Origin of the sequence: Citrobacter sp. MGH 55 (genome assembly GCF_016906145.1) — a bacterium.
In the GTDB taxonomy this organism is placed as follows: Bacteria; Pseudomonadota; Gammaproteobacteria; order Enterobacterales; family Enterobacteriaceae; genus Citrobacter_A; species Citrobacter_A amalonaticus.
Genome location: NZ_CP070239.1, coordinates 2022018 through 2077762 on the forward strand (window position 1 = coordinate 2022018; position 55745 = coordinate 2077762).

The 55745-nt window shown below is 53.0% G+C and carries 56 protein-coding genes and 3 tRNA genes (1 of these 59 only partly in view); 24 read left to right on the top strand and 35 right to left on the bottom strand.

Annotation, left to right across the window (positions count from 1 at the left end; translation table 11 throughout):
* Positions 1–84: 84 nt before the first annotated feature.
* Positions 85–957 (bottom strand): phosphorothioated DNA-binding restriction endonuclease, encoded by an 873-nt coding sequence (locus tag JTI98_RS08035; RefSeq protein WP_044329070.1) that lies wholly within the window; start codon positions 955–957, stop codon positions 85–87.
* A gap of 141 nt (positions 958–1098) precedes the next feature.
* Here JTI98_RS08035 and JTI98_RS08040 point away from each other — a divergent pair, with 141 nt between their 5' ends.
* Entirely contained in the window at positions 1099–1734 is a 636-nt protein-coding gene (locus JTI98_RS08040) for an HNH endonuclease (RefSeq protein ID WP_046401429.1), read from the top strand.
* A gap of 48 nt (positions 1735–1782) precedes the next feature.
* Here JTI98_RS08040 and JTI98_RS08045 read toward each other — a convergent pair whose 3' ends face one another.
* Positions 1783–3696, bottom strand: coding sequence for a sigma-54-dependent Fis family transcriptional regulator (locus JTI98_RS08045; RefSeq protein WP_058587120.1), 1914 nt, complete (start codon positions 3694–3696; stop codon positions 1783–1785).
* A 235-nt stretch (positions 3697–3931) separates the two neighbouring features.
* On the opposite strand from JTI98_RS08045, the gene JTI98_RS08050 reads away from it, so the two are divergent.
* From JTI98_RS08050 to JTI98_RS08075, 6 genes are all read left to right on the top strand, one after another.
* Entirely contained in the window at positions 3932–5128 is a 1197-nt protein-coding gene (locus JTI98_RS08050) for a CaiB/BaiF CoA-transferase family protein (RefSeq protein WP_216082110.1), read from the top strand.
* An 11-nt stretch (positions 5129–5139) separates the two neighbouring features.
* Positions 5140–6057: a hydroxymethylglutaryl-CoA lyase gene (locus JTI98_RS08055; protein WP_044326781.1), complete on the top strand. Its 918-nt coding sequence runs from the start codon at positions 5140–5142 to the stop codon at positions 6055–6057.
* A 50-nt stretch (positions 6058–6107) separates the two neighbouring features.
* A complete protein-coding gene (locus tag JTI98_RS08060; protein WP_225851818.1) occupies positions 6108–7427 on the top strand; it encodes an MFS transporter in 1320 nt (439 codons plus the stop codon).
* 241 nt (positions 7428–7668) lie between these two features.
* Positions 7669–8088: a hypothetical protein gene (locus JTI98_RS08065; RefSeq protein WP_044326780.1), complete on the top strand. Its 420-nt coding sequence runs from the start codon at positions 7669–7671 to the stop codon at positions 8086–8088.
* A gap of 618 nt (positions 8089–8706) precedes the next feature.
* Positions 8707–8907 (top strand): hypothetical protein, encoded by a 201-nt coding sequence (locus tag JTI98_RS08070; RefSeq protein ID WP_042999290.1) that lies wholly within the window; start codon positions 8707–8709, stop codon positions 8905–8907.
* 20 nt (positions 8908–8927) lie between these two features.
* Entirely contained in the window at positions 8928–9152 is a 225-nt protein-coding gene (locus JTI98_RS08075; protein WP_042999291.1) for a hypothetical protein, read from the top strand.
* On the opposite strand, the gene JTI98_RS08080 is transcribed toward JTI98_RS08075, so the two are convergent.
* The 8 genes from JTI98_RS08080 to JTI98_RS08115 all read right to left on the bottom strand — a co-directional run bounded on the left by JTI98_RS08080 (position 9136) and on the right by JTI98_RS08115 (position 16179).
* On the bottom strand, positions 9136–10335 hold the full coding sequence (locus tag JTI98_RS08080; RefSeq protein ID WP_216082111.1) for an MFS transporter: 1200 nt from the start codon (positions 10333–10335) through the stop codon (positions 9136–9138). The two genes, JTI98_RS08075 and JTI98_RS08080, sit on opposite strands and share 17 nt — an antisense overlap.
* A 78-nt stretch (positions 10336–10413) precedes the next feature.
* On the bottom strand, positions 10414–11178 hold the full coding sequence (locus tag JTI98_RS08085; RefSeq protein ID WP_044326777.1) for an SdiA-regulated domain-containing protein: 765 nt from the start codon (positions 11176–11178) through the stop codon (positions 10414–10416).
* A 197-nt stretch (positions 11179–11375) separates the two neighbouring features.
* The gene (locus tag JTI98_RS08090; protein WP_044326776.1) at positions 11376–11648 is read right to left on the bottom strand and encodes a DUF3343 domain-containing protein; all 273 of its coding nucleotides are present in this window, start codon (positions 11646–11648) and stop codon (positions 11376–11378) included.
* On the bottom strand, positions 11645–12412 hold the full coding sequence (gene yjiL / locus JTI98_RS08095) for a putative 2-hydroxyacyl-CoA dehydratase activator YjiL (RefSeq protein ID WP_044326775.1): 768 nt from the start codon (positions 12410–12412) through the stop codon (positions 11645–11647). The genes JTI98_RS08090 and yjiL overlap by 4 nt, the downstream gene beginning before the upstream one ends.
* A 9-nt stretch (positions 12413–12421) precedes the next feature.
* The gene (locus JTI98_RS08100; RefSeq protein ID WP_042999296.1) at positions 12422–13573 is read right to left on the bottom strand and encodes a double-cubane-cluster-containing anaerobic reductase; all 1152 of its coding nucleotides are present in this window, start codon (positions 13571–13573) and stop codon (positions 12422–12424) included.
* 96 nt (positions 13574–13669) lie between these two features.
* On the bottom strand, positions 13670–13909 hold the full coding sequence (locus JTI98_RS08105) for a DUF2164 domain-containing protein (protein WP_042999297.1): 240 nt from the start codon (positions 13907–13909) through the stop codon (positions 13670–13672).
* 9 nt (positions 13910–13918) lie between these two features.
* Positions 13919–15202 carry a DUF445 domain-containing protein gene (locus JTI98_RS08110; protein WP_061069589.1) on the bottom strand — a complete coding sequence of 428 codons (1284 nt, stop codon included), beginning with the start codon at positions 15200–15202 and terminating at the stop codon, positions 13919–13921.
* A 50-nt stretch (positions 15203–15252) separates the two neighbouring features.
* Positions 15253–16179, bottom strand: coding sequence for a LysR family transcriptional regulator (locus JTI98_RS08115; RefSeq protein ID WP_044264488.1), 927 nt, complete (start codon positions 16177–16179; stop codon positions 15253–15255).
* Between the two features lie 224 nt (positions 16180–16403).
* Between JTI98_RS08115 and JTI98_RS08120 the strand changes: the two genes are divergently transcribed.
* Both JTI98_RS08120 and metC read left to right on the top strand, forming a co-directional pair.
* Positions 16404–17642 (top strand): dicarboxylate/amino acid:cation symporter, encoded by a 1239-nt coding sequence (locus JTI98_RS08120; RefSeq protein WP_044253866.1) that lies wholly within the window; start codon positions 16404–16406, stop codon positions 17640–17642.
* A 25-nt stretch (positions 17643–17667) separates the two neighbouring features.
* Positions 17668–18858, top strand: coding sequence for a cystathionine beta-lyase (metC, locus tag JTI98_RS08125; protein ID WP_058587115.1), 1191 nt, complete (start codon positions 17668–17670; stop codon positions 18856–18858).
* A gap of 30 nt (positions 18859–18888) precedes the next feature.
* Here metC and mdtM read toward each other — a convergent pair whose 3' ends face one another.
* The 4 genes from mdtM to JTI98_RS08145 all read right to left on the bottom strand — a co-directional run bounded on the left by mdtM (position 18889) and on the right by JTI98_RS08145 (position 23500).
* Positions 18889–20121 (bottom strand): multidrug efflux MFS transporter MdtM, encoded by a 1233-nt coding sequence (gene mdtM / locus JTI98_RS08130; protein WP_099433781.1) that lies wholly within the window; start codon positions 20119–20121, stop codon positions 18889–18891.
* Between the two features lie 325 nt (positions 20122–20446).
* A complete protein-coding gene (locus JTI98_RS08135; RefSeq protein WP_042999303.1) occupies positions 20447–21088 on the bottom strand; it encodes a LysE family translocator in 642 nt (213 codons plus the stop codon).
* Between the two features lie 48 nt (positions 21089–21136).
* Entirely contained in the window at positions 21137–21952 is an 816-nt protein-coding gene (locus tag JTI98_RS08140; RefSeq protein WP_216082112.1) for an AraC family transcriptional regulator, read from the bottom strand.
* 135 nt (positions 21953–22087) lie between these two features.
* Entirely contained in the window at positions 22088–23500 is a 1413-nt protein-coding gene (locus tag JTI98_RS08145; RefSeq protein ID WP_044326770.1) for a PLP-dependent aminotransferase family protein, read from the bottom strand.
* Positions 23501–23676: 176 nt separating this feature from the next.
* On the opposite strand from JTI98_RS08145, the gene JTI98_RS08150 reads away from it, so the two are divergent.
* The 4 genes from JTI98_RS08150 (at position 23677) to JTI98_RS08165 (ending at position 26579) form a co-directional block, all read left to right on the top strand.
* A complete protein-coding gene (locus JTI98_RS08150) occupies positions 23677–23841 on the top strand; it encodes a DUF1127 domain-containing protein (RefSeq protein ID WP_071888362.1) in 165 nt (54 codons plus the stop codon).
* A 149-nt stretch (positions 23842–23990) separates the two neighbouring features.
* Complete coding sequence (locus JTI98_RS08155) at positions 23991–24455, top strand: MarR family winged helix-turn-helix transcriptional regulator (protein ID WP_044326769.1); 465 nt, start codon at positions 23991–23993, stop codon at positions 24453–24455.
* A 5-nt stretch (positions 24456–24460) separates the two neighbouring features.
* Positions 24461–25528 carry an HlyD family secretion protein gene (locus JTI98_RS08160; protein WP_216082113.1) on the top strand — a complete coding sequence of 356 codons (1068 nt, stop codon included), beginning with the start codon at positions 24461–24463 and terminating at the stop codon, positions 25526–25528.
* Positions 25518–26579 carry a DUF2955 domain-containing protein gene (locus tag JTI98_RS08165; RefSeq protein WP_044264481.1) on the top strand — a complete coding sequence of 354 codons (1062 nt, stop codon included), beginning with the start codon at positions 25518–25520 and terminating at the stop codon, positions 26577–26579. Before JTI98_RS08160 ends, JTI98_RS08165 begins: the two co-directional genes overlap by 11 nt.
* A 68-nt stretch (positions 26580–26647) precedes the next feature.
* On the opposite strand, the gene yjiA is transcribed toward JTI98_RS08165, so the two are convergent.
* The 3 genes from yjiA to btsT all read right to left on the bottom strand — a co-directional run bounded on the left by yjiA (position 26648) and on the right by btsT (position 30081).
* Positions 26648–27607 (bottom strand): GTPase, encoded by a 960-nt coding sequence (gene yjiA / locus JTI98_RS08170; protein ID WP_216082114.1) that lies wholly within the window; start codon positions 27605–27607, stop codon positions 26648–26650.
* A 12-nt stretch (positions 27608–27619) separates the two neighbouring features.
* A complete protein-coding gene (locus JTI98_RS08175) occupies positions 27620–27823 on the bottom strand; it encodes a YbdD/YjiX family protein (protein ID WP_024130742.1) in 204 nt (67 codons plus the stop codon).
* Positions 27824–27930: 107 nt separating this feature from the next.
* Positions 27931–30081: a pyruvate/proton symporter BtsT gene (btsT, locus tag JTI98_RS08180; protein WP_042321961.1), complete on the bottom strand. Its 2151-nt coding sequence runs from the start codon at positions 30079–30081 to the stop codon at positions 27931–27933.
* Positions 30082–30377: 296 nt separating this feature from the next.
* On the opposite strand from btsT, the gene JTI98_RS08185 reads away from it, so the two are divergent.
* The gene (locus JTI98_RS08185) at positions 30378–31385 is read left to right on the top strand and encodes an Ldh family oxidoreductase (RefSeq protein ID WP_216082115.1); all 1008 of its coding nucleotides are present in this window, start codon (positions 30378–30380) and stop codon (positions 31383–31385) included.
* Between the two features lie 165 nt (positions 31386–31550).
* A complete protein-coding gene (gene tsr, locus JTI98_RS08190) occupies positions 31551–33215 on the top strand; it encodes a methyl-accepting chemotaxis protein (protein WP_042999311.1) in 1665 nt (554 codons plus the stop codon).
* Here tsr and JTI98_RS08195 read toward each other — a convergent pair.
* From JTI98_RS08195 to JTI98_RS08215, 5 genes are all read right to left on the bottom strand, one after another.
* Positions 33212–33727 carry a GNAT family N-acetyltransferase gene (locus JTI98_RS08195; protein ID WP_042999312.1) on the bottom strand — a complete coding sequence of 172 codons (516 nt, stop codon included), beginning with the start codon at positions 33725–33727 and terminating at the stop codon, positions 33212–33214. The genes tsr and JTI98_RS08195 overlap by 4 nt on opposite strands.
* A gap of 98 nt (positions 33728–33825) precedes the next feature.
* The gene (locus JTI98_RS08200; RefSeq protein ID WP_044253891.1) at positions 33826–35097 is read right to left on the bottom strand and encodes a TRAP transporter large permease; all 1272 of its coding nucleotides are present in this window, start codon (positions 35095–35097) and stop codon (positions 33826–33828) included.
* On the bottom strand, positions 35094–35567 hold the full coding sequence (locus JTI98_RS08205; RefSeq protein WP_042999314.1) for a TRAP transporter small permease: 474 nt from the start codon (positions 35565–35567) through the stop codon (positions 35094–35096). Before JTI98_RS08205 ends, JTI98_RS08200 begins: the two co-directional genes overlap by 4 nt.
* 66 nt (positions 35568–35633) lie before the next feature.
* Entirely contained in the window at positions 35634–36605 is a 972-nt protein-coding gene (locus tag JTI98_RS08210) for a C4-dicarboxylate TRAP transporter substrate-binding protein (RefSeq protein ID WP_042999315.1), read from the bottom strand.
* Between the two features lie 171 nt (positions 36606–36776).
* Entirely contained in the window at positions 36777–37682 is a 906-nt protein-coding gene (locus JTI98_RS08215) for a GntR family transcriptional regulator (protein ID WP_042999316.1), read from the bottom strand.
* Positions 37683–37821: 139 nt separating this feature from the next.
* Between JTI98_RS08215 and JTI98_RS08220 the strand changes: the two genes are divergently transcribed.
* A complete protein-coding gene (locus tag JTI98_RS08220; protein ID WP_044264455.1) occupies positions 37822–38844 on the top strand; it encodes a zinc-binding alcohol dehydrogenase family protein in 1023 nt (340 codons plus the stop codon).
* 57 nt (positions 38845–38901) lie between these two features.
* Here JTI98_RS08220 and opgB read toward each other — a convergent pair whose 3' ends face one another.
* The 6 genes from opgB to JTI98_RS08250 form a co-directional block, all read right to left on the bottom strand.
* A complete protein-coding gene (gene opgB / locus JTI98_RS08225; RefSeq protein ID WP_216082116.1) occupies positions 38902–41193 on the bottom strand; it encodes a phosphatidylglycerol--membrane-oligosaccharide glycerophosphotransferase in 2292 nt (763 codons plus the stop codon).
* 272 nt (positions 41194–41465) lie between these two features.
* Positions 41466–41957 (bottom strand): DUF2501 domain-containing protein, encoded by a 492-nt coding sequence (locus JTI98_RS08230; protein WP_192502145.1) that lies wholly within the window; start codon positions 41955–41957, stop codon positions 41466–41468.
* 60 nt (positions 41958–42017) lie between these two features.
* Positions 42018–42755 carry a DNA replication protein DnaC gene (gene dnaC / locus JTI98_RS08235; protein WP_042321989.1) on the bottom strand — a complete coding sequence of 246 codons (738 nt, stop codon included), beginning with the start codon at positions 42753–42755 and terminating at the stop codon, positions 42018–42020.
* A gap of 2 nt (positions 42756–42757) precedes the next feature.
* Entirely contained in the window at positions 42758–43297 is a 540-nt protein-coding gene (gene dnaT / locus JTI98_RS08240) for a primosomal protein DnaT (RefSeq protein WP_044253900.1), read from the bottom strand.
* 96 nt (positions 43298–43393) lie between these two features.
* A complete protein-coding gene (locus tag JTI98_RS08245) occupies positions 43394–43867 on the bottom strand; it encodes a threonine/serine exporter (RefSeq protein ID WP_042999321.1) in 474 nt (157 codons plus the stop codon).
* Entirely contained in the window at positions 43858–44634 is a 777-nt protein-coding gene (locus JTI98_RS08250) for a threonine/serine exporter ThrE family protein (protein WP_042999322.1), read from the bottom strand. The genes JTI98_RS08245 and JTI98_RS08250 overlap by 10 nt, the downstream gene beginning before the upstream one ends.
* A gap of 295 nt (positions 44635–44929) precedes the next feature.
* Here JTI98_RS08250 and pobA point away from each other — a divergent pair, with 295 nt between their 5' ends.
* The 4 genes from pobA to bglJ all read left to right on the top strand — a co-directional run bounded on the left by pobA (position 44930) and on the right by bglJ (position 48595).
* The gene (pobA, locus tag JTI98_RS08255; RefSeq protein ID WP_042999323.1) at positions 44930–46117 is read left to right on the top strand and encodes a 4-hydroxybenzoate 3-monooxygenase; all 1188 of its coding nucleotides are present in this window, start codon (positions 44930–44932) and stop codon (positions 46115–46117) included.
* Positions 46118–46129: 12 nt separating this feature from the next.
* Positions 46130–47005 (top strand): helix-turn-helix domain-containing protein, encoded by an 876-nt coding sequence (locus JTI98_RS08260; protein ID WP_042999324.1) that lies wholly within the window; start codon positions 46130–46132, stop codon positions 47003–47005.
* Positions 47006–47279: 274 nt separating this feature from the next.
* Positions 47280–48002, top strand: a complete 723-nt coding sequence (locus tag JTI98_RS08265) for a LuxR C-terminal-related transcriptional regulator (protein WP_156595779.1) — start codon at positions 47280–47282, stop codon at positions 48000–48002.
* Positions 47963–48595, top strand: a complete 633-nt coding sequence (gene bglJ / locus JTI98_RS08270) for a DNA-binding transcriptional activator BglJ (protein WP_044253909.1) — start codon at positions 47963–47965, stop codon at positions 48593–48595. Before JTI98_RS08265 ends, bglJ begins: the two co-directional genes overlap by 40 nt.
* 26 nt (positions 48596–48621) lie before the next feature.
* On the opposite strand, the gene JTI98_RS08275 is transcribed toward bglJ, so the two are convergent.
* Complete coding sequence (locus tag JTI98_RS08275) at positions 48622–49080, bottom strand: YbaK/EbsC family protein (protein WP_216082117.1); 459 nt, start codon at positions 49078–49080, stop codon at positions 48622–48624.
* Positions 49081–49315: 235 nt separating this feature from the next.
* Between JTI98_RS08275 and JTI98_RS08280 the strand changes: the two genes are divergently transcribed.
* Positions 49316–50662, top strand: a complete 1347-nt coding sequence (locus JTI98_RS08280; RefSeq protein ID WP_042999328.1) for a PTS sugar transporter subunit IIC — start codon at positions 49316–49318, stop codon at positions 50660–50662.
* 28 nt (positions 50663–50690) lie between these two features.
* Here JTI98_RS08280 and fhuF read toward each other — a convergent pair whose 3' ends face one another.
* On the bottom strand, positions 50691–51479 hold the full coding sequence (gene fhuF / locus JTI98_RS08285; protein WP_042999329.1) for a siderophore-iron reductase FhuF: 789 nt from the start codon (positions 51477–51479) through the stop codon (positions 50691–50693).
* Between the two features lie 112 nt (positions 51480–51591).
* Entirely contained in the window at positions 51592–52656 is a 1065-nt protein-coding gene (locus tag JTI98_RS08290; protein WP_042999330.1) for a GGDEF domain-containing protein, read from the bottom strand.
* Positions 52657–52900: 244 nt separating this feature from the next.
* Between JTI98_RS08290 and JTI98_RS08295 the strand changes: the two genes are divergently transcribed.
* The gene (locus tag JTI98_RS08295; RefSeq protein WP_080343205.1) at positions 52901–53137 is read left to right on the top strand and encodes a DUF1435 domain-containing protein; all 237 of its coding nucleotides are present in this window, start codon (positions 52901–52903) and stop codon (positions 53135–53137) included.
* A 37-nt stretch (positions 53138–53174) separates the two neighbouring features.
* Here the strand turns inward: JTI98_RS08295 and JTI98_RS08300 are convergent.
* The 4 genes from JTI98_RS08300 to rsmC form a co-directional block, all read right to left on the bottom strand.
* Positions 53175–53261 (bottom strand) — tRNA-Leu (locus JTI98_RS08300).
* Positions 53262–53292: 31 nt separating this feature from the next.
* Positions 53293–53379 (bottom strand) — tRNA-Leu (locus JTI98_RS08305).
* A gap of 28 nt (positions 53380–53407) precedes the next feature.
* A tRNA-Leu gene (locus JTI98_RS08310) sits at positions 53408–53494 on the bottom strand.
* A 297-nt stretch (positions 53495–53791) separates the two neighbouring features.
* Positions 53792–54823 (bottom strand): 16S rRNA (guanine(1207)-N(2))-methyltransferase RsmC, encoded by a 1032-nt coding sequence (gene rsmC, locus JTI98_RS08315; RefSeq protein WP_058587109.1) that lies wholly within the window; start codon positions 54821–54823, stop codon positions 53792–53794.
* A 102-nt stretch (positions 54824–54925) separates the two neighbouring features.
* On the opposite strand from rsmC, the gene holD reads away from it, so the two are divergent.
* Entirely contained in the window at positions 54926–55339 is a 414-nt protein-coding gene (holD, locus tag JTI98_RS08320) for a DNA polymerase III subunit psi (RefSeq protein WP_044327053.1), read from the top strand.
* Positions 55308–55745, top strand: the 5' portion of a protein-coding gene (gene rimI / locus JTI98_RS08325; protein ID WP_044327054.1) for a ribosomal protein S18-alanine N-acetyltransferase. Its footprint extends 9 nt past the window's final position; 438 of the gene's 447 nt are visible here — the first part of the coding sequence; it begins with the start codon at positions 55308–55310; the stop codon falls past the right edge of the window. The genes holD and rimI overlap by 32 nt, the downstream gene beginning before the upstream one ends.

The window sequence follows — 55745 nt, forward strand, 5'->3', positions numbered from 1 at the left end:
CCCTAGTTAAACGAAAGTATCATACCCTATTTTTTGTCATGGCTACTGAAAGTTCTAATGTTGCCTGAGCAAGCCTGATCTTTATCATCTCCTGAACACCTCTCTCCTATGCCAATCCACGAATTCGTCCTGCGGGTAGTATGCTTTTACCTGTGGTAGAGAAATGATCTTCCCCTGAAAATCCCAAAACAGCCTGCCGACGATCCCGCTACCGTTAACCGCTTCTGAAACCTGTACTCGCATACTCTCATCTAATCCAATGGATCCCTTATCAAAAGCTTTATGATGGATTGCGCAGAGGGCCAGACCATTCGGAATTTCGCAAGGACCACCGTACTGCTTCCATTTGATATGGGCAGCTTCCAGCGCGACAGAGGTATTGTCGTGCCGCATGTTGTAGCCGCAAATGGCGCATTCATAGTTGTAGGCTCGCAGTACCTGCTGGCGGAACAGGGGATCGCGCTGTTTACGAAGCAACTGGAGTTCAAATCCCAGTTCATCGGCGAGTTCTTCCTGAATACTTTCGGTAAAATGGGCTTCGAGGATTTGTCGGGCGAGTGAATTAATCAGTTTCTTACTTTTTATCAGTTGGTCGTAATGTTGCTTATCAAAGCCGCCAGCAACGTTAAATTCAACCAGTTCACCAGCGGGAGGTTGTCGGCTACTGCCAAATGTGGAACAGCGCTCCGCGTTTTGCAGTTGCCAGAAACCGTCTCCCTGTAAACGCCAGAAGGGCATGTCCGGTCGGTACTGGGCGCGTTGGGGGCCAAATCGCTCCAATAGGCTACGTAGGTTATCGCGAACTTCCGAAGCATAATCAAACAGACGCCCATGACCTTGCTGATAACCCGCCAGTACGTATAACAGCAGTAATGGCTTATGCGGCGCGCGCTGCTCGCCTTTGCGCCAGATCGTCATGTCGGCAATTGCCTGTTGCAGCATCTGAATGGAACCCATTGATTTCATTACTCGAGAAATAATTGCGATGATGCTCGCAAAATACGGCCTGATCAAGCGGTGAAGGAGGGATACACTGGTGGGGTCACGGAGTCTTGCCAATGAGACAAGCAAAGCCCCGGATTACATGGATCATATCAAATGAATGAATTACCCGATCGATTGCCACGGAAATACATTATTAAAGCCATTCGAGCCTACGATGACGGGTTCCCTCATCTTTTCAAAGAGGCTCGACGCTATGAGGTAGTGTTTGATGGCCGCCGCTATCCTTCAAAAGCGATCGTGGGGATCGCGGCAACGTTGATGACCGGGAAAACATTCACGCCGCAGGATTTCTCGGGAGGTATCAAATCGAAATGCGTGCGTTTGTTGATTGAGCAAGGATTTCACATCGTGCAGGGAGAAAAGGGGGCTGCAACTGTCAGCGATACCCTTTTCCCCGATGAGCTAACATCGCAAATCGACTATGTGGAAGGAGCGGCTACGCAGGTGGTGGTGAATCGTTATGAACGCGATCGCAATGCTCGGCAGAAAGCGCTTGAATATCATGGCTATCAATGCAAGGTGTGCGGCCTCGACATGTCAAAGGTATACGGCGAAATCGGCAAGGGGTTTATCCATATTCACCATCTGGTACCGCTTTCGGCGATTAAAGAGGATTATCATCTGGATCCCATTGACGATCTGATACCAGTTTGCCCGAATTGCCATGCGATGTTACACCGACATAATCCGCCATTGACCCCAGAAGAATTAAAGCAACGAATGAGTTGAAATAATATTGGACTCAGCAGGCGACCGGCATTGCGTCGTTGCCCTCCCTTAGCGGTCCATCTGATTATATTTTCGCCATAAACTCATTTTGCTGATACCCAGATGGGCGGCGACTTTCTCTTGATCCTGTTCAAAAAGATCCATGTAGAACGCAATAATCTGTCGCTCGAGATCTTTAATGATGACTTTCAGTTGTCCTTTACTCAGGTCCGCGACGATCCTCCCATTTGTCTGTGACGCGTTGCAGGATTTAAGCGCGTTAAAACCGGTCAGATTTAATATTTCAAACAGCGAAGCGTCCGGAAATCCGGCGGATAACAGCACCAGTCGTTCAATGATAAAATTCAGTTCACGCACGTTTCCCGGCCAGTTGTAAGTGGAAAACAGGGCGATGAACTGCGCCAGTTTATGCCCGCAGCCCGATTTTTCGAGGAAGTGCTCAGCCAGAAAACGGACGTCGCCGTCTCTTTCCCGTAGCGGCGGCACCATTAGCGGTAAGACGTTCAACCGATAGTAGAGATCGCCGCGAAACGAGCCTTCCTCCGCCATTTTTTCCAGCGATCGGTTAGTGGCGCCGATAATACGCACATCGACAGGGATAATATCCTTTCCCCCCACACGCATAATTTCGTATTCCTGTAAGACGCGTAACAGGCGGCTCTGAATAGGCAGTGGCAGTTCACCAATTTCATCGAGAAATAAGGTTCCCTGGTGCGCCAGTTCTATCAGACCTTCTTTTCCTTCGCGCCGCGCGCCGGTAAAAGAGCCCCCTTCATAGCCAAACAGTTCGCTTTCCAGCAGGGTTTCCGGAATGGCGGCGCAGTTAATGGCGACAAATGGACCCCGGTGGCGTTTACTCTGGTTATGAATACTCTGCGCGAATAGCTCTTTACCGGTGCCGGATTCCCCATAAATCATCACCGGGGAGTGGGTATTGGCATAAATTTTTGCCAGATGAATGACCGACTCCATGTGTTTATTTTGCGTGAGGATATGCTCAAAACGGTAACGGGCGGTGAAGCCTTTTTTCATCAGCTTGCCGCGAATAATCCGCTCCACTTTTTGGATTTGCGGCGTATCGGTAAACGAACACACCACCCCAATACACTGCGTACCACGAAATATTGGCACCCGACTGGTAATGATCGAGGTGTTGTCCAGATCCATAATCTCCCGGATCTCGGGGGATTTTGTCAGCAATACCTGGTTAATCCGCGTATTTTTAATGACCGTATCCACCGGTTTGCCAATCACCTGCGAGGCCATCAGGCCAAATATGTTCTCGGCGGATTTATTGAAGATCTGGATCTCGTTATTTTCGTTGGTGACGATGATCCCTTCCGTAATTGAGGAGAGAATGATCTCCAGTCGCGCCATATCCTGTTGCTTGCGGCGGGTCGTCTCCACGATTGCCATCGCTTCGCGCAGCGCGCTGTTCACCGATTCCAGACCATTTTCGATCAGAATCCCGTGCATCTCATAGTGTTCCGCCGTGTCTGAAACCGGTAATCCTCCCGCCACCGTCTGGAAATTACGTGCACGGCATTTTTTGAGTTTATCGACCATATCGGCGTGCGACAGGAAGATAAATTCTTCGATCTCCACGTCCAGCGCGGTTGCCACCAGATTTACGTCAGATAAATAGTTCTGATAATTAAAAAAGGCGATTTTATGCGGATGTTTTTTCAGTGGCGTGAGCGATTTAAGCAAATCCAGCGCGGACGTGAGAATACGTACTACCGGAATTTTGGTTACGCGATCGATATAGTCCGCCGTACCGCCACGGCTGATAATGATGTCATAAAAATCAGGGTCGAGATTTCGCGCAATCCCCGCGGCTTTTTCCAGGCTTCCGTGAAAAACATGGCAGTTAAAAATACCGGCGCACTGCTCAGTCACCACGGCTGCCAGTGCCGGATAGGGGGTTATTAAGGCCAGATTCGGTAACGTTTTATGTGACATAAATCACCATAGTAAATTTGTGGCTATCACAAACCAATATCACAACTGTTATGAATTTCAAAATTGAAAGCCATTTTTCTTTCTCTCAGATAAATAGCAAAATGCAATAAATCTATTTGTTTCATTTGGTTAGATTAAATACTTCCGATTTATTCATTCTGGCACACATATTGGATTAGACAATCTATAAGGCAAGCGGCCTTGTGCTTTATCTACTAAAAAAGTGAGGGAAGGAATGAACAAACAGTCTGGTGTATTAAGCGGTGTTCGTGTGCTGGATTTAACCCGGGTGCTGGCTGGCCCTTATTGCGGAATGATGCTGGCGGATTTCGGCGCGGATGTGATTAAAATCGAATTGCCGGGGAAAGGGGATGATTCACGGGCCAACGCGCCGCAAATTAATGGCGAAAGCGCCTACTTTATGAATTTAAACCGCAATAAGCGCGGAATGACGCTGAATCTTAAATCTGAAGAAGGTCGGCAGATATTTCTCGATTTAGTTCGCGACAGCGATGTGGTTCTGGAAAACTACCGTCCGGGTGTGATGGAAAAACTGGGACTTGGCTATGAGGATTTGCGTAAGGCGAATCCGGCGATTATTTACGGCGCCGTTTCCGGCTTTGGTCATACCGGCCCGTATTCGAAACGCGCGGGTTACGACATCATCGGCCAGGCCATGAGTGGACTGATGAGCACCACCGGTTGGCCTGATACGCCGCCTACGCGCACCGGGACAGCTATTGCGGATGTGGTCGGAGGGATGAGTTGCGCCATTGGCGTGCTTGCCGCTTACGTCAATCGCCTGAAAACCGGTGTCGGCGAAAAAGTGGATATTGCGCTGGTCGATTCGATGGTGTCGTCGCTGGAAATTATCAACATTATTTACCTTAATACAGGACGTATTCCGACGCGTATTGGTAACCGCTATGAAGCGATTTATCCGTATGACTCTTTCCAGGCGCGTGACGGTTACGTCATTATTGCCTGCGGCAACGACAAATTATATGGCCTGCTGAAAAACGTTCTGCAAATCAGCGCGCTGGAAGATGAGAAATTTAAATCTAACCTCGACCGCGTTGCTCATCACGCCGAGCTGAAAGACATTATCGAATGCTGGACCCGCGATTTAGATATCGACACCATCGTGTCGATGCTACTGGATGCCGGTATACCTTCTGCGCCGATCAATACCATCGACCGTGTGACGCAGGATCCGCATATTGCTGGTGCCCGCGAAATGTTTGTCGATATTGAACACCCCGTCGCCGGGAAAATTACCATGACCGGCAATCAGGTTAAATTCACGAACAACAAGGCGACCATCAGAATGCCTGCGCCAACGCTTGGCCAACATAATTACGAAGTGCTTAAAGAACGTCTGGGCTATTCAGATGAAAAAATTGAGCAGCTTATTCGTTCCGGCGTTCTGTAAGGGGTTCTGCCATGTCGACATTTATCCAGATTACTGAAGTCGGGCCAAGAGATGGTTTTCAGAACATCAAAGCGTTTATTCCTACCGATTTAAAAATAAAAATTATCGATCGTCTGGTCGAGTCGGGGATCGGCGCGATGGAAATCACCTCGATGGTTAGTCCTAAGGCGATTCCACAAATGAGCGATGCCCGTGAGGTTATTCAGCATGTTCTGAACACGCATCCGCATATTATTCCGTCAGTGTTAGTACCGAACGTGAAGGGGGCCAGTCTCGCCAGTGAGTCCGGCATTAAAAATATTAACTATGTGGTTTCGGTCAGTCCGGCGCATAACAAGGCCAACATTAACCGGACGCATGCCGAGTCGCTGGAGGATCTTTATAAAATTCGCCACACGTTCCCGGATATGACTATTACGCTGTCGCTGGCGACGGTATTTGGCTGCCCGTTTATTGGCGAGACCAGTCGTGAAACGCTGATGGATATGATCAAGTTTGCCGATGATCTCGGGATTTCGGCGGTAACCCTGTGCGACACCATCGGCGTCGCCAATCCGACTCAGACATTATCTGTACTGCGCGGGATCCAGCAGAAATTCCCCAAAATGGACATTGGTTTGCATCTGCATAACACCCACGGTATGGCGCTGGCCTGTATGTTTGCTGGCGTTCAGTCGGGCATTACGCGCTTTGAGACCGCCGTCGGTGGACTGGGCGGGTGCCCGTTTGCGCCTGGGGCCGCCGGTAATGCCGCCACCGAGGATGCGGTGAATATGTTTAACCGAATGGGGTTCGACACCGGTATCTCACTGCCTGACCTGCTGGATATCGCAAACCTGATCCGCAGCACGATTGAACCGACGTTGTTGAGCAGTCTTTCGCGAGCCAGAACCTACAGTGAATTTGATTTTTGCAGCGAAAAAATCTGACCTCTGATACGGAAACAGACATGATGAATAATAATATCGGGAAGCCGAAGATGACCCATTATAGATGGTGGGTCATGAGTTTTATCTTTGTAACCTACACCGTAGCTAACGCCGACCGCGCAAATATCGGCTTTGCTATTCCGTTTATTCAGGAAGAATTTCAAATCTCAAATACCATGGCAGGACTGTTAATCAGCCTGTTCTTTGCCGGCTATGCGTTTTTTCAAATTCCTGCCGGGTACTTGATTAAGAAGTTCGGCATGCGTAATGCATTTGCAATGGGGATGTTATTAACCTCCGTGTTTACGGGGTTGATGGGGATGGTGAATAACATTTTCCTGCTGAAGATCCTGCGTTTTATGGTGGGCGTCTGTGAGTCACCGGTGGTTATTGGCTCGACGGTGACTATCAACCAGTGGTTTCCCCCGAAGGAAAAAGGGACGGCAACCGGGCTGTTTCTGGCAGGATCCAAGTTTGGTCCACTGATCGTCCCGCCGCTGTGCGCCTGGATCATCACCGTCTGGGGATGGCGCTATATCTTTGTCTTCTTTGCCATTCCGGGCTTGCTGTTGGCGATCTTCTGGTATCTGATGGTTCGCAATAAGCCGGAAGAGAGTCGCTTCGTGAATGAGCAAGAGGTCGCTTACATCCGCGAAGAACAGCTTCCGGCGACGACTCAGGAAGCCGCCGCTCCGGCCGTTCCTGAGTTCAATTACTGCTGGCTCGACAAGCTAATTCGCACAAAGCAGGTTGAAGAACTGTCCTGTTCAAAACAGGTCTTCCGCTGCTGGGATATTTATGGCGTCGCGCTGGGATACTTCTCGATGGTGGGGATTGTCAGCGTGCTGATGTCATGGCTGCCCAAGTATCTGATCACCGAACGCGGATTCGATCTGACGAGTTCTGCCGCACTGGCAGCCGCACCGTTTCTCGGGACGGTCATGGGCAACTTTATTGGCGGCGTGCTCTCTGACCGGGTGCTGAACAAGCGTCGTAAACCGCTGATGTTGCTCAGCGCCGGGGCGACGATCTTCACCATGTACTCACTGGTTTATGCGCCAGAAAGCAAAATCGTTCTGTCGCTGATGCTGTTCCTGCTGGGGCTGATGCTGTCGCTGGGCTATTCGGCTTACTCGGTCTACGCGATGGGGCGGGCGAATAAAGACATTTATCCGATCGCTTACAGCGTAATCAACATGGGCGGGCAACTGGGTGGTATGTGTATGCCGCTGATTGTGGGTATTATTCTGGATGCTTACAACTGGGATGCGGTATTCATGGCGATGACCGGATTCTGTGTGCTGTGCTTTATTCTGGTCTCCACGGTCATTGAACCGTTGTCGAAAAATATGAAGGTCAACTACCGGTAACCCGTGTGGTGATGTGCGGGTAAGCGCGTGGCTTACCCGCACGTTGAACTGCGCATCTGTAGGCGCTATCGCGTCAGGTCAATGAAAGGTATGAAACGGCACGGGCTGACTACAACTTTCCTGTTATGGAGCGCGGCCGCAGAGTTCATAAAAATTAGTGTTACCCCTCCTGTTCGTCATCGTTTTATCCGGGCGGCCTTTGGCGGCCTGCATAACTGTGTTTGCGCAAAGGTGATGATGTATGGTTGATCGAATGTGCGTTCCGCCACTGGCTTCACGACGGGTGAAGCGAACTCAAATTCGCTCACGCGATAAATGGGTTGAAACGGATCTGTTTGTTGAGCAGGGCGTCAGGTATTTCTTTCATGTCACCGGAAAGTGGTGCGATATGGGGCATTATTGTGACGCGAACGGTTACACCGTCGGCTATTTGAATTTTGCCCGACTCTGGCTGCGTTGCCGCCACGAATCTGCGACCTGGTTTACCCTGATTGGTACTATTGATAAAGCAACCGATACCATGTTTGTGATTGGCGACGGCACCCGGCTCAATAACGGCTGGATTGCGCCCCGCAGCGGTGAGTTAGTGGTGTTTGCAAATGATATGTCGGGGATGTACTGGAATAACTTTGGTTCCGTCGTGCTGGAAGTGTTTCGATGAAAAGTAAAGTCAATATCACCCGCGGATGACAGGCATGTCTGGTGGCGTAAAATTTAGTGTACAAAAGCAGTCGGTATTTGTGCGCTTCATCAGATTCTTACCAAAAGCTGGCAAAATTCAGCTTTTAAAATTGATCCATGTCAATTGATGCGCACTTAATTTGCGTCGTTAAAAAATGTCCTTATTTACGACTTGTTTACCTTTATTGCGTTTATGGTGGCGGTGGTAAGACGTCCGATAACAAAGAAAAGAAGTGACGTTAGCGAAAATTATTGAAAGAGATCGTCGTAACTCTCTCTAAAAAAGCCAGTTATTGCCTTCAAAGTAAACATTTATCCTGGAAGTAACTTATTGGCGCATAGGAATTTTCAATAATCGTGGTGAATGTTTTGCCGGAAGCGCAGGGGCTGAAATGCACTGAATTAATCAGAACATGTAAATAAACCCTGACATCATTAGCCTGCTACGGGCTATCTTTCACTTGAAACAGCGTTCCATTTTAAGGCGTTTTCTTAACATTTCTATCACCCGGCTGCTGAAATTTTGTACGTTGACTTGTTATTCGACCAACTGCATATTCCTCCCCAGTTAAGATGACATAGCCTTCAGGAGCCGACGATGCCTTCCCGCGATTATCCCGATACCCGTAAAGCCAGGGGAACCCGTTCTAAAGATATGGTGCTGTTAAGCGCCCGTGTTGAGACGACGCTATGGGACTACGTTCGGGCGTTGGCGTTAGAAACGCGTAAAAGCAAACAGGACATTATTGCCGAAGCGCTCATGCTGCATCGCACCGCCAATGAAGGCGGTCGTGAATAAGTGCGGGCGGGTTTTACAGGATGATGTTTTTACCTCTCTGGCGCGCCATGGCGTGTATTACCGTCACCGCATTAGGACTGACCCTGGTCGTAACAACCGTCTCGCTCATGACGTGGGAACTCAGCGTAACGCTCTTTCCCTGGTCAACCGCGACGACCAGTAAAATCGTCACGGCTTCGCTGCTTTACGAATTACTGGAGTGGATCCACCAGGTCCCCCGCATTATGGTCAGCGCATGTCTTTGATGCGGCACGACAACAAACGCTTTTGTTTATAGAATTGCAGGGCGCTGATCGTCGCGGCGATAAATAACGCCAGCGCGCCGCACAGCGTGGCATCGGTAATCGCCTGCGTGCCACTGCCTAACAGCGTGGTTAACAGCGGACCCAGAATCTGGCCGATACCGTAGGTCAGCGTCACAAACCCGAGCAGGTTGAGGTTTCCCGGCACAATAAGCTGTCGCGCGAGGGTCATGACCAGCGAGGTGGTGCCCATAAACGTTGCGCCGAACCCCACGCTGCTCAGTACCAGTAACAGCGGAGAGCCGCTGGCCAGCGTCAGGATCACACAGGCCCCCTGAATCACCAGGTTTGCCGTCAGGCATTGCAGCACTCCCCAGCGTTTCGCGGCCCACAGCCAGGCGAAGCAGCCCGGCACAATTGAGACACCGACCAACGTCCACAGATGAACCGTCAGCAGTGGAGAACCCGCCCCTTTCGCCATTAGCGGTAAATAGGTGGCAACGATGATGTAACCGAATCCTGCCAGTCCGTAGAGCAGCGCCAGTAGCCACCAGCGCATCGGTTGCGAGTCACTTTTTGCCTGGGTGGCGGCAGGCAGCGCGTGGGCGTGGGACGGAAGCAGCAGCATCAGCAATATCGCCAGGACGGCAGAGAAGGCCGCCGCCCCGATCCACAGCGCGTGGGAGGAGAGCGCAAAGTGCAGACCGGCAATCACGTACTCGTTACCCAGCGCAATCCCGACGCCGACGCCAGAAAACAGCGAGGCAATGACAAAAGGATTGCGGGTATGTTGCAGCACCAGCGTGGAGCCAAAGATCAGCATCCCGGCGCTGGCGACTCCCGCCAAAAAGCGCACCAGCATCACCACCATGGGATTGGAGAATAGCGCCATCGCGAGGATCAGTGCGCCGGTCGCCACCGCTGAACTCAACAGCATAGGGCGTAAACGTCCCGGCAGATGAAAAAGCCCGAACGAGAACAACAGGCTGCCGACCAGGTATCCCGCATAATTGATGCTGGCTATCCACGACAGTTCGGAAAACGTGAAGCGCCCCTCAGCCAGCAGTACGGGCAGCATTGGGGTATAGAGAAAACGGCCAATTCCCATGCCCAGCGCGAGGACCATCATCCCGAAAAGGGCGGTGCGCAGTGAATACCGGTCTGCGATGTGCGGTTGCTGGCTCATGCCGTACCCATTGTTATTTGTCGTGAGCGAAATGCGAGAGTAACAAATTTATAACAAATGGGTAAGGCGATGGCGGTATTATTGTGCGCTCTCAGACGTGAAGCGGTAAAACAGGTTGGGCTCTGCCACGATAAACAGCGTCCCCTGGTTATCCATCGCGATCCCTTCAGCCTGCTGTATGGTGTGCGCCAACCCGTGGTGACCTTCGGTTAGCGGCATGACGCCGAGAACGTTGCCGTCGGTTCTGACCTCTTTGAGCACTCGTGATTCGTGAGATAGGATCAGCAGGCTGTTCCGCTGCGGATTAAACTCCGCGCCTGAAATATCCTGCACACCTAGCTGTTGTTGCAGCGCATGGTCTTTACTGATGGTCAGATTGTCATTATTGAGCAGCCCCGTCACTTTATAGATCCCAATCGGTCTCTTTTCTTTAAAAAACCAGAATGTCTCTTTTTCACGTGACCAGGCGAGGCCCTCAAAACCGTCGTTGGTCGGGGTTTCATACAGATTAAGCGTTAACTTTTTGATGATGTTGACCTGTGACTGCGCATTGAGGGTAATCACGTAGATGGAATAGTCACTTTCATCGCTGATGACAAACGTGTCGTTACCAATGAACTCGATCGTCTCCAGATCGCGAATAAAATCGAGTGGGATGGTACGCAGCAGTTGACCCTGGCGGGTTAATTCAATAATCGCGGCGGGTTTATTGATTGTGCTGAACAATGTATTCGTTTTATCGGACCAGGTGAGTGAGGAGACATTTTTTTTCACGCCCGCGATCTGTTTACCGTCTATCGTCGCGCGATAATCGGCAAGGGAGTTATTGTCATTGTCGGGCATGGCGTTACCCGATATGACATAACTCGCCCCCGCAATGAGTAAAGTAAGAAGAAGCATGATTCGCAGAGGTGAATTCAGATATCGGGCGGACAATCTCATTATTCTTCCTTAAATAAAAACAAAGACATTCAGGGAGAAAGTATAAAGATTAATCTTAATGAATCCTTAAACGGGTGATAATTGCATAGTGATATTTATCATGGTTTCGCGGGGCAACGTGCTGGCGCGTCGAAGGTTGCCACACATTGCCAGTCGCCCTGCTCAAGGCGGTAGATCGATTCGGTGTGACCGGGGATCACCCACCGATCTTGTTCTCCGGGCTGGCAATGCAGGTAGACGCACAGTCCGCAGCCCCCGCGCAACTGGCGGGGAATGTCGGCGACCCGAAAGGTCACGCCTGCGGCCTGCAACGCTTTGCGGGTCTGGATCACGCCCACCGTCGAATGAAATAAAAACAGGTATTCCGTCATCCGCGCGTTCTCTGCCGCTGGCCGATCAGCGCCGCGCCGATGGCGCCGGCAAACTGCGCGTCCGGGTGGGTGTTTACCGGGATACCGACATGGGCTTCCAGCATCCTGGCAAACGCTGCGCAGTGGCTGACGCCGCCGGTAAACAGCAGTGGCCCTTCTGAAGAGAGTCGACCAATGAAGTTGGCGCTGCGCCGCGCCATGGCATTGATCACCCCCGCGAGGATCGCTTCCGGGGCGATACCCGCAGAGCGCAGGCTAATCACTTCGGATTCGGCAAAAACAGTGCACATACTGCTGATGGCGTGCGGCGCAACGCCAGCGGTAATGGTATCGAGTTGCTCCACGCTGGCACCCAGGGTGCGTGAAATGACTTCCAGAAAACGCCCGGTGCCCGCCGCGCATTTGTCATTCATCAGAAAGTCGGTGAGGTTACCGTCGTCATCCAGTTGGATCACCTTGCTATCCTGTCCACCGATGTCAATGACCGTGCGGGTGGCAGGTGCGAGCAGTCGCGCACCCAGTCCGTGACAGGAGATTTCAGTCACCTGCTTGTCGGCAAAATCAACCAGCTGGCGGCCATAGCCGGTTAAGGTCAGGTAGGGGCGCGTTTCCAGACCTTCCGCGAGAACCTCCCAGGCCTCGCGGATGGCATCGGCAGGGCGGAATGGCGTCGGGCACAGGAAACGGCGCTCAATCACACCGCCGGTGAGTAAAATGCCTTTGGTCGCCGTCGAGCCGGAATCAATTCCTATCGAATACGTCACGCCCGCTCCTCACAGCATTTCAATAAAGGCCGCGACGCGGGTGCTGAGCTGGCCGACATCCGAGGTGGAGTAGTCGGTTTCAATGGCGATATAAGGAATGTTGTGTTGCTGGCGAACATGGCGCTTAATCGCCAGTGATTCAACGGCATAGGTATGACAGGCCTGCAAAATCACGTCCACCACGCCGTCTGCATGGTACTCTTCCACCATCTGGCTGAGCAGCGTCAGGCGCTGATCGTTTGGAGAGATGCACGAACAGCCGATGGCGAGATATTTGTCGGTGAGCGCCTCGTATACGTCACCGGTTTCCGCGACGCACTGCTCGGTCGCCTTCGCGCCGGTACAGTTTTCGTATCCCACCACCCAACCGCCGTTTTCCTCAATGGCGCGCACCACTTTTTCTGCCGCGCCGCCGATCGGACAGCCGGTGATCAGAATACGCGGACGGGCGTCCAGTCGTTTACCATCCTGCCATGCCTGACGCACGCGTTCAGCCATGCTGTTCAGTTCGTCGATAAGGGCTTCTTTATCAAAGCGGAAGGTCGCGCCGTACACCACTTTCAGGATATCGCTGCCGCTCAATGCAGGGGGATTAAGCTGCCCGAGACGATAGAAATTCGCCAGCGCACGACGCTCACGGTTTTTGAGGACAATGGCGTCACGCAGTGCCGCTTCGGTAACCGGCGTCCCAAAGCGTGCTTCCACAGCCTGTTGCAGACGCAGAATTTCTGCTTTCCACAGCGCGCGTGAGGCGGCATCCTGGCTGCTGTTTGGCAACTGCATGACGTGAACGGCTTTGAACTCCGCCATATATTCGTACATTTTCTTTTTGCCATCGCAGGTGGTTTCACCTACTACCAGGTCGGAAAAGTAAAAATAGGGGCATTTGTCGGTTTTGCCGAAACCGTAGCTGCTTTTGATCAGCGGGCAGAGGTTGCGCGGTAGATCTTTTTCGGCTTCTTCGATGGTTTCATCCGACGTTGAGCACAGCGAGACCACCACCGCACCCGCCGCCATCGGGATCTCCTGCGGCATGAAGGTGCAATAGGTTCCCACCAGCGGGATACCCTGCTCTTTGAGATCCATCACGGTGAGAAAGCCTTTCTGGCGGGCTTCAGAGAACTGGTCGAAAATGGCGGGCAGATCGGTGATAAGCGACATGGATTTTCCTTCCCCGTGACACGGGAGATGTTAAAAGTGCTCGCATTATAACCATGTCAATGTTATGGGTTTATTGATCTCCCGCCAGGTAAGGCATTATAAAATCTTCTTCAGATCCATCTCTTCCTGGATGCGCTCACTCCAGGCCAGATGCGTGCGAATCGCCTCCTCAATGCCCGCGTTGTAGTACACAGGCCCTAGTTTTTCGCTAATGAAATCAATAAAAAACTCAGCGTCGAACTGTTCCAGCTCCAGTTCGAAATGATCGCGGCAGTAGTCTCTGAGCGCATCGCGCAGACCGTCGCGCTGCGCCGGGGAAAGGGTAATGTCAGCCATTTTTTCTCCTTAAAAAGTGGACAGTGCGGGCAGCAGTGAGGGAAGTTGCGATAACAGGTATAAGACCAGCCCGATCGTCCCGCCCACCAGCGTGCCGTTGACGCGGATAAACTGTAAATCTTTCCCAATGTTAAGTTCAATCTGCCGCGACATATCGCGGGCATCCCAGCTTTTCACCGTATCGCTGATGTGGCGGGTCAGGAAGGCGGCAAACTCCGGCGCCACCCGATGGGCGGCCTGCTCCAGATGGCCGTTGAGCGAAGCGCGCAGCGCATCGTCGGCGATCAGCGTTTCGCCAAACCACTGTCCGGCATGGGCGATTCGCTGCTTCACCCTGGAATCGTCGGCGTTGATATCCTGCTTCAGCCACTGACGTAAATCCGCCCACAGCTCGCCGAGGTAGCGGTTAAAGGCTTCATCTTCTTTCAGGTAATCTTTGATGCTTTCTGCCCGGTTCGCCATCTCCGGATCGTTTTTCAGTTTGTCGATAAGCCTGAACGTGGCGCGATCGAAGGCGTGGCGGATTTGATGCGCGCGATCGTGGCTGATGTCGTCGAGCAGCGAGTTCACCGCTTCCGATACCAGCTCCGCGCTGTGCTCGCCCAGCCATTCGGTAGGCAGAATTTTAGCCTTCAGCGGATGCTCGGTCTCCAGCCAGTGGACGATTTGCCGGGCGATAAAGGTCCTCGAACTGTCGCGTTGGAGGAGGGATATCAACTGGGCGATCAGCGTATCGAGCAGAACCTGATGGCGATCGTTTTTGGTCATGCTTTCCAGCATCAGGGCGCTGGTGCCGGAGAGATCGACCTTATCAATCGCCTTATGCACCGCCCGTTTTAGCAGGCGCTGGATACGGGCATCGTCGGTCAGTTCCAGAAAGCCGCTCATGATCTGCAACAGATGCTGTCCGACCCGCTGGGCGTTTTCCGGCTGGCTGAACCAGTTGCCAATCAGCAGCGCGGGTTCATGGCGGCGGATCAGCGCAACCAGGGACTGGGTGTCGAGGAATTTCTCCTGCACAAACTGCCCCAGATTCTCGCCGATGCGGTCCTTATTACGGGGAATAATCGCCGTGTGCCGCGAAATGAACGGGAGAGGGACGCGGCGAAACAGCGCCACCACCGCGAACCAGTCCGCCAGGGCACCGACCATCGCCGCCTCGGCAATGGCTTTGATCCCGCTGACCCAAAAACCAGGCGGCAGGAAGAGGGTGATGACGAACGTAGTGGCCGCGATCAGCAGTAACGAAAGCGCCAGCAGTTTGGCGCGTTTGAGTTCAGCAATTTTATTCATACGCTTAAGGATAGAGCCAGACGGAGGGATCGTGCAAAAACAACCGGGGATCAGCCGGGGATCCAGTTGTCCCACGCTGGCAGTGTCCCTAACTCCGCGACCAAAAAATCAATAAACGAACGCACCTTCGGATTGCTGTATTTGCTGGGGAAATAGAGCGCGTAAAGGGTGTGCGTTTCGCAGGCGATCGTGCCGTCGAGCATCAGCGGGGTGATCTCCTCTTTCTGGATATGATCGCCAATCAGATAGGTCGGCAGATAGGCCACGCCCTGATCTTCCAGCACCGACTTCAGCAGGACCAGGCTGCTGTTGGCCTGGATCGGCATATGCAGTTTTAGCTGATGCAGGCGATCCTGCTCGTCGGCAACCTTCAGAACTGGGGTCAGGCCAGGATAAACCAGACAATCGTGATCGACCAGATCGGTACGACGCAGCGGCATCCCTTTCTTCGCGAGGTAACCGGGGGAGGCGCAGTACGCCCAGCGGATCGGCACCAGTTTACGCGTGGCATAGTTTTGCGGCGGGGCGGTGGAGATGCGCAGGGCGATATCGAAATCCGTGTCGTTCAGATTGACGAAGTTATCGTTGAGATCGATATACAGGTTCACATCCGGGTATTGGGTGCGATATTTGTCCACCAGATTGACCAGTCGGGAATAGCCGAAGGCAATCGAACAGGTAATGCGTAATTCACCTTGCGGATTATGATAATAACCAGAGGTAGTATTAAGCGTTTCATCAAATTCTTTCAGTAATTTATTGGCCCGGTTAAACAAATATTGCCCGGCGTCGGTCAGCGTAATACTGCGGGTCGTGCGCTTAATTAATGTTGTCCCCAGCGTATCTTCCATTGCCGCCAGACTTTTACTGACCGCGGACGGTGACACGTTAAGTTGCACCGCGGCTTCAGATAAACCTCCGCAGTCCACAATCCGGACAAAAAACTCTAAGTGCTTGAGAGAAATGGGTGCGCTCATTGTTTCCTTTTGCTCATAAGTGATTTGCAAAAACGGTACGAATAGGCCGTTACATTGGGTTTTGAAACATGTAACTATTGAATCACAGGAAACGACATACGCACAAAATGAAAAAATAACAACTTAAGTGAGGTGCGTCACAAATAGTAAGGAGGCAAAAACAGAACGTCGCCAAATTGTGAATTTACTCTCATTTAATTCCATTCTTATAAAAGGTACCGATTATGTGGACACGACTCGAACCCTACAAATCGTCAATTATTTTATTACTTGCTCTGGTGGCAGGTGGTTTATTAGGGATTTTAGCCCCCGCGTTTGCCAGTAAACTCCAGCCGATAGGTCAGATTTTCCTGAACCTGTTATTTATGATTATCGTTCCGCTGGTGGGAATCAGCGTAATGTCCTCTATCGCCAGTATGACCGACCTGAAACGCTTAGGGCGAATTATGGCGATTATCTTTATCGTTTCCATCGCGATGGCGTTTATTCCGGCGGCCGGCATCGTGGCGTTAGCCCTGTGGTACAACCCGGCGCAGGGGGTCACTATCGATCTCTCGCAGTCCGTACAGGCGGGCAGCGGCAAGATGGATTTTGTCAGCATGATCACCACCAATGACTTTATTGGTCTGTTTTCTAAGTCGAATATTCTCGCGCTGATCGTGATGGCGATCATTGCCGGGATCGCGATTGGTCAGTCAGAACAGGCGGGTAAACGTATTGCCTCGCTGCTGGACGATGCCAACACCGTCATTATGAAGATCGTGTCGATCATCATGAAGGTCGCGCCGCTGGGGCTCGGTTGCTACTTTGCGGCGACGATGGCTAGCCAGGATTCCGGGCTGCTGCTCACCTTTGCCCGGGCAATTGGTCTGTTCATGGTTGCCACGCTGGCTTACTACATTTTCGGCTCTATTCTCTACTCTTACATTGGCGGCGGCGTACCGGCGGTGAAGGCCTTCTGGCGTCACGCCATTGAGCCTTCTGTCACGGCGCTGGGTACCTGTTCTTCGCTGGGCACGCTGCCGGTGACGCTGCGCGCGGGCAAAGCGATGGGGATTAACCCGGAAATTGTGGATGTCTCGATCCCACTGCTGGTCAACCTGAACAAAGGCGGCGTGGCGATGATTGCGGCGCTGAAGATCGTCTTTATTTACTCGGTGCTGGGGATTCCATTCACCACGGAAACCTTCTTCCTGACCATGCTGATCGCCGTGCTTTCCGCGATTATCGTCGGCGGCGTACCGGGCGGGGCGTTCCTTGGGGAGATATTTATCGTCACCACGCTGGGACTGCCGATGGAAACCATTCCGATGTTGGTAGTGCTGGGCACCATTACCGATGCCCCGGCGACGCTAATTAACGTGATTCATGATTTGAATGCGGCACAAATTGTAGAACGCTTCTCCGGGAAAAAGTCGGTGAATGCAGAGATGAATGCGACGGCGACGGCCGCCGAGGTTTAACGCACGGATTAAGGATAAGAAGGTTATGAAAGATTCAGTGAAACTCGAAACCCAGTTGGTCATCGCCGGACGCGATAAACGCTATACCCAGGGCGCGGTAAACCCGGTTATCCAGCGCGCCTCTTCGCTGGTGTTTGATACCGTGAAGGACAAAAAATTCGCCACCGCCAATCGTGCAAACGGTGAGTTGTTTTATGGTCGTCGCGGCACTTATACCCACTTCGCGTTTCAGAAAGCGATGAGCGAACTGGAAGGCGGCGCCGGCTGTGCGCTCTATCCGTGCGGTGCGGCGGCGGTGACAAACGCGATCCTCGCGTTTGTACAACGTGGCGATCATCTGCTGATGACCGGGGCGGCATATGAACCAACACAGGATTTCTGCAATAAGATCCTGAGCAAATTCAACGTCGAAACGACGTACTACGATCCGATGATCGGCGCCGGAATTGTCGATCTGATCCGCCCAGAAACCAAAGTGGTGTTCCTTGAATCACCGAGTTCGATCACCATGGAAGTGCAGGATGTACCGGGAATGGTGAAGGCTATTCGTGCGGTGAACCCGGAGATCGTCATTATGATCGACAACACCTGGGCGGCTGGCGTGTTGTTTAAGGCGCTGGACTACGGCGTGGATATCTCGATTCAGGCAGGCACCAAATACACGATTGGTCACTCTGACGGCATGCTGGGAACGGCGGTATCCAACGCCCGTTGCTGGGACCAATTGCGTGAAAACTCGTATCTGATGGGGCAAACGCTGGATGCCGATACCGCGTATAACGGCAGTCGCGGCCTGCGTACGCTGTCGGTGCGTCTGAAGCAGCATCAGGAGAGTAGCATTCAGATTGCCCGTTGGCTGTCGGCACGCGCAGAAGTGGCGCGGGTGAATCATCCGGCACTGCCGGAATGTCCGGGCCACGAATACTTCACGCGTGATTTCAGCGGCAGTTCTGGTTTGTTCTCGTTCGTGCTGAAAAAGCGACTGACGGATGAACAGTTAGCGAACTTCCTCGATAACTTCTCGCTGTTCCACATGGCTTACTCATGGGGCGGATTTGAGTCGTTGATTCTGGCGAACCAACCGGAAGAGTTGAACAGCATTCGCCCGGCCGGTGAGGTTGATTTCAGCGGGACGCTGGTGAGGGTGCATATCGGTCTGGAAGATGTCGGCGATTTGATTGCCGACCTTGAAGCCGGATTTGCCCGCATTGCTTAAAAAAACGGCCCCGCATGGCGGGGCCTGATTTTACTTCTCTGTTGCCAGTTCCGTTGCGTGATACTGGCGTACCCGCGTTAACAACCCTTTCAACGTGAATACCACCGCCACTCCCGCAATGACCGCCAACAGGTGAAACGGGATCCGGCCGCCGTTAAACCACAGTCCGCGACCGATTTCGACGGAAACGGCCATCACCGCCAGAATGACCATGTTCAGCGAGGCCGACACGGTTCCTTTCGGCAGGTTGTTGGTAAACAGCGTGAAGCGGAACAGCGTCGGGAAGATTAGCCCAATGCCAAACGCATACAGACTGGTGCCCAACACCGACCACAGCCACACGTGAGGCCAGAGCAGGTTCCCGGCGATCAGTACAAACAGGCCGCTGAGCTGAATGGGCACCGCACGCCAGATAAAGCGCGGGTTGGTCGGATCTTTCACAAAACGAGCAACGACCATGTTGGCGACGATGACCGCACCGAACACCGGAACCTGTACCCAGGCGAACTGGGAGGACGTCATGCCACCCGCGTCGATCAGGATCACCGGGGAAACGGCGACCCAACTCATCATTGGGATGTAACTTAGCGAGATCGTGGCGACGCCAAAGAGGAACACGCGGTTGCGAAAGACATCGCGAAAATCGCGTACGACGCTGATCGCACTAAACGGCACCGCGCCGCGCTGGACCGTCTCCGGCATCGCCAGCAACAGGCCCATAAAGGCGATAAAACCCATTACCGCAATAATGGCGAACAGCACCTTCCAGTGGACGAAGTGCATCAGCGCCGCACCGGAAAGCGGGCCAATGATCGGCGCTACCAGCACGATAGAGGTGATGATTGCCATCAGCTTGATGGCTTTCGTTTGTCCGAACGCCTCCTGCACCGTGACGTAGCCGACCGTCGCGATAAAGCAGATGCTGGTGCCCTGCACCACGCGCGCGATCAGAAACTGTGTCATTGAAGTGGTGAACAGCGTGGCGGTACAGGCGAGGGAAAAAATGAGCGCCCCCGTGACCAATACCGGACGACGACCGATCCGGTCGGAAAGCGGCCCCAGCAGCCATTGCAGCGCCATCCCTCCGGCGAGATAGAGACTGACCGCCGCCGGCGCCAGACTGACATCGGCATCAAACTCCCGCACGACGTTGATGATGCCCGGTTGAATCAGGTCCGTCGACAGATAGGCGGCAAAATCGTACAGAATCAGCGCCATCGGAAAGAACAGCGTCGTGGCGTGCCGCTTGAAAAACTCAATAATCCATTGCATACAAAACGAACTCCATGTGGAGAACCCCTTAACGGGAACAACGAAATTCAATACTGTCACAGGGACATCAGGCAGAAAAGAGAGAACAGCAGACTGCGGATGTACTGAATTTCATGTAATCAAAAGCACTGCCCATGAGAATCACAGACAGGGGAACACATTCTGACGCTTGTCAGAATGTGTAGCGATTACAGATGGTTATCAGCACATCACACCTCGGGAAAAGTAAGTTGAACGGAAAATATACACCTTAAGTGTCATTATAATTTGATGTTAGTCAATAGAATGGGCTGAATTCATTCAGTATCTCAATGAGCTACGGGAAGAGAAAGCGCCAGACGATCCCGCAGCCAAAGGCGATCAACACGACCCCGGCGAGACGTTCGATCCACACGATCCCGTGGCTTAGCCGTCGCTGGATAAACGGCAGGCCAATCCCCATCACAATCAACAGATCCCAGCACAGTACGACGCTGGTCATCCAGATCCCGCTGACGGCCTGCTGCACCAGCGTCACTGACGGGCCAAGCAGGGCGGTCATCAGCGCCAGATAGAACAAGGCGTTTTTCGGGTTGAGCAGCGACGAACCCAGCCCCAGCAGCACTTGTTTGCCCAATCCCGGACGCGTGGACTGGGCATCTGCGCCCGTCAGCGTTTGCGGACGACTGCGTAGCAGCAGGCTGCCGATCCACAGTAAATAAAGTGCGCCCAACAGTGCGATCAACGTGAAGAGCTGGGGAAGCTGACGGAGGATCCCCCAGCCGGCAATCGCCAGCAGGATATAGATGCCGTTACCGGCGGCGATCCCCAGGCACAGCCCGGCACTGCCGCGCAGTCGATAGCGAACGGCGTAGCCCACCAGTAAAAAGAAATCCGGTCCGGGGCTGAGCAGCGCCACAAAGTGAGCCAGCGCCAGGGCGGGAAAGGCAGGGGGAAAGAGTACAGACAACGGTTCCATAGTGACCTCAGTGTGCAAACCTGAGTACACGCTACGCCCGGTGAAACGCTAATTATTGTCTGATATTGATCGTCCCCGCGCATACTGACGCGGTGTGGCGGCGGTATAACTGACAAAGGTGCGGTGGAAATGGCTCTGGTCGGCAAAACCACTCTGATAGCCGACGTCGGCGATATCGTCTCCGGCGCGCAGTCGCGTTCTGGCAAAATCGATCCGCGCGATGTTCAGATAGCTGCCCGGCGTCAGACCGGTGTCCTGCTTAAAGGTGCGAATCAGCGTCTCTTTGCGCATGCCGAACTCTTGCGCGACATCATCAAGCGACGGTGGAGAGAGCAAATTGCTGTGCAGCCGCGCTTTCAGAGACTGACTGGTCGCTCGCGGACGCGGCGGATTTCCTGACTGCAAGGGGAGTGCGCGCAGCAAGAGGCGGACGGCATCGATAAGCGGCGCGGTTTGCCGTTTCTCCATTAACGCCACAAGGTCGAGAAAGCGCTGAAAGCGTTGTGGATCGCGGATCACCGGGCTCGGGGCGAAAAACGGTGCAGGGATTGTCTGTTCGGACAACTGGGCAACACACCAGTCCGCGTCCAGGTAGAGCATATGGTAGCTGCGACACTGTCCATCGACCGGATTACAGCTGTGCGGTACCCGTGGCGGGATGACTATCAGGTCGCCCACCTGCAGACGGTATTCTTTGCCATCGCTGACACAGCAGGTTTCACCTTCCAGAATGGCCCCAACAGAGAGTTGCGGATGGTGATGGCGCTTATAGGCCTGATGACTGCGCCAGGTGCTGCGCAGCTCCAGCCATGCAAGCCGCTCATCGCGCCAGAACGATTGTGGAATATCTCGGGTGTGGGTCACAATTAGTGCCTCCGGCATAGTCATGCTTTGTTATATCACGGTACAAAGACTTACCAGACTTTCCGCAGAAGAGCTGCAGAGTGTGATTCACTGAATACGCTGTGTCGCGTTCAGGCCGTCCGGTAAGTCGAATGTTTACTCCATCGCGACTTTGATCGCCTCGCCCAGTTTCTGCATCACATCCCGGTGCTTCTCGTTGGGCGGAAGCGCACAGTTTATGCGCACGCAGTTGCGGTATTTCCCGGATGCGGAAAACAGTGAACCCGGTGCGACCTGAATTTTCAGGCGACAGAGTTGTCTGGAGACACAAACCATATCGACCTGCTCCGGGAGTTCAACCCATAACATAAAACCGCCTTTTGGTCGCGTTACGCAGATCCCACAAGGAAAGTATTCCCGCGCCCAGCAGGTATAAATCTCCATATTACGCTGATAAATCTGCCGCATTCGCCGGACGTGGCGGTGATAGTGTCCTTCCTGGACAAACGTCGCAGCCGCCAGTTGTGTGGCGGGAACGTTGGTGCCAATAACCGCATACTTCATATGCAGTAATTTGTCGTGATAACGACCCGGAGCGACCCAGCCGACGCGCAGGCCAGGGGCGACCGATTTGGTGAATGAACTGCAAAGGATAACCCGACCGTCGATATCCCAGGAGTGAATGGTTCTGGGGCGGGGATACTCTGTCGCCAGTTCACCGTAAACATCATCCTCGAAAATCACAATGTCGTGGCGTTGAGCGAGCGCCAGCACCGCCCGCTTACGGGTGTCCGGCATGATAAAACCGAGCGGGTTATTGCAATTGGGCACCAGGATAACGCCTTTGATCGGCCACTGTTCAAGCGCCAGCTCCAGCGCTTCAATACTGATGCCGGTATCCGGATCGGTCGGGATCTCAATCACTTTGATCCCTAAACCGCGCAGCAATTGCATGGTGCCGTAATAAGCCGGGGATTCCACAGCGACAATGTCTCCTGGCTGGCAGACGGCCAGCAGGGCCAGTGACATGCCGCTTTGACTGCCGCTGGTGATCACCAGATCGTCGGCGTTAACCACCGATCCGCCATCCAGCATCAGCCGGGCGATTTGCTGGCGTAGTGCGAGGCTGCCAGCCAGTTCATCGTAGCCCAGAACCGCACTCAGATTGTGTTGTGCTACGCGACTGAGTTCGCGCCAGAGCGGTTTCAGGCTGGGTTGGCTAACATCCGGAATACCGCTGCTAAGCGGGATAACCGATTGGTCGTGATGGCCTTCCAGCATGTTCAGTACCTGCTCCCATTGGGTAATCTCAACCGGACGCTGTACCGGACGCGACATCGGCGGGACCGGCGGCAGCGCTTTCTGAGGCGCGACGAAGTAGCCTGAACGGGGCTGCGGCGTAATGAGTTGCAATGATTCCAGCACCTGATACGCCTGCTGTACGGTGCTGATACTGACACCGTGCTCCTGACTCAGACTGCGTACCGACGGCAATTTCTCTCCGTGACGATACAGCCCTTGTTCAATACGCTCGGCCAGAATATTAGCCAGATGTTGGTAACGCGTCATGCTGTATCCCTCGAAGATGCCATACAGATGTAAAAACCAGTACAGACAGGTGCAAAATGTGCGATGCAGAGACAGTATTAGCGAATCTGTATGTTAAATAAAAGCTGTTTTTGAATCTGTATTGATCCACCCGAAAACCGCCAGAATACAGGCTCTGGTATGAGAGGGGGTGGAGTATGGAATTTCATGAAAACAAAGCAAAGCAGCCGTTTATTGGCTTTGTCCTGATCTGGCGAGCGTTTAAAAAATGGCATCTGCAGGCGCAAACCCGACGGATCCTGCAACAGATGAGTGATGAGCGACTCAAGGATCTGGGATTACGCCGGGATCAGATTGAATAGCGTGACTGTAGCAGTCAGAGGCTGGAGGTGGAACCCGTCCGGCCTTTTTTACATTCATAAAATTTATCAATTCATGCTTACAGACAGTGTGTTTCTTGATACTTACCCTGATAAGTATTATTTTCCTTTCGCTTAGAGAGGAAAGAGACATGACTGAAGATGAGCTGTTTGCCCGCCGCCCGTTGGGGATGCGTATGGCGATGGTCGTGCGTCAATGGCGGTCCATTATTGATGCGGCTATTACCGATACCGGCCTGACCCAGTCCAGTTGGACGGTGCTGATGCAACTGTATCAACTGGGAGATAACGTTTCGGTCAGTGAACTGGCACAGGTGCAGGGTATTGAACTGCCACCGCTGATGCGCACTCTCACACAACTGGAAAATCAGGGCTATCTGGTGCGTTCCACATCGCCTTATGACAAACGCATCCGTCTGCTAATGCTAACTGCGGAAGGCCGTGCCCGGCTGGTAGAGTTGAACCGGATGATTGAAGCCTATCAATGTCGCGTCACGCGTACCATTCCTGAAGCAGATCTCGCTTCCTTCAGCGCCACCTTAAATGTAATCGCCTGCAATCTGCGGACAATCCGCGAAGAAGATAATCAACACTAAAAACTATGATGACCCCAGAACAAAAATTTGCCCGTTGGGTAAGGGTGAGTATTGCCGCTTTCCTTGCCATATTCGCCTGGTTTATCGTTGCCGATATCTGGATCCCGTTGACGCCGGACTCCACGGTGTTGCGCTCGGTCACGCCGGTTTCGTCGCGTGTTTCCGGATACGTCTCGCACGTTTATGTGCACAATAACAGCCAGGTAAAAAAAGGCGATCTGCTTTATGAGCTGGATCCCACGCCATTTATCAACAAAGTCGAGGCCGCGCAAATCGCCTTTGCGCAGGCCAGACTGAGCAATCAGCAACTGGATGCACAGATTGCTTCTGCCCGCGCCAACCTGCGTACTGCCGAATATACTGCGCGTAATGACAAGCTGACGTTCGACCGCTATCAGCGGCTAAGCGCGATGCAAAACGTTTCGCAGGCGGATCTCGACAGGGTGCGGACGACCTGGCAGACCAGTGAACAGTCGGTAACCGCTCTGCATGCCAACATCCACAATCTGTTGATCCAACGTGGCGAGCGCGAAGACAGCCATAACGTGACGCTGCAAAAGTATCGCAATGCGCTGGAAGAGGCGCAGTTGAATCTGGCATGGACAAAAGTGCGCGCAGAGACGGACGGAACGGTGAGTAATCTCCAGCTTAACGCCGGGCTTTACGCCACCGCCGCCACGCCACTGCTGGCGCTGGTCAGCAATCAGACGGACATCGTGGCCGATTTCCGCGAGAAGAGCCTGCGCCATACCCGCGTCAATACCGATGCCGCCGTGGTGTTTGATGCCATGCCGGGTAAAGTGTTCCGTGCGCGTGTGACCAGCAGCGATGCGGGGATCCTCGCCGGACAGGAAGAGGTCAACGGTCAACTGTCGCAGCCAGAGCAATCCACCCGCTGGGTGCGCGATGCGCAACGGATGCGTATTCACGTGACGCTGAGTGAACCACTGGACAAACCGTTACCGACCGGTGCCCGCGCCACGGTGCAGTTGTATAACAGCGAAGGCCCTTTTGCCCGTACTTTTGCTGGCGCGCAAATCCGCCTGGTCAGTTGGCTGCATTATGTCTATTAACACCCTGGCGCGCGTATTCACGCCACATGACAACATCGTCTATACAGCCAACGACTTTCGCCAGACTCTGCGGATAGCCGTTGCCGGGACGATCGCGCTAAGTATTTCGACCTTTTACAACGTCCAGTACGGCGTTTTCTTCGTGGTCTATCCGTTGATGCTGATGTCGCTGGTACCGGTGTTTAACCGCCACGTAGCGCGGCAGTTTGTGTTCAGTGCGGCGGTGAACTGCGTCGAAATGGTATTGATTGTCGGTTATCTCTCGCAGTGGCCAGTGATCATGACGCTGGTGGTGTTTGGCCTTTACGTGATGCGCTTTCGCTTTATGAGCAAGGGGCCGCTGTTTCTGCTGGGGTCAATGGGTGTGGTCTGCCAGAGTACGATGCTCAATTTTATGAGCTATCCCACCACAGACTGGCACACGCTGATGTTTTCCAACATGGAAGCCTGCGTGATGGCGGTAGCGCTGAGTGCGCTGCTGCACTATTTGATCCCCGATGTGGAACCGCGTAACCCGCCGCCGCGCATTGAGAAAGACGACGCCCGCATTCGCCACGAATCGCTGCTTTCCGGCACCGTGGCGACGATGATCTTTGTGATCTTCCAGATTTGCGATCTGAGCGATTCGCTGTCAGCGCTGATGGCGGGGATTTTGATCCTCTTTCCGATGCACTATCGCGGCGCGGTCCTGAGTTCCCTCTGGCGCGTCGTCGGTGTGGTACTGGCCTGTCTCTATATTCTGGTGGTGCAGTTGCTGATTTATGATTTCAGTAATCACATGCTGTTAATGATGCCACTGATCGGTCTCGGATTGGCCTTTAGTGCCCGTCTGCACGTCATGGAAAAAGTGGGTGCAGGCGTGGGGTTCGCCAGCATCACCACCATCGGCATTATGTTCGGCCAGAACCTGCACCCGAACAGCGACCTGGTGTTCAGCGATTTGTACCGCATCACCTCAGTCACCGTCGCGCTGCTGGCAACGCTGACGATGGTCTTTCTGGTCCACCGAATACTGAACTGCTTTGCGGCGACGCGATTTGTGGTGGAGTGAGTGTCGGATGGCTGCCGCCTGGGGAAGAACCGTAGGCCCGATAAGCGTAGCGCCATCGGGCACGGGAATCACGACTTCTTCAGCCCCGCAAAGGCGGCTCTGATGTCGTCTTCCGGCAACTGAATGCCGATAAACACCAGCGTGCTGTGCGGTTGTTCATCGCCCCACGGGCGGTCCCAGTCGGCGCTATAGAGTCGCTGTACGCCCTGGAACAGCAGACGGTTCGGTTCGCCTTCAATCCACAGCATACCTTTGTAACGCAGCAGTTTTTCGGCGGATTCCAGCAGCAGGTTTTCCATCACGCGGGAAACGTCGCCGATATCCACCGGATAATCCAGTTCCACCACAATGGAAGAGATATCGTTCTGCTTGTCGGCGATAAAGTGAAAGCGCGGTTTGGCGCTGACGACGTTCTCTTCCAGCATAAAGCCATTGGTGTCGAACAGCAGGGAGAGATCGATATCACCGTGTGTCACGGTATACACTGGCGCACGGGCGTTGATGCGCGCTAAGCGTTCACGCAGCTTTTCGCTTTCGCCTGCCACGTCGGTTTTGGTCAGCAGGATGCGATCGGCATAGCCGACCTGCGACTGGGCGATGGTGAACTGGTTCATTTGATCGTCGGCATGGACCGCATCAACCAGCGCAATCACGCCGTCCAGCAGATAGCGCTGGCAAATCACGTCGTGGGAGAAAAAGGTTTGAATAATCGGGCCGGGGTCGGCCATGCCGGTGCACTCGATCACCAGACGATCAAAATAGATGGCGCCCTTATCGAGGTTATCAAGCAGGTCTAACAGCGCGTCTTCCAGCTCGTTGGAGCGCGTACAGCAAATACAGCCGTTGGTCAGGGTTTTGATCTGCGTGGCGCGATCGCCAATTAGCTGATCGTCCACGGACACTTCGCCGAATTCGTTTTCGATAACGGCAATCTTGTAACCATGTTCTTCGTTGAGGATGTGGCGTAGCAGGGTGGTTTTACCTGCGCCAAGAAAACCGGTGAGTAGGGTGACTGCAATCGGGGTCATTCACTTCTCCTTCTAACAGCAGCGCATGCCGCCTTTACCGTCGCCGCCGTAGCGCGCCTGCTGGCGCTCGCGGAAGAATTCTTCATAGCTCATGTACGGCTTGTCCGGATGGTTGGTTTGCATATGCTCGACATAGTTATCGTAGTCTGGAATACCAATCAACATCTTTGCCGCCTGGCCGAGATATTTTTTTGCCTGACCTAAGTTACCAAACATTGTGCCGCCTCGTGAATGATTAAAGCCGGATGGCGGCTTTCGCCTTATCCGGCCTACGCTTACAGCATTCTGTAGGCCGGGTACGCGAAGCGTTACCCGGCATCAGCTTAGTGATGTGAAGAGGTCTTCACGCCGCCTTCAGGAATTGGAACGTACGGTGTTTCTTTATCGGTACGCTTGTCGACGTTGCGCACATTCATCCAGGTTTTGAAACCATAGAAGATGATGCTGTACACCACCACCAGGAACAGAATACTCAGGCCGGCGTTGGTGTAGTTGTTCACAACGATGTGATTCATGTTAGCAATCTGCTGTGCGGTCAGTTCGCCGCCGTTGGCAATCTTCTCTTTGTACTGGTTAGCCATGTAGAAGAAGCCTTCCATCTGCGGGTTGGAGCTGAACAGTTTCAGGCCCAGCGCCCAGGTGGTGCAGATCAGCAGCCATACTGCCGGGATAACGGTCACCCAGATGTATTTGGTGCGCTGCATTTTAATCAGTACCACGGTACCCAGAACCAGCGCCACGGCTGCCAGCATCTGGTTAGAGATACCGAACAGAGGCCACAGGCTCTTCACGCCGCCCAGCGGATCGACCACGCCCTGATACAGCAGGTAACCCCACAGACCCACGCAGCCCGCCGTACCGATGATACCGGCAACCAGAGAGTCGGTCTTCTTCAGGAACGGAACGAAGTTACCCAGCAGGTCTTGCAACATAAAGCGACCAGAACGGGTACCGGCATCCAGCGCGGTCAGGATAAACAGCGCTTCAAACAGAATACCGAAGTGGTACCAGAAGCCCATGTCCGCCATCGGCAACACTTTGTGGAACACGTGCGCGATACCTACCGCCAGCGTCGGTGCGCCACCAGCACGGTTCAGAACGGACGGTTCGCCGATGTCTTTCGCCGTTTGCAGGATCTGCTCTGGCGAAATCACGAAGCCCCAGGAACTGACGGTTGCCGCCGCATGCGCGGTCACGTCTTTCAGCTGTGCCATAATCAGCGGCGCGTTCTCACCCCCCATTTCATGCAGGTTCGGCATCGTAATGCCCAGGCCTGCCGGCGGGGTGTTCATCGCAAAGTAGAGACCCGGTTCGATAATGGAGGCTGCAACCAGCGCCATGATCGCCACGAAGGATTCCATCAGCATCGCACCGTAACCGATGAAGCGGGCGTCTGTTTCACAGGCCAGCAGTTTCGGCGTGGTACCGGAAGAGATCAGGGCGTGGAAGCCAGAGACCGCACCACAGGCGATGGTAATGAACAGGAACGGGAACAGCGCACCTTTCCACAGCGGACCGGTACCATCGATGTACTGGGTCATGGCCGGCATTTTCAGCTCTGGGTTGAGGATCACGATACCCAGCGCCAGGCCGACGATCACGCCGATTTTCAGGAAGGTGGCCAGATAGTCGCGTGGAGCGAGGATCAGCCATACTGGCAGCAGTGCAGAAACGAACGCATAGCCGATCAGTGCAAAGGTAATGGTGGTGTCTTTAAAGGTCAGCGCCGGGCCCCAGTACGGGTCGTGAGCAATCACGCCGCCGAAGTAAATAGACGCAACCAGCAGAACAATACCAATCACCGACACTTCACCCACACGCCCCGGACGCAGGAAGCGCATGTAGATCCCCATGAACAGCGCGATAGGTACGGTGGAGCAAACGGTGAAGACCCCCCACGGGCTTTCGGCCAGCGCTTTTACGACGATCAGCGCCAGTACCGCGAGGATGATGATCATAATTAAGAAGCAGCCAAACAGGGCAATGGTCCCCGGCACGGAGCCCATCTCTTCTTTAATCATCTCGCCAAGCGACGCGCCGTTACGGCGAGAAGAGATAAACAGCACCATGAAGTCCTGGACCGCACCCGCCAGCACCACACCCGCCAACAGCCACAGGGTACCAGGCAGGTAACCCATCTGCGCTGCCAGAACCGGACCGACCAGCGGACCAGCGCCCGCGATTGCGGCAAAGTGGTGTCCGAACAGGACATAGCGGTTGGTCGGAACGTAGTTCAGGCCATCGTTATTGATGACCGCAGGTGTCGAACGTGTAGGGTCGAGCTTCATCACCTTCTGGGCGATGTACAGGCTGTAGTAGCGGTAAGCCACCAGATATACCGACACGGAAGCGACCACGATCCACAGGGCGCTGACGTGTTCACCCCGGCGTAAGGCGACAACCGAGAGGCAGAATGCCCCGATGATCCCGAGGATCACCCAGGGTATGTGCTTGAATATCTTTTTCGTATCCATAGTAAAACCTGGTTTTATAAGATGAATAATTGGCCGAAGCCGTTTGGTTTGGGTTGCGTTTGAAGAGGTAATTTGACTGCTATGTTGGTGACGATCTTGCCAGAGAGTCGCGCGTGTAAAGTAAGGTAAATAAGTGAGCGGTCAAATGGTGAGTTAAGCGGTCAGAAGTGTCAGTAAGCGGTAAAGAGGATCGCCGGGCGGTAAATATTATGTGACTGAGATCACAAAGAAAAATCCGCCAACGAAGGGTGAATACCGACTACGCTTATTGCCGACAACATCATAAGGAGAACAACATGGAAACAGTAAACCTCACTTTATCTGAGGCTTACACGCTGGCGCGTGAGGTGCTGAGCAGCAACGGCTTTAGCGCGGAACATGCGGATGCTATCGCGCGCAATGTGACGGCGGGCGAGCGCGACGGCTGCGCGTCTCACGGGTTATGGCGCTTGCTGGGGATCGTCGAGACCCTACGTAAAGGAAAAGTCTCCGCTGATGCCCGTCCGCAGATTTTCGATCAGGCGCCCGCTATCGTCAAAGCAGATGCTGGCGGCGCGTTCTCGCTGGTGGCCTATGAACAGGCGCTGCCGTTGCTCATCAGTAAAGCCAGCGCATGCGGAATTGCGGCGCTGGCGATCAACCGCTGCGTTCACTTTTCCGCATTATTTGCAGATATTGAACCTCTGACGGACGCCGGACTGGTGGGCTACGCCTGTACGCCAAGTCACGCCTGGGTCGCACCGTCAGGCGGTACGCGTCCGCTGTTTGGCACCAATCCCATCGCGTTTGGCTGGCCGCGCAAAGGCAAACCGCCTTACATTTTTGATATGGCGACCAGCGCGGCGGCGCGCGGCGAGATCCAGTTGCATCAGCGAGCTGGAAAAGCGATTCCGGAAGGGTGGGGTATCGACAGCGAAGGGCGACCGTCAACCGATCCGCAGGCGGTATTAAATGGCGCGATGCTGACCTTTGGCGGACACAAGGGCTCGGCGTTTGCGGCAATGGTTGAACTGCTGGCAGGGCCGCTCATCGGTGATATGACCAGTGCGGAATCGCTGGCCTGGGATGAGGGGGCAGGCGGTCTGCCATACGGCGGCGAGCTGATTCTGGCACTTGACCCGTCCCGGTTCCTCGGGGATGAGGCGCATCATCATATGGATCGCGCCGAAACCCTGTTTGCCGCAATGCAAGAGCAAGGCGCACGCTTACCAGGAGAAAGACGCTTCAGTTCGCGTGAGAAATCGTTGCTGGAAGGGGTGACGATTACCCGTTCCCTGTTTGAGGACATTTCCGCACTGAGATAAGGCAGAACGGGCGAGGCATCCTCGCCTGATTCCCGTTCGGGTAGAGGGTAATCGCATTTTTTGCCAGTTAATTGAACAAATTTCCTGTGATACCCCTCGCGATTGCATAAAGTTTTCTCGTTCCAGGCCGACAACCAGAGTATCTGTCTAGCGGAAAGAGAAAACATGTTAAAACGTATCAAGATTGTGACCAGCTTATTGCTGGTTCTGGCTTTATTTGGCCTTTTACAACTCACTTCGGGCGGTTTGTTCTTTAACGCATTGAAAAATGACAAAGAGAATTTCACCGTTCTGCAAACTATTCGCCAGCAGCAGTCTACGCTGAACGGCAGTTGGGTGGCTCTGCTGCAAACGCGTAACACCCTTAACCGTGCGGGTATCCGCTACATGATGGATCAGAACAATATCGGCAGCGGCGCGACCGTTGCGGAGCTGATGCAGATTGCCAGCGCCTCTTTGAAACAGGCGGAGAAAAACTGGGCGGACTATGAAGCGTTACCGCGTGACCCACGTCAAAGCGAAGCGGCATCGGCGGAAATTAAACGCAATTACGATATCTATCACAACGCGTTAGCCGAACTGATCCAGTTGCTGGGGGCCGGGAAAATCAACGAGTTTTTCGATCAGCCAACCCAGGGGTATCAGGATGGTTTTGAGAAGCAGTATGTGAACTACTTGCAACAGAACGACCGTCTGTATGACCTGGCGGTAGAGGACAACAACAGCTCTTACAGCCAGGCGATGTGGGTTCTGGGCAGCGTGTTGTTAGCGGTGCTGGTGGTCATTATTGCCGTCTGGTTTGGCATCAAACTGTCGCTGATCGCGCCAATGAACCGCCTGATCGCGAGCATTCGTCACATTGCCAGCGGCGATCTGGTGAAGCGGATTGATGTAGAAGGCACCAATGAAATGGGCCAACTGGCGGAAAGCCTGCGCCACATGCAGGGTGAACTGGTGCGTACCGTGGGTGATGTGCGTAACGGCGCGAACGCCATTTACAGCGGTGCCAGCGAAATCGCGATGGGTAACAACGATCTCTCTTCCCGTACCGAGCAGCAGGCAGCCTCTCTGGAAGAGACGGCGGCGAGCATGGAAGAGTTGACGGCGACCGTTAAGCAGAACGCCGAAAACGCCCGTCAGGCCAGCCATCTGGCGCTGAGCGCGTCCGAAACGGCGCAAAAAGGCGGAAAAGTGGTGGATAACGTGGTGCAAACCATGCGCGATATCGCCTCCAGTTCACAGAAAATTGCTGACATTATCAGCGTGATCGACGGCATTGCCTTCCAGACCAACATTCTGGCGCTGAACGCAGCGGTAGAAGCGGCACGTGCAGGTGAACAGGGACGCGGCTTTGCGGTGGTTGCCGGTGAAGTACGTAACCTCGCGCAGCGCAGTGCGCAGGCAGCGCGCGAGATCAAGAGCCTGATTGAAGACTCCGTGAGCCGTGTTGACGTCGGTTCTACGCTGGTAGAAAGCGCCGGTGAAACCATGGATGAAATTGTGAATGCGGTAACCCGCGTGACCGACATCATGGGCGAAATCGCGTCGGCTTCCGATGAGCAAAGCCGTGGGATTGACCAGGTCGGTCTGGCCGTGGCGGAAATGGATCGCGTAACTCAGCAGAACGCCTCGCTGGTGGAAGAGTCAGCCGCCGCCGCTGCGGCGCTGGAAGAGCAGGCCAGCCGTCTGACGCAGGCCGTCGCCGTGTTTCGTATCCAGCAGGAACAGCAGCGTGCGCGTGACGTTGCCAGCGTGAAGTCCGTTTCCACAACGGTTCAACCGCGTAAAGCCGCTGTAGCGGAAACCGGGGATAACTGGGAAACGTTTTAATTAAGCATCAGGCGCATGGCACAACGCGATTCAAACGGGATGCCATGCGCCGTTTCTTCCTCTCGCTTCTGGCGTAATGCCGCCGGCAACGCGTTCTCTTCCAGTATTTCAAATCCCAGATGTTGATACAGCGGTGCGTTCCAGGCGACATGGCGAAACGTGGTGAGCGTCAGGGAGGTAAAGCCCTGCTCACACGCCCATTGCGCGACGGTGTTGATTAACTGGCGGCCAATGCCTTTACCTTGCCACGCCAGATGCAGCGAAAATTCGGCAATATACAGCGACGTCTCCATCGCTTCGCCCAGCAGAAATCCAACGGGCCGATCGTCAACCAGCGCCAGCCAGCTCAATCCTTTAGCGGCATATTCACGGTGCAGTTCCGCACTGACAATGTGATCGTCCGCGATCCATGCCAGCGCTGGCACCGTTAAAAAACGCTGTCCTGCTGAGCGTTCAATCGCAGGCAGAACGGCAGCGTCTGCCAGTGTAGTGGGGCGAACCGTAATGTGCATAACGATACCGGGAATAAGGTGACAATGAGGGCAGTATAACGCGCTGTCCGGTCACAGGGAAAAGTCCCCGCGAGCGGGGACACTATGGGGTTAACAGGTTAGACGAGAAATAACGAAATAGCCGGTATGTAGGTCACCAACATCAGCATGAGTAACAAGGTACCCAGTAACGGTAGAGACTGGCGGAAAAACTGACCGACGGAAACCTGCGTAATATTGCAGACCAGTAACATGACGGTACCAACCGGCGGCGTGAAGGCGCCAATAGAAAGGTTGAAAATCATGATGATACCGAAGTGTACCGGGTCGATTCCAAAATGCGCCACGACAGGTTTAAGCAAGGGAACCAGAATCAGCAGAATGGCATTCCCTTCAAGAAACATCCCCAGTGTTAGCAAAAGAATATTGATAATTAACAGGAATATGTATTTGTTTTCTGTCAGCGTCGTGACAAAGTTCGCCACCGCGACGCCAGCATGTTCCATTGAGAAGATCCAACCGAGCGCGGCACTTGCCATGATGACTAACATGACCGATGCCGTTGCCCGTGCCGTTTCTCCCAGCGCTTTCACGACATGGCCGAGAGTCATTTGACGATAAATGAAGAAACCGATAATCAACACGATGAGCACCGCTGCCGCACCGGCTTCTGTTGGGGTGAAGATATTGGCGCGAATCCCCCCGACGACGGCAAAAATCAAAAACAGAGCGGGCCATGCCTGCCCAAGCGAGAAGAGCGCTTCCTTACCGGTAGGCCAGGTGTCGCGTGAGGGCTTAGCGTTGGTTTTACGGGCAACCAGATAAACCGTAAACATTAACAACACCGCACAGAGCAGGCCCGGAATCAGACCGGCCATGAACATTTTCCCGATGGAGACGTCTGCCACCAGCCCATAAATAATCAGGGCAATTCCCGGTGGGATAATCGGGGTGACAAGCGAGCCCCCGGCGGTGATCGCCGCTGCAAAGGCGCGGTTGTAGCCTTTACGCTCCATCTCGGGGACCATCATGCGTGACAGCATCGCTGCGTCGGCCAGGTTTGAGGCGCTGACCCCTCCCATCATGGTACTGACCAGAATATTAGCGACACCGAGTCCGCCCCGCATTTTACCGACCAGAATATTCGCCACCTGCAGGATACGTTCTGCAATACCGGTATAACTCATCAGCGTACCCAACAAGATAAAGAAGGGTATTGCCAGCAGGGATGGGCTTTGGGTTGGCGCAATCAACCGCTGAACCGCAATTTCAATCGGAACCGTGGAAAAGAAGAGGAAATAGGCAATAATGCCGATAAACATTGCCAGATAAACACGAATATTCAGAAATAAGCACACGATCATTAGTGGAATAATTAATAACCAGCTCATTGTTTTTCCTCACCGACATCGGCCTGTTTAACGTCATTAATTAACCAGTAGAGCGTGTACGCTGCCGTTGCCAGGGTACCGACCGGAACGGCGACATCAATCCAGAACCAGGACACTTTTAAGATTTGCGTGACCTTGTACTGCGCCATTTCCGCCAGTCGATAACCCAGCCAGGCCATATAAACCAGCAATCCGATGGACAGCACGGCAACCAGCGAGGCAATAATGCGTTTGATTTTATGCGGGAGCATATCGACGACAAAAGGAATCGTCAGATGCGCCCGGTCGCGCTCAGCCACCACGCCCCCCAACATCACTACCCAAATCATCAGCAGTCCGGACATTTCCTCGGTCCATTGAATGGGCTGTCCGACAAAATAGCGCATGAATACGGCGGCAATGGTCATGATCACCAGGATAAACAGTGCCAGTGCTGCGCTCAGTTCTACAAGCTTGCCAAAGAAACGCATTAATCCTCCTTCAGAGAGTCGCCCTGGCCTTGAGAGAAAAAGGTTTAGGGCGATCTGGGCCTGTATTTATTGCAGTTGCTGTTGAATGGTTTCATACAAACCCGGCGTCCACTCCGGGAATTGCGTGTACACGTCGCGAGCTTTCTGGCGGAATGCTTCAGTATCCGGGTAAATTACTTCGACGCCTTCCGCTTCCATGGCCTTCAGCATTTCGGCGTCGCGTTCAATCGTTAATTTTTGGCTATAGAGACCCGCTTCATAACCCGTTGAGTGAATCAATTCCAGCTGCTCAGGAGAGAGCGTACTGAAAAAGGCTTCGCCACCAATCCATACCGAGGTGTTGGTCAGGTAATTGACCATCGACAGATATTTCGCCTGCTCAAACAGTTTTTGCCCTTGCAGAACAGAAATCGGGTTTTCAACGCCATCAATAACGCCCTGAGTCAGTGCAGGGTAAACTTCACCCAGCGGCATAGGGGTTGGCGTGGCGCCCATTGCCTGAATGGCTTTAATTTGCATGACGTTATTTGGTACGCGGATTTTCATCCCCGCCAGATCTTCCACTTTGCGAATCGGTTTTTTAGAAATAATCTGACGGGTGCCGTACAGATAATTGTTCATCACCACATGAATCCCTTTTTTCTTCAGGTCTTCATTTTTTTGACGGAACCAATCGCTCTCATAGATTTTGAAGAGTTTTTGCGGATCGTCAGTCAGATAAGGTCCAAACAAAATACCTAAATCAGGTTCATAATCGGCAAGGAAAGCCACGTCGGTGAGCGTGATGACGTTCATTCCCATCATGGCTTGTTCAGTCACATCTTGTTTTGACCCTAGCTGTGAGCTGGGATAGAGAACCAGGGTTATTTCTCCATTACTTTTTTTATTCAGAATGTCAGCCCAGTAGCGCATCACCACATCTAATGGCTCGCCTGGATTATTCTCATATGCGACTTTAATAGAAAGCGGTTTAGCCTGAATGGTGAATGGCAGAAAAAAAGTACAAACAGTAATCAGCACGGCTATTATCTTGTTCATTTTCTACTTGCTCCCAGGGGTCAACGAATAAAACCAACTTTTTTACTGGCGAAAAAATTCAGAGTGAATCCTGCCTAATCAGAAAGTAAGCAGAAAGTCATCATGGTGCTGTATGCGTTGTATGAAATCGTGCTCTTGCTAAAGGTTTGTTGTTTTTAATGTGTTTTTAATTTACTCGTTTTCTTGTCGAATAGAGCGAATCATCGATTGCTTCGCCGTATTCAGGTGGTTACGCAGTGCAAGAAGCGCATCGAGATCGCTGCGGCAAATTAGCGCGCTGAGGATGGTCATGTGCTCATCAATGGCGATGATATTGCGTTGTTTAAGATCGCGCTCATCCCACTGGTAATGGAAATGGAAGATCACTGAAATAATCTCAAGCGATTGATTAAAAAATATATTATCGGCAGCGGAGAGCAGCAGTGCGTGAAAATCACGGTCCAGCAGGGAGAACATACGGAAGTCGCTGCCGACGCTGTCGCGCAGCGTACGGTGGCGTTCCAGCAGCATTTTGGCCTGCAGCCAGCGCGGATCGTCATCCGGCAGATTGAGAAAATGCTGTAGCGCATGGGTTTCCAGCATCTCACGCAGCTCAAAAAGCTGTTCTGCATAGGACTGATCGAACTTTTTCATGCTCCATTGGCCGCGTTTCTCGCTCTGGATGAGATCGTAACGTCCAAATTTTAAAAGGTATTCTCGTACCACCACCGGGCTGACCCCAGCCGCTCTGGCCAGTTGAAGTTCAGAGAACGTCTCGCCAGCGCGAAGCTGGCGTTGGTTAATCATCGTATAAAACGCCTGCTCAAAAATACGGTTCTGCTCGGCCATGGAGGCGGTGGTACAGGCAAAACCATCATCATGTTCGGGGCTTCGGGTAATGACGTGGTCGTTGCCGACCAGAGTCAGCACGCCGCACTCGCTGAGGTGGTTCAGCATGTGGCGCACGGTGGTACGGCTGATGTTGTACATCTCAGCTAAGGCGCTTTGCGACGGCAACGGTGAAGGAAGGTGGCCGCGCGCCATATCATCGATCACCTGGTTAATAACATTGTGACGTAAATTTTGCGAACGGCTCATCGGGATCTCCTTTTGACTGCATTAAAACCCGATTTAAAACATTTTAATGCGCAGAGTTTCACAAATTAGCTTTCTCGTTACGCGGCTATTTCTATTTTCATCAATATCTGAAGCAACAAAGAAACAGGAGCGCATAACGATGTCCACAATGAATATGTTGATTTGCCAGGAACCCAAAAAATTAATTCATGAGAAACGCGAAATTCCAATTCCGGATAAACAGGAAGCGCTAATTAAAATTAAGTCTGTCGGTATTTGCGGAACCGATATTCATGCCTGGGGAGGTAATCAACCTTTTTTTAGCTATCCGCGCGTGTTAGGCCATGAAATATGTGGGGATATTGTGACGCTCGGCGAGAAGGTGACGCAGTTTAAAGTGGGTCAACAGGTAGCGGTGATCCCGTATGTCGCCTGTCAGCAGTGTCCGGCGTGCCTGGGAGGACGAACGAACTGCTGCGAGAAGATCTCGGTGATCGGCGTGCATCAGGATGGGGGGTTTAGCGAGTATCTCAGCGTGCCGGCGACCAATCTGCTGTTGGCGGAGGGGATTGATCCTCAGGCTGCGGCGTTGATTGAGCCTTACGCGATTAGCGCGCATGCGGTACGCCGTGCCGCTATCGCCCCCGGTGAGCAGGTATTGGTCGTTGGAGCCGGACCGATTGGGATCGGCGCGGCGGCCATTGCCAAAGCAGAAGGGGCGCAGGTGGTGGTGGCCGATACCAGCGCTGCACGTCGCGAACACGTTGCTTCTCGTCTTGACCTGCCGGTAGTGGATCCCTCTGCGGCAGATTTTGAGGCTCAACTGCGCGCGCTGTTTGGCGGTTCACTGGCGCAGAAAGTGCTCGATGCGACGGGGAACCCGCATGCCATGAACAATAGCGTTAACTTGATCCGCCACGGCGGCACCATCGTTTTTGTCGGGCTGTTTAAAGGCGACTTGCAGTTCTCTGACCCGGAATTTCACAAGAAAGAGACCACCATGATGGGCAGCCGTAACGCCACGCCGGAGGATTTTGCGAAAGTGGGACGACTGATGGCAGAAGGCAAACTGAGCGCTGAAATGATGCTTACGCATCGCTATCCGTTCAGCCAGCTTGCGGAGATCTTCGAACAGGATGTGATTAACAACCGGGCGTTGATCAAAGGAGTGATTACGTTCTGACGATTGCCATGCAGCGCCCGGAGTGGTGTTGGGCGCTGTTTTTTTTATTGTCGGTGGTCAGCCCTGAGCGCTGACCACTTTGATTTCAACCATTCCGATCCCCAGCTTACGCGGCGAGTGACCGAGGATGTTGCCTTCGTTGGTCGGGACCGGATCGGGCGGGACAATCACCAGCGTATCGGACTCTGTCGGGTTGTCGAAATGCAGCGTGGTGGTGGTGACATCGTGACCTAGCACCAGCGTCTGCTCTTCCTTGCCTACACGCACCGGAATGGGACGATTCGCATTGTCGCCGAAGGCTTTCGCGGTGATCACCAGATCGAATTTTTTCGGCAGCGGCTGTTTGTACTCGATCTTCACTTCTTCTGCCAGTTGCGCGTTAGACCAGCGTCCCCAGGATTCCGGACGAGAAATCCCGCTGAACTGCTTCACCTCTTCCGGCGCGCCTGCCACGTTGAAGATAAAGCTGTCGGCTTTATAGCGGATGTCGTTGTCGACAATTTTCAGGGTATCGACGTTGCCTTTATAGCGTTCCATGTCGATCATTGTGTCTTTAAAGGCCGTCTTACCTTTCCACTGCGCTTTATCAACATGCTGGACGATTTGCTCGCCGCCAAGCTGCCCCTGCGAGACGCACCAGTCGGTTGAGAGCGCCAGTTTCGGTGACCACAACTGGCCCATCTTGTAGCAACGATCGACCCAGACGAAGTTATCGCGTGGGGCAAAGTCGGCAAGCTGGTAGCGCAGCGGGGCGGAGTATTCACTTTCCGGCAGTGGCTCGACGCGCTTATCCGACACTCGCAGCAGCAGCGGCAGACGGAAATGGCTGCCGGAGAAGGCGATCATATTTTTATCCCGGTCGACGGTGAAATCTTTCATCTCTTTCGGGAAGTTCCACAGGCGAATGATGTCCGGCTTCATGGCGAGGATCTTTTCTTTGCTGTTGAGGAACACTTCCGACATCGACTGACCTGACAGGCTACTACGCCCCAGGCCAATAAAGTTATCGCCGCCGAGAATATCCAGCACCGTGGCGCCGTTATCCATGGTGTTACGTTTGACCGCCAGCGTCTCCTGCTGAGGTTTGTCGCCACGTATCACGAAGAACAGGTTGTTGCGATCCTGCTTGTTCAGGTATTTCCATGCGCTGTTGTTCATCGCCAGATGGTCCGAAGAGACCACGATCACCGTATCTTTAAACCACGGTGATGCTTTGATTTTATTGATAAATGCCGCGATATTTTCCTGACTACAGCTGACGGCGCTAAAAGACTGGTTAGGTTTACCGTCGAAATCATAGCGTTTTCGCTGACAGGCACGTGAGATAAAGCCGTCCGGATGATGGGTATCGACGGTCAGGGTAAACAACGAAAAACGCTGGCCGGAACGGGAGAGCTCTTCGAACTTCTTCCACGCTTCATCCAGTACCGTATCGTCATAGAAGCCCCAGTCATTGCGGTAATTCGGATCGGCGACGACGCTTTTTAACTCTTCGGCGCCATACAGATAATCGAAGCCGTGGGACTTCAGGAACACGTCTTTCCCGGCAAAACGCAGGTTTGCCCCTTGCACAAAGTGGTTTTGATAGCCGGAGTTTTTCAGGATATCCCCGAGGCAGATATTTTGCGGGAAGAAGCTGGAGACTGACGCTGACGCGTTGCCTTCAAACGGCGCGAACAGGGGAATACCGCACTGGGAAGCGACCATTCCGGCGATGGTGTAGTCTGTACCCGGTAACTGCTGGGTGTGGCTGAAATCCATACCTTCGTTTTTCAACGCGCCGAGTTCCGGGGTGAGTTCCGGGAAGGCCTCATTGTCGAAATAGGTACGCTCCAGGCTTTCACCGTAGATGTACACCAGATTCAGTTTCGGGTTGGGGATGCTTTTCGCCGGTTCTTTATAGTAGGCCGCGAAATCGGGATCGCCCTCGCGGGTCTGGGATTTAACCAGTTCGCTGATCTGACGAAATGCCGGGCTGGCATCGACGGAGCCCAGCGCCAACAGCAGTGCCAGCAGGCTGTAACCAAAATGGTGGGGATGATGGCGACGACGACGCAGCACCCAGCCCAGCGTGCCAAAGACCGCCACGAGCGCAAATGCAATGCCGATGCCCGGCAGAATGTATTTGCCGACACCGGCCCCTGTCAGACTGTTCGTCAACGTGTAGAGTACGGCATCGTTAATTCCATCACCGGTGAAATAGTCGCTGGCGAAAAGCGTGATATTCAGAATCACAAAAAGTCCCAGCACCGTCAGGGTAGCGATAAACCACCAGGTGTTGCGACCCGCTTTGCAGGCATAAATCAATACAGAGGCAAGAAACAGCGCGATGGAGAGTAACTCAGACAACGGACGATCCTCACAAATAGCCTTGTGATTAGGCTTTAAACCAGGCCTTCGACTGGCAGATTAGCGTTTACAGAAAGTACAATGTAATGGGGTTGTCACTTAGCTGCAATTCTAGTGACATTTAATTACCTTGTTATTCAGAATTGGTTTAGAAAGAGGCTTTTTTGATCGCCGTCACTTCCCTCCATGCCTGGGATGAGCATGAAAGAAGGGCGAAAAGGGGGGAGAAGCGCCGCGACTGGCGGAAAACGACCAAAACGCGGCGTCGGGGATCAGGATATAAAGTTCATACCCTGTTTGAGTACCAGGTCGCAGGCTTTGGTTTTCACTTTTTCTGCGAGCGGCGTGCTGCCGATATTGTTCAGGTTAAGCTGCTGACCGTCTTTGGTATTGAGCAGACCCTGAATGCCGTCCAGATAGTTGGTGTCCTGCTTTTGCTCGGTAGCGCCGAGGCCAAGCTTATCCAGTACCTGATTTTTCACATTTTCCGCATCGGTAACGGACGCCAGCTTCTGCTTCGCGCAGTATTGCAAAATCCCGGCGGCGTTATTCATATTGTTCGCACTCAGCGCCTGGTTGCCGCCGTTCAGCAGGCTGGTCAGGGAAGAGAGCGAGGTGCCGCTTTGCGATGAGGTGGTACTCTGCTTGCTCAGTTCGCTGGCGGCGCTGGAGAGCGAGTCTTGCCAGGAGGCGGCGAAAGTATTGGCGGCGAAGCAGACACTGGCCGCGATTACGCAGCACAGCAAACGTTTTGTCGTTTTCATTGTGATTACTCGTGTATAAACCCTGGTCTGAGTATAGCGCCGCTCAGTCTAAGAATGGTCTTAATACTCTTTGCCGGTTACCCGACTGCGAAAACTGTCCCAGTTGAAGATCACCCACAGGCTATTGCCCAGTCGCATGCGATCCATCACGCGTTCACCCAGCAGTTTGGTCATTTCTTCCATGTTACTGTTAGTGAGCATGCCGGTCGGGCGTTTTGAAGAGGAACGACGATCGACGATCTGGTTGATGATCACCTTTTCATAGCGCGATTCGGTTTGCACGCCGATCTCATCAATGACCAGCAGATCAACATTGCTCAAATCGTTGAGCAACTGCTCTTCACTGGTTTGGCGATTGCTGAACGTCTCTTTCATCGCCGACATGATGTCCGCCACGGTGATTATCAGTACCGACTTTCCGCGCAGCAGCAGCTCGTTGCAGATTGCCGCGGCGAGGTGGTTTTTCCCCGTTCCCGGTTTGCCTGAGAAGATAAAACTGGCGATGTTGCCGTCAAACTCTTCCACGTACTGACGCGCTTTGCTTAGCGCATTCATCTGGCCTTCGCATTCCACATGATAGTTATCGAAAGAGCAGTTTTGATGTAACGGACGGATGCCGGAACGGTTAAAAGTGCGCTGCATTTTCATCGCCCGATTTTCGCGAGCCAGTGCGGCGGCGCGAATTTCACCTTGCTCTTTCTGCCATGCCAGTAGCTCTTCACCCGTTTTAAACGCCGGTTCGATATGGGCGGGCATCATTTTTTGCAGACGTTTCATCAGATCGCCAACGTTTTTCATGGTTAACCTCTAAAGCCCGGTGGAATTTGATTATCTGGTTCGCTGACCGTATTCACATCACGTTTCGGCAAGCCGCCGTTGCTCGCGCGGCCGATCTGGACGCTGCGCGCCAGTTTTTGCTGCCACTGCACGTGATGAAACACTTTGCCTTCCGCTTGCCAGTAAGTCACGAACGAAGCCAGCTCTTCAGCGGTGACCGGCTCTCTTAACGCCACGCCCCACAGTGCGGCCTGACGCTGAAAGTCGGCATCCGGCTGCCAGGCGGGATACATGGCGAATTTCCCCAGCGGTACGGCGACCGGCACCGGTTGCGGTTCTTCATAAAATTGTGCATCCAGCGTCACATCGCTCCCAGGACGGGCGAGCTTTTCTTCGAGCGCCAGCAGTTGCGCCAGGCGTGCGGGGGTCAGCGCATAAAAGGCCGGAGCGTTATTGGCAAACACCGCTACTGCACCAGCTTCAGACTTCGCCAGCACCGTCTGGTGATCGTGTAATAAGGCGTCAATACCAATGACGTCCGGGGTCAAAATTCTGGATGACATAACGTTTCTCAATACCGACTACAACCGAGAAGGGACACTGCTTCTATAGTAACACACCGATGAGGAGGAGCGGCAGGGATGCGCCTGCCGCGGCGATTAAACGCGTGGGCGTTTTCGGTAGAGCCACAGGCCGGGCACGGAGAGTCCGATCGAAAGCGCGCCCACAATCGACGAGGCTTTCAGGAAATTGGTCAGCAGCGTAATCATCAACGGTTCGCTGTAGCCGAAGTGGCCGATTTTCACCGCAGAGATCATTGCCGTGTAGGCTGAAATTCCGGGGAACATCGGGATCACCGCCGCAACGGTAAACACTTTGGGATGCGCCAGATACCAGCGCGACCATTGGATGCCGATGCTGCCGACAAGCAGCGAGGCAACAAACGTTGACCATTCAATATTAAACCCGGCGGTCATCATCACCATACGCGAACCGTGACCGAGCGCACCGAGCAGCGCGCACCAGGGCAGGGCGCGGTGGGGGACGTTAAAGACCATCGCAAACCCCAGTGCCGGGATCGCGGAAAGCAGCATGTCCTGCATCAGCGCGAGAATGAAATCGATTATACCCATCCGCGAAGCCCCCAAAGTGTCAGCGCCATGACCACGCCCACGCAGGTTGCGAGCGTCAGCAAGCTGGCGATCGCCCAGCGCGCCAGACCGGTATTGATGTGTCCTTTAAACATATCCGCCACCGCGTTGATCAGCGGAAAACCGGGAACCAGCAGCAGGACGCTGGCGGCCATCGCCACCGTGGGCGTCTGGCTAAAGGCGGGAAGGTGTAACATCAGGCCGGAAATGGTGGTCGCGACAAAAGCCGTGACGCAAAAGTTGATCTGTGGATGCAAATGACGATGCGCCAGGATTTGACGAATATACATCGCCACCATGCTGGCAAAAAAGGTAATCACCGCGCCGTCCCAACCGCCGTTATTCAGCTTACAGAAGCAGGCGCAGGAGAGGCCGACCATCAACGCGACCAGCCAGCGCGGATAGCGCAGGGGCCTGACCTGGCTGAAACGTTTCTCGACGCCTTTGTAATCCAGCAGCTTATGTTCGGCGAGAATGACGATGTGCTGAACCTCAGTGACCACATGCATATTAATGCCGCGATCCTGGTTTTTTCGCGTGGAGGTCAGGCATTGCCCATCTTTAATAGTGGTCAGAACGATAGCATTGGAGGAGATAGCGCTTTCGACGCTGTCCATCCCCAATGCCAGCCCAAGTCGGGTAGAGAGTTCATCAACCAACGCGCTCTCCGCGCCGTGTTGCAGTAAAAAAAGCCCACACTGAATGCATAACCGTGTAACCGTTCGCTGTAATGACTGCTCTTCTTGCATGACTCGCCCTGGCTGAAAAGACGCGTTACGTACTGTCGAATGACGAAAGACATCTTTGTATCACGAAGTGCGCGTTTTTTGGCTCCGGCTGAGATCAATCTTTCTGTTGAAAAAAGAACCCGCTCTACGGTGGCCGGAATTTGAACTGCGCCACAGTTTTGCTAAATCGGTGAAAAGTGCAATTTTTAACCGCATTTAGCCCTTCTTTTTCTGTGTCTGCTTATCAAAAATGCAATTTGAAACTTTTATTCAACATTGATTAAACAAATAATCAACGATGCAGACGAGGAATGTGATGAAAACTCAGGTCGCGATTATTGGGGCAGGACCTTCCGGCCTGCTACTGGGACAATTACTGCATAAGGTGGGGATCCGCACACTCATCATTGAACGTCAGACGCCGGAGTATGTGCTGGGGCGCATCCGGGCGGGGATCCTCGAGAGTGGGACGGTTTCGCTTTTGCGGGAAGCTGGTGTGGCGCAGCGCATGGACAGCGAAGGTCTCGTACATCATGGCGTTGAGTTTATTTTTGATGGCAAACGCATTCCCGTCGCGCTGAGTGAATTGACCGGCGGCAAAAGCGTGATGGTCTACGGACAAACGGAAGTCACACGGGACCTGATGCAAGCGCGTAGCGACTGTGGTGCGCCTACGATTTATGGCGTTCAGCAGGTAGACATTCACGATGCTAAAAGTGACCGTCCTTTTGTCACGTTTGAGAAAGAAGGGGAGAAGTGCCGCATTGAGTGCGACTTCATTGCCGGGTGTGATGGATTCCACGGCGTTTCCCGACAAAGTATTCCGCGTGATGTCATTCGCGAATACGAAAGCATCTGGCCGTTTGGCTGGCTGGGGCTGCTGGCCGATACGCCGCCAGTCAATCCGGAGTTGATTTATGCGCATCATGAGCGTGGATTTGTACTTTGTAGTCAGCGCTCACTAACCAGAAGTCGCTACTATTTGCAGGTCCCGCTCAGCGAACAGGTGGACTCCTGGAGCGATGAACGTTTCTGGGGCGAGCTGAAACGGCGTCTGCCTGATGAACTGGCCATGAAGTTAGTGACTGGTCACTCACTTGAAAAGAGTATCGCACCATTACGTAGCTACGTGGTGGAACCGATGCAATATGGCAAGCTCTTTCTGGTTGGTGATGCGGCGCATATCGTGCCGCCGACCGGTGCAAAGGGACTGAATCTGGCCGCGTCCGATGTGAATTATTTATGGCGTATTTTGACGCAGTACTATCAGCACGGGCGTAACGACCTGCTGGCGACCTATTCCCGACTGGCCCTGAACCGGGTATGGAAGGGGGAGCGTTTCAGCTGGTTTATGACCCATCTGCTGCATGATTTTCAGGGAAAGAGCGATTTTGATCGCAAGATGCAGGAGGCGGACCGTCAGTACTATCTGGGCTCGCAAGCGGGACTGACGACGATCGCGGAGAACTATGTCGGACTGCCTTACGAAAAGATTGGTGAGTAATGAGGAAAAATGATGCCACCGGCTGACATTGTCCCTGTTTTTAAATTGTATGGTGAACACCAGGGATGGCCCACTCCCGACCTGCTGCACTGCGAATCAATTCATCAGCGCAGCAGTTTATATGAGTGGCATATTCGGGTGCATCAGCATGCGGAGATCGTCCAGTTGCTCTACTTGCATCGGGGGGAGGCAACGATTGAAATCGAGGGGCAGACGACGGTGATGCGTGATGCCTGTATTCAGGTCGTCCCTGCGCTTTGTGTCCACGGTTTTCGCTTTTCCCCCGGGACGCAAGGTTACGTTCTTTCTCTGGCGTTACCGCTGATTGGCCGCCTGGAGTCTCAGTTCCCACAGCCGTTGTCATTGCTCACTACCCCTCAGTGCGTGCCGGTGGCTCAGTCTCGCAGCCACATCCGCACGTTGTTTTCCGCCTTGCAGAGGGAGTATCAGACGGATAACGAGGCGCGGGAAATGATGCTGTTTTCATTGCTGAGCGCGCTGCTGGTCTGGCTTCGTCGGCAGCGTCTGCCGGTTCAGCCACCGAATGACACCCTGGCGCGCCGGCGTAGCGCAATACGCCTTTTTGCCCGGCAGATTGAGAGCCACTATCGCGAACATCTTCCCCTTGCAGAATACGCGCATCGAATCGGGCTTTCCGCAAATTACCTGAATCAGTTATGCCGTGAATTTCATCATTGCAGTGCATTAAGCGTTTTGCATCAGCGGTTGATGCTCGAAGCCAAACGTAGCCTGCAATATACCAGCATGACGGTAAGCCAGATCTCCGACTATCTGGGATTCAGCGATGTTACCTATTTTTCCCGCTTCTTTAAAAAACACGCCGCGTTGTCTCCGAAGGCATACCGGGAATATATTAAGAATAAATAGCTTGTCCAAATTTGGATAAATAAAAAATTCATATATAAAATAAGAATGTTTAATATCCTGTTCTGGAATGCGACGTATCTATCGACAATATCGACTTGTATTATACCCCGTGATAGTTGTATAACCGCATTTTACGGAATTAACGTTAAAACACCAGGGATAAACAATTCATATTGTCTATTGTTTTGTTTTTTGTATTGCATAATTGTATGTGTTAATTCAAATGCGATTCATTAATAACAGAAAGATAAAAGCATATGAATATGGAGGATATATGTTGCCAGGATGCTGCAAAAACGGAATTGTCATCAGTAAAGTTCCCGTGATACAAGCGGGACTCCACGGGGTTATGCAACTGCATTTCCCGGAGTATGAACTCACCATCTGTAGTGTCGTAGAAGAACTCACGCCACTACAACTGCGTCGGACGGAATTGGTGATCGTGGATTTAACCGGTGACTGCCATCACCCGCGCGCTGTCTGCGAGCGATTCTACACACTTCTTTCTCAATACCGTGATATCCACTGGGTTTTCATGGTGTCGCGCGCGTATTACGCGCAGGCGGTCGAATTGTTGATGCGCCCCTCCAGTACGCTGCTGTCTGATGTCGAACCGATTGAGAGTCTGGTAAGTACTATCCGCTCGGGACACAGCAGCCCTGACCGAATCAGCAAAATGCTGTTGTCACCCCCAGAATTAGAACCTCTGGAATTTGGTTCTCACGCCATTCTTTTAACGCTATCAGAGCGAAAAGTACTGCGCCTGCTGGGGAAAGGTTGGGGGATTAATCAGATTGCGGCATTACTTAAAAAAAGTAACAAAACCATCAGCGCCCAAAAAAATAGCGCGATGCGCCGATTATCAATACACAGCAATGCGGAAATGTACGCATGGATTAACAGTTCTCAGGGAGCCAGGGAGCTGAATTTACCTTCAGTATATGGAGAGACAGCAGAATGGAAAATAGAAACTGTACGCGAAATGTCGCACTCATAGAAAAATGTGTTATGAGTGGTATTGGTATTCAGAGTTTATTTAACGCAACGTTTGATAGCCAATATAAATTACACCTCTATTTGACGCTGGATGATTTTCAACAGGCGATGGGTACGACTGCTTTTTCTGCCATTATTTTCTCTCTCTCCTCGATCAGAAAAGACAGGCGGGTGGGGTTGATGAGTCTGATCGAACTGGCTGAAAATTATCCCGGCATGCGTCGCTTGGTGATCGCGGATGATGATGTTGAAGCGCGTTTAATCAGCGCACTGTCGCCCTTACCGTTGGATGGCGTACTGAGCAAAGCCGCTTCGCTCCCCGCGCTGCAGGAGGCGTTATTTACTGCGCTAGGCGGTACGCGGCGGATCAGCGAAAGTAACAGCAATCTCTGGTATCTCAATCAGAGTCGTATGCTGAGCCCGACAGAGCGTGAGATTTTGCGCTTCATGTCCTGCGGTTATTCAATGCCGCAAATCGCGACAGAACTGGCGCGAAATATTAAAACCATCCGGGCGCACAAGTTTAATGTGATGTCGAAACTGGGCGTCAATTCTGACGCCAGTTTACTGCATGCGGCGGATATTCTGCTTTAATCGCCGCGAAAGCAAAGGGTTGATGTTTACTGGCACACATCAACCCAGGTGGCGGAAGTCAGCTCAGCCATGCGCTCTGGCGTAATACGCACTGCGCTATGAGTGGCACCGGCGGCCGGAAGGACTTCGGTGAACGATCGTAAAGAGACGTCACAATAAACAGGCAACGGGGTTTCCAGCCCGAAAGGACAAACCCCGCCAACGGGATGTCCCGTCGCGTTGACGACTTCATCACTGCTCAGCATACGGGCTTTGGCACCGAAAGTGCTTTTGAGTTTTTTATTGTCCAGTCTTGCATCACCTTTGGCGACGACCAGGATGATGGCGTCCTTCACCTTCAACGAAAGGGTCTTCGCTATCTGTCCGGGCTGTACGTTATGCGCTTTTGCCGCCAGCTCAACCGTCGCGGTGCTTTGATTAAATTCAATGATTTCAATATCCGGGGCATGTTCGGCTAAAAATTGCCGTACCGATTGCAGACTCATTTGATTCTCCTGACACCATTTCTACAGTCCTCAACGCTTCAGAAAACTGCTGGCGTAATTTGGCATAAGTCTTCCAGTACTGTAAATATTTTAATGTAACAAACCAGCAACATGGGCGATTTTTCGATCCTCTTCACATTCACGGAAACCGGTTACCGTAACCGGTTGCAGTCCTCGAAAGAGCGATTAATACTGGAGCTGTCACTTCCTCTGTATCACATAAAAAGAGCCACTTATGAAATCTACCAACCATGCAGTCTTTAATGTGATTTTCCGGTTTGTTGAAAACTATGTCAGCCCGATTGCCGGGCGCATTTCTTCACAGCGTCATGTTATGGCTATCCGTGACGGCTTTATCTCTGCGATGCCATTTATGATTGTCGGATCGTTTCTGTTGGTATTTGCCTATCCTCCGTTTTCACCCGATACCACCTGGGGCTTTGCCCGGACCTGGCTGGATCTGGCTAAGCAGTTTGAAGGGCAGATCCTGACCCCCTTTGATATGACCATGGGGATCATGTCGATCTACATCTGTGCTGCCATTGCCTATAACCTGGGCAAACATTACGTCAAGTCATATCAGTTGGACCCGTTCATGTGCGCCATGCTCTCTATCATGGCGTTCTTACTGGTCGCCGCGCCTAAAACAAAAGGCACTCTGCCTGTGGACAGCCTCGGCGGAACGGGGATTTTTACGGCGATTCTGGTGGCGCTTTACTGCGTAGAAATGATGCGCTTTCTGAAAGCGCATAACATCGGCATTCGTTTACCCGATCAGGTCCCGCCGATGATCAAAAACTCATTCGATCTGCTGATACCGGTGCTGGTGGTGGTGTTGACATTATACCCACTCAGCCTGCTGATTCAGGCACAGTTCGACATGCTCATCCCACAAGCCATTATGTCCATCTTCAAACCGCTGGTATCCGCTGCCGATTCTCTGCCAGCGATTTTACTGGCGGTACTGATTGGCCATCTGTTGTGGTTTGCCGGTATTCATGGTGCGGCGATCGTCTCCGGGATGCTGCAAATGTTCTGGCTGACCAACCTGGGTATGAACCAGACAGCGCTGGCGCAGGGGGCACCGTTACCGCATATTTTCATGGAGGCGTTCTGGACGTTCTTCATCGTGATTGGCGGGTCGGGTGCGACGATGGGGCTGGTGATTTGCTATCTGCGCAGTCGTTCCGTACATCTGCGCTCAATTGGCCGACTGAGCGTAGTACCCAGTATCTTTAACATTAACGAGCCGGTGATTTTCGGTACGCCAATTGTTATGAATCCGGTATTCTTTATTCCTTTCCTGTTAGCGCCGATGGTGAACGCCGTGCTGGCATGGGCGGCGATGAAACTGGATCTGATTGGTCGTGTAATTTCGGTTGTGCCATGGACTGCGCCAGCGCCAGTCGGAGCCGCGTGGGCATTAGGCTGGGATTATCGTGCTGCAATTCTGGTGGTGCTTCTGGCAATCGTTTCAGCCGTCATCTACTTCCCGTTCTTTAAAGTGTACGAGAAGCAACTGCTGGAACAAGAGGCGGAAGAGGCACAACGTTCAGACGCGGAAAACGAGCAGATTGCGTAGTTATCATCAGGGGGCGAACGCTCCCTGACTACTTCAGCGTACAGTCACCACACTGCTGAACGTCCGGCAGACGATAACGCTGACAGCATGTTCTGCGTACCAAGACGCCTTCACGAGGGACGACCGTACGCCAGAGCGGGTTGTCAGCCCCACAGGACAACTGCTTTTCAAAGAAGCAGGTCTGGCGCAGCGTATTCAACAATGTTTCACCCAGCAGCGGTTTCATTTCAGTGAGATACCAGTTAATCAGATAGCCGGTATTGCTCCAGATAAGTTTGCCGTTGATCTCTCCGGTCGCCTCTAGTGCCTGGATGACCGGCGTCAGCGCCTGCTTAACCAGCGTTTCCATGCGTGCCTGCGGGGATTGCGTTGTCGCCAGTTGATCCTGATGTACGTCGATCCAGAAGCACGCAGCACGCCCGGTTTCGTGAAACTCAACGTGGATATGTTCGGGCGAGACATCAATGGCTGTTTCCTGCGTGAGCAGGGCTAGCATGAGGGGAGGTACCATCAGACCGATGTACCACTGCGCCCACAGCGAGATTAGCGGCTTATTTTCGCGCGACTGCGTGGGATGGTTGCGATAAATATGATCGGAGTAAATTGCCAGCAGAGACTGAAGCTCGCTGGGGCGACACCATTGTGCCAGCGTCATCGCACTTTGTGGTGCGGGTTCATCCAGACGGATAAAATCCAGCAGATGCTCACGCGTCTGGGCTATGGTTGCGCGTACGGCTTCGGCCAGCGAGGGCATCTGTGGCTGGAGATGCGTTCGCCAGATGACATCGTCAATGATCGGTGCGGAACGATAGGCCATAGTCTGGATAGTAATCTAAATGATAATGATTGCCAATCCTAACGATAGCGATAACCGATAGCAAGATCTTTGTCAGCTGACGTTTAACGGCGCACGAATGCGCCATCGTTCGTCAGGCGATACCCGGATCGTCACTGACTAAAATATGGTTACGACCCAAATCCTTAGCTTTATAGAGCGCCTGATCGGCATGAAGAATGGCTCCTTCGACATCGCTCCCCACCAGAGGCGCAATACCGATACTGATCGTGACGTGAGTTGCGACGCTCTCATTGAACATATGGGGAATTTTGAGATCGTAAACATTCTGTCGGATGCGTTCCGCTACCGTGCGGGCGGTTTGTGGGTCGATCGCCGTCAGTAACACCATAAACTCTTCTCCCCCAAACCGGGCGACGACATCACGTGAACGCACAGCGTTGCGGATCGCAGCAGAAACGCGGATCAGCGCCTGATCGCCCATCATATGCCCATAGTGATCGTTGTAGGCTTTGAAATGGTCGATGTCGATCAGTAAAACGTAATGTTCATGCGTGTCGAGTTCCAGCACGGCTTTCAGCTTATGCTGGAGTCCCCGCCGATTGTACAGGCCCGTTAATGGGTCAAGCATGCTCAGGTCAGTCAGTGTCTCTTTTTCGGCGAGCAGTTTGAACATCAGTTGCTGGGCGAAGTCGTCATAGCGCTTTTGAATCACATGCTGAATCGCGATACCGGCCATGGGCAGGGCCATAAAAAAGAGTAACTGCAGGCCATGTTCGTGGCCGTTTAGCCATAAACAGACGAATAAGGATGGCAGCGAATGAAGGGTGAAAGCGATGATATTATTGGCAAAAGCAATTGAGCCAATAAATAACACCGTCAGCAGTGCAACCAGTAAAAAAGAATAGTCAGGATTCTGCTGAGCCAGGTATTTCAGCGTAATGTGCGCTGCCCATAACCCACCAAAGAGTAGCGAGATAGCATGGAGATTAATCCGCTTCTTCGCATACTTTACATGCCATGTCAGTAACGCAGTGCTCAGCACAAGGATGAGAGATCCTGGTGTGGAGATGGTTTTACTGGGAAAGATCGGAAAGGCTACGGCAAACAACGCGGAAACAGCGTTGAGAAACAAAAAGAGTCGCAGAGAGAGTTGGTATTTTTTCGTGCGCAGAGTTTGCCAGGATTGTGCAGTCATATCTTAACGTCATTATTTATCTAACAATTACACTGTTCAGGTCACACAAATAATGGGCGAGAAGATGCTCGCTTAAGTTCAGATTATTGTGTCTCTATGTTTACCGCTGTGCAATTTATCACCTTAAATAATTCGTGTCATCATTACTTAAGTAAAGCTCATGTAAGTGGTCTATGGATTACTGACAAATGAGAAAATTTATCATATGATATTGGTTATCATTATCGGTATGAGAGGTGAAACCATGTTGCAACGGGCGCTGGGCAGTGGATGGGGAGTCTTGCTGCCGGGGATCGTGATTGCCGGGCTGGCGTTTGCCGATCTTTCTCTCGGGGCATGGAAGACCATTATTGTATTCGGGTTACTGCTGACACCGGCTATGCTTTATCACAAACATTTGCGGCACTTTGTATTGTTACCATCATGCGTTGTGTTGATCGGCGGAATGATGCTGGTGATGATGAACTGGAATCAGGGATGAATAATCACGAATGTTCTGGAGAGGAAGGTAAGATAATTGGTGCGAGGGGGGGGACTTGAACCCCCACGTCCGTAAGGACACTAACACCTGAAGCTAGCGCGTCTACCAATTCCGCCACCTTCGCACAGTCATCTTACTTTTTGATATCGCCTCGTTGGTGCGAGGGGGGGGACTTGAACCCCCACGTCCGTAAGAACACTAACACCTGAAGCTAGCGCGTCTACCAATTCCGCCACCTTCGCCCAGTGCGAGCAATATCAACGTGGTTTATGGTGCGAGGGGGGGGACTTGAACCCCCACGTCCGTAAGGACACTAACACCTGAAGCTAGCGCGTCTACCAATTCCGCCACCTTCGCATACCATCGATTCTTAAAAAGAATCGCTACCACGGAGGCGCATTCTAGTGGTTTTCAGTTTTTCGTCAATAGTTAATTACGTAGGATAGCGGTGATTGCTGCAAAAACGGCCATTCGCATGGCCGTTCAGGCTRCTGACAAAGAAGGWAAAAACGTGGTTTTTCCTTCTTTGTGGTTATCAGACGAAAATCAATGAGTTGATTTTCCTKGTTTTTAATRAGGTGATCTCTGCTTGTCCGGTATCGGGATGAGGTTTGTCATTCCTCTCAACGGCCATTTGCATGGCCGTTATCGCGACTAGGCTTTTTTCGCCTGGCGGGTCATGACCGTACGATACACTTTGAAGCGTCCGGTCTGGGCGATGACTTCGTGGAAGCCAAAGGTCTCATCCAGTACCTGCGGATACGGCAGGAAGGCGTTAGCAACTATGCGCAGTTCGCCACCACTGTTCAGATGACGTACGGCACCGCGAATCAGAGATTGTGCGGCATCAAGGCTGGTTTGCATGCCGTCATGGAACGGTGGGTTAGAGATGATCATATCAAAGCGCCCCGTCACTTCAGAGAAGACGTTGCTGGCAAAGACTTCGCCCTCAATGCCATTCGCCGTCAGGGTGGCGCGACTGGCTTCCACCGCCGGCGCGGCGACGTCACAGAGCGTTAAACGCACTTTCGGTGAGTGACTGGCCAGCGCGACAGAAAGCACGCCTGCGCCACAGCCGACGTCCAGCACTTTACCTTTGGTGTGCGGTGTCAGCGTGGAGAGCAGTAACTGGCTGCCGACATCCAGACCATCGCGGCTGAAGACGCCTGGCAAGGTTTTGATCGTCAGCCCATCAACGTGGTACTCGCCCCAGAATTTATCGGCATCAAATGTCGGCTGCGTTTCCAGACGACCATGATACAGGCCGCAACGACGCGCGCTGTCAATTTTGTTCAGCGGGGCATATTCCGCCAGCATTTGCTCGGCGCTACGTACGCCACTGCGGTTTTCACCGACTACGAAAATGTCGGTTCCTACAGGAAGCAGCGACAGAATATTCATCAACTGGAACTGGGCTTCCGGCTTGTTTTTCGGCCAGTAATAGATAAAGGTGTCGCAGTCGGCAACGTCTTGCGCTTGTGCGACAAGGCTGAAGCGTGCGTTGTCGCCCATCTGGCGGCTCAGCACCTGCCAGTGGTGGAACTGTTGGGTATGCACGCGGCGGTCTGCGCTTTCAAAGCGCGCGGGCAGGTCATCCTGCAAGTCTCCGGCAAACAGAATACGGCTTTGTTCGAAATCATCACTGTGGCGCAGCAAGACTTCACTTGCCGGGGTAAAAGCAGACATGGAAAACTCCTTAATTCATACAGCGGGCGATTATAGACGTTTGATGGCGTCTATTCGACTAATTTGCTATATTTGCGCCCCTGAATACAGGAGCGATTCGCTATGACAACCCGACGAGACTGGCAGTTACAGCAACTGGGCATTACCCAGTGGTCGCTGCGTCGCCCCGGCGCGTTGCAGGGAGAGATCGCGATTTCCATTCCTGCGCACGTCCGTCTGGTGATGGTCGGTGAAACACTGCCGCCGCTGACAGAACCTCTGGTCAGTGACATTCTGCGAGCCTTAACGCTGAGCCCCGATCAGGTATTGCAGGTGACGCCCGAACGCGTCGCGATGCTGCCGCAGGGCAGCCGCTGCAACAGCTGGCGACTGGGTACAGATGCGCCGTTGTCGCTGGAAGGTGCGCAGGTTGCAACGCCGGCATTTGATGAATTGCGGGCAAACCCCACGGCACGCGCCGCACTATGGCAACAAATCTGCACACATGAACACGATTTCTTCCCTCAGTCAGAGTGATTTACCCGCCGCGTTTCAGATTGAAAAGCGCGCCCATGCGTTTCCCTGGAGTGAGCACACGTTTGCCAGTAATCAGGGGGAACGTTATCTCAACTATCAATTGACGGTAGAGGGGAGAATGGCGGCGTTTGCCATTACGCAGGTAGTGCTGGATGAAGCTACGCTGTTCAACATTGCCGTTGATCCCGACTTTCAGCGCCGGGGAATAGGGAAAGCGCTGCTGGAACATCTCATTGATGAGTTAGAAAAACGCGGCGTCCTGACGCTGTGGCTGGAGGTTCGCTCCTCCAACGTTGCCGCCATCGCATTGTACGAAAGCTTAGGTTTTAACGAGGCAACGATTCGCCGCAATTATTATCCGACCGCTGACGGTCGTGAGGACGCCATCATAATGGCACTGCCAATC

What these genes read in the sequence shown, in the direction of transcription:
- pobA (WP_042999323.1), top strand. Translation starts at nt 44,930, where the DNA reads ATGAAAACTCAGGTCGCGATTATTGGGGCAGGACCTTCCGGCCTGCTA.
- JTI98_RS08280 (WP_042999328.1), top strand. Translation starts at nt 49,316, where the DNA reads ATGAAATCTACCAACCATGCAGTCTTTAATGTGATTTTCCGGTTTGTT.
- dnaC (WP_042321989.1), bottom strand. Translation starts at nt 42,755, where the DNA reads ATGAAAAACGTTGGCGATCTGATGAAACGTCTGCAAAAAATGATGCCC.
- btsT (WP_042321961.1), bottom strand. Translation starts at nt 30,081, where the DNA reads ATGGATACGAAAAAGATATTCAAGCACATACCCTGGGTGATCCTCGGG.
- JTI98_RS08145 (WP_044326770.1), bottom strand. Translation starts at nt 23,500, where the DNA reads ATGACGCGTTACCAACATCTGGCTAATATTCTGGCCGAGCGTATTGAA.
- JTI98_RS08070 (WP_042999290.1), top strand. Translation starts at nt 8,707, where the DNA reads ATGCCTTCCCGCGATTATCCCGATACCCGTAAAGCCAGGGGAACCCGT.
- JTI98_RS08050 (WP_216082110.1), top strand. Translation starts at nt 3,932, where the DNA reads ATGAACAAACAGTCTGGTGTATTAAGCGGTGTTCGTGTGCTGGATTTA.
- JTI98_RS08220 (WP_044264455.1), top strand. Translation starts at nt 37,822, where the DNA reads ATGTCCACAATGAATATGTTGATTTGCCAGGAACCCAAAAAATTAATT.
- dnaT (WP_044253900.1), bottom strand. Translation starts at nt 43,297, where the DNA reads ATGTCATCCAGAATTTTGACCCCGGACGTCATTGGTATTGACGCCTTA.
- JTI98_RS08110 (WP_061069589.1), bottom strand. Translation starts at nt 15,202, where the DNA reads ATGAATAAAATTGCTGAACTCAAACGCGCCAAACTGCTGGCGCTTTCG.
- JTI98_RS08040 (WP_046401429.1), top strand. Translation starts at nt 1,099, where the DNA reads ATGAATGAATTACCCGATCGATTGCCACGGAAATACATTATTAAAGCC.
- JTI98_RS08275 (WP_216082117.1), bottom strand. Translation starts at nt 49,080, where the DNA reads ATGAGTCTGCAATCGGTACGGCAATTTTTAGCCGAACATGCCCCGGAT.
- JTI98_RS08215 (WP_042999316.1), bottom strand. Translation starts at nt 37,682, where the DNA reads ATGAGCCGTTCGCAAAATTTACGTCACAATGTTATTAACCAGGTGATC.
- JTI98_RS08150 (WP_071888362.1), top strand. Translation starts at nt 23,677, where the DNA reads ATGGAATTTCATGAAAACAAAGCAAAGCAGCCGTTTATTGGCTTTGTC.
- JTI98_RS08105 (WP_042999297.1), bottom strand. Translation starts at nt 13,909, where the DNA reads ATGGCTGACATTACCCTTTCCCCGGCGCAGCGCGACGGTCTGCGCGAT.
- metC (WP_058587115.1), top strand. Translation starts at nt 17,668, where the DNA reads ATGAAAGATTCAGTGAAACTCGAAACCCAGTTGGTCATCGCCGGACGC.
- JTI98_RS08290 (WP_042999330.1), bottom strand. Translation starts at nt 52,656, where the DNA reads ATGACTGCACAATCCTGGCAAACTCTGCGCACGAAAAAATACCAACTC.
- JTI98_RS08195 (WP_042999312.1), bottom strand. Translation starts at nt 33,727, where the DNA reads ATGCACATTACGGTTCGCCCCACTACACTGGCAGACGCTGCCGTTCTG.
- JTI98_RS08045 (WP_058587120.1), bottom strand. Translation starts at nt 3,696, where the DNA reads ATGTCACATAAAACGTTACCGAATCTGGCCTTAATAACCCCCTATCCG.
- JTI98_RS08185 (WP_216082115.1), top strand. Translation starts at nt 30,378, where the DNA reads ATGGAAACAGTAAACCTCACTTTATCTGAGGCTTACACGCTGGCGCGT.
- JTI98_RS08060 (WP_225851818.1), top strand. Translation starts at nt 6,108, where the DNA reads ATGACCCATTATAGATGGTGGGTCATGAGTTTTATCTTTGTAACCTAC.
- JTI98_RS08165 (WP_044264481.1), top strand. Translation starts at nt 25,518, where the DNA reads ATGTCTATTAACACCCTGGCGCGCGTATTCACGCCACATGACAACATC.
- JTI98_RS08260 (WP_042999324.1), top strand. Translation starts at nt 46,130, where the DNA reads ATGCCACCGGCTGACATTGTCCCTGTTTTTAAATTGTATGGTGAACAC.
- JTI98_RS08295 (WP_080343205.1), top strand. Translation starts at nt 52,901, where the DNA reads ATGTTGCAACGGGCGCTGGGCAGTGGATGGGGAGTCTTGCTGCCGGGG.
- tsr (WP_042999311.1), top strand. Translation starts at nt 31,551, where the DNA reads ATGTTAAAACGTATCAAGATTGTGACCAGCTTATTGCTGGTTCTGGCT.
- holD (WP_044327053.1), top strand. Translation starts at nt 54,926, where the DNA reads ATGACAACCCGACGAGACTGGCAGTTACAGCAACTGGGCATTACCCAG.
- JTI98_RS08080 (WP_216082111.1), bottom strand. Translation starts at nt 10,335, where the DNA reads ATGAGCCAGCAACCGCACATCGCAGACCGGTATTCACTGCGCACCGCC.
- JTI98_RS08120 (WP_044253866.1), top strand. Translation starts at nt 16,404, where the DNA reads ATGTGGACACGACTCGAACCCTACAAATCGTCAATTATTTTATTACTT.
- JTI98_RS08230 (WP_192502145.1), bottom strand. Translation starts at nt 41,957, where the DNA reads ATGAAAACGACAAAACGTTTGCTGTGCTGCGTAATCGCGGCCAGTGTC.
- JTI98_RS08035 (WP_044329070.1), bottom strand. Translation starts at nt 957, where the DNA reads ATGGGTTCCATTCAGATGCTGCAACAGGCAATTGCCGACATGACGATC.
- JTI98_RS08155 (WP_044326769.1), top strand. Translation starts at nt 23,991, where the DNA reads ATGACTGAAGATGAGCTGTTTGCCCGCCGCCCGTTGGGGATGCGTATG.
- JTI98_RS08100 (WP_042999296.1), bottom strand. Translation starts at nt 13,573, where the DNA reads ATGTCGCTTATCACCGATCTGCCCGCCATTTTCGACCAGTTCTCTGAA.
- rsmC (WP_058587109.1), bottom strand. Translation starts at nt 54,823, where the DNA reads ATGTCTGCTTTTACCCCGGCAAGTGAAGTCTTGCTGCGCCACAGTGAT.
- JTI98_RS08200 (WP_044253891.1), bottom strand. Translation starts at nt 35,097, where the DNA reads ATGAGCTGGTTATTAATTATTCCACTAATGATCGTGTGCTTATTTCTG.
- JTI98_RS08245 (WP_042999321.1), bottom strand. Translation starts at nt 43,867, where the DNA reads ATGGGTATAATCGATTTCATTCTCGCGCTGATGCAGGACATGCTGCTT.
- JTI98_RS08205 (WP_042999314.1), bottom strand. Translation starts at nt 35,567, where the DNA reads ATGCGTTTCTTTGGCAAGCTTGTAGAACTGAGCGCAGCACTGGCACTG.
- bglJ (WP_044253909.1), top strand. Translation starts at nt 47,963, where the DNA reads ATGGAAAATAGAAACTGTACGCGAAATGTCGCACTCATAGAAAAATGT.
- JTI98_RS08065 (WP_044326780.1), top strand. Translation starts at nt 7,669, where the DNA reads ATGGTTGATCGAATGTGCGTTCCGCCACTGGCTTCACGACGGGTGAAG.
- JTI98_RS08160 (WP_216082113.1), top strand. Translation starts at nt 24,461, where the DNA reads ATGATGACCCCAGAACAAAAATTTGCCCGTTGGGTAAGGGTGAGTATT.
- JTI98_RS08090 (WP_044326776.1), bottom strand. Translation starts at nt 11,648, where the DNA reads ATGACGGAATACCTGTTTTTATTTCATTCGACGGTGGGCGTGATCCAG.
- yjiA (WP_216082114.1), bottom strand. Translation starts at nt 27,607, where the DNA reads ATGACCCCGATTGCAGTCACCCTACTCACCGGTTTTCTTGGCGCAGGT.
- fhuF (WP_042999329.1), bottom strand. Translation starts at nt 51,479, where the DNA reads ATGGCCTATCGTTCCGCACCGATCATTGACGATGTCATCTGGCGAACG.
- JTI98_RS08115 (WP_044264488.1), bottom strand. Translation starts at nt 16,179, where the DNA reads ATGAGCGCACCCATTTCTCTCAAGCACTTAGAGTTTTTTGTCCGGATT.
- JTI98_RS08075 (WP_042999291.1), top strand. Translation starts at nt 8,928, where the DNA reads ATGATGTTTTTACCTCTCTGGCGCGCCATGGCGTGTATTACCGTCACC.
- JTI98_RS08085 (WP_044326777.1), bottom strand. Translation starts at nt 11,178, where the DNA reads ATGCCCGACAATGACAATAACTCCCTTGCCGATTATCGCGCGACGATA.
- JTI98_RS08250 (WP_042999322.1), bottom strand. Translation starts at nt 44,634, where the DNA reads ATGCAAGAAGAGCAGTCATTACAGCGAACGGTTACACGGTTATGCATT.
- JTI98_RS08210 (WP_042999315.1), bottom strand. Translation starts at nt 36,605, where the DNA reads ATGAACAAGATAATAGCCGTGCTGATTACTGTTTGTACTTTTTTTCTG.
- JTI98_RS08055 (WP_044326781.1), top strand. Translation starts at nt 5,140, where the DNA reads ATGTCGACATTTATCCAGATTACTGAAGTCGGGCCAAGAGATGGTTTT.
- JTI98_RS08135 (WP_042999303.1), bottom strand. Translation starts at nt 21,088, where the DNA reads ATGGAACCGTTGTCTGTACTCTTTCCCCCTGCCTTTCCCGCCCTGGCG.
- JTI98_RS08265 (WP_156595779.1), top strand. Translation starts at nt 47,280, where the DNA reads ATGTTGCCAGGATGCTGCAAAAACGGAATTGTCATCAGTAAAGTTCCC.
- JTI98_RS08175 (WP_024130742.1), bottom strand. Translation starts at nt 27,823, where the DNA reads ATGTTTGGTAACTTAGGTCAGGCAAAAAAATATCTCGGCCAGGCGGCA.